This window comes from Saccharibacillus sp. JS10 (genome assembly GCF_024436065.1).
GTDB lineage: Bacteria > Bacillota > Bacilli > Paenibacillales > Paenibacillaceae > Saccharibacillus.
In genome coordinates, this window is record NZ_JANFNS010000005.1 from 1 (window position 1) to 57,671 (window position 57,671).

Consider the following 57,671-nt stretch of genomic DNA (forward strand, 5'->3'; position numbering starts at 1 on the left):
GATCATCTGCATGATCGCGACTCACTTACTGTTCAGTTTTCAAGGAACAAACACTTGATTTTCGTTTCTGCCGCTCAATGTTTCGCTCGCAGCAGCAACTCTTATATGTTAGCACGTTCGTTTTCGTTTTGCAAGTCTTTTTTTGGAATCTTTTTTTCAAACTCTTTTATAGTTAGAAGAGTCAAAATAAAATTTCGCTAAAACCTGCTTTCAAAAACAAACATCTAACTTCGCAATCGCTCGGCTAGATTTATAGTATATCACCTCTCTGCTTATAATTCAAGCGTTTATCCAATATTTTTTACATAACGCAACATTTCTTCATTAGGCAATCTTTTAGTAATAAAAAAGAGCGCTAAGCGCTCTATGTAGTTCAGTCTGTTTTCTATTTGAAATCTTCTATATCTATCCTTCTAAAAGTTCTGAATTATTGCCCTCGTAGTCAAAACAAGGATAAGAACCTAAGATTCGTACTTGGCAACCTAATGCTTCGATTTCCTCCATAGCCGATTTTAACAAAACAGCTTCTGCATTTTCCAATACATCAATGTAGAAATAATAGTTCCCAAGCTTCTTTTTCGTTGGACGTGATTCGATGCGAGATAAGTTTAACCTTCTCCAGGCGAATGCAGATAACACCTGATGCAGAGCACCCGCGTAATCTTCCGGCAAAATCACTTGTATGCTTGTTTTGGAGTGGTCACTATTTTTATCGACCTTAATCGGTTCTGGTCCAATCAAAACAAATCGAGTGTAGTTATTATCGTGATCCGTTACACGTTCAGCAAGTATGTCTAACCCATAACGTTTTGCTCCAAGACGAGTTGAAAATGCAGCCCAACCACTCCCCGGGTGCGATGCAACTTGCGCTGCTCCTTCTGCTGTACTGCTTGCATTTTCAAGTTCAGCTTGAGCAATATGTTCACTGATAAATGTTCGGCATTGCGCAATCGCAACAGGATGAGACAATACTTTCAGAATTTTAGAAAATTCAATTTCTCCATCTTCGCCAACAAACTCTTCTCTACGCCCAACTAGATTTTGAATCGAAGGATATACCCATTCAGCTTGCATCGGAATATCGATTTCGTTAACTAGCCAATCCATATGTAGGCTTACTGAACCTTCAATCGTATTTTCGATCGGAATGACTGCATAATCCGCTGTTCCTTGTACGACTGCCATAAAGACATCAGAAATCAACTTATAGTGGATGAATTCAACTTGTTGGTTTCCGACTAAATAATCCACAGCTTCGTGAGAAACTGATCCTGCAGAAAGCAGTGCAATACGTGTCATGACGAAATTTCTCCTTTGATTGATGCTAGAAAAAGATCAGGGTGAATATCGCTTTCGCATAACGCCCCTTGTAAGTCTGGTTCCAACCAGAGCGTACGTGCTTGTACATCATGTTCCAACATTACACTTTGCATAAAAGATTCCAGGCGGTGAGCTTCTTCTTGACGACTTCCATCTACAAAAGCAAGTAGTGTAGGTCCAGCTCCGCTCAAAGCTACACCAAGCGCTCCATACGACGTTGCCTGTTCCAGAATCTTTTCCATGCCCGGCACAAGCGCTGCTCGGTAAGGCTGATGTAGACGATCTTTCATAGCTGAGGCTAAAAGATCCAATCGCCCTGAGGATAAAGCTGCTGTTAATAAAGAAGACCGGCTGATATTATATACGGCATCTTGAATGCTCAGCTGTTTTGGTAACACTGCACGAGCTGCCGAGGTCGCAAGTTCAAAGTCCGGGATCAGCGTTAAGACTTTTAACTGTTGAGGAGGTTCAATCCGAATATAATCGGCATGTTCGCCATCCCAAGCTGCGACAATAATACCGCCAAACAAAGAAGCCCCTACATTATCGGGATGGCGTTCGAGCGCAGTTGCCATATCGAATAATCGATCATTGGACAAAGGAGAGCCGATTAATGTATTCGCCGCTGTCATCCCTGCGATAATCGCCGATGCACTACTTCCTAAACCTCGTGTCAACGGAATATCCGAACGCATACCAATTTCAAGCTCCGGTACTTCAACACCCGCTTCTTCAAAAACGAGCTGAGCGACTTTATAAATCAGATTGTTTTTGTCCGCTGGAATTCCTTCAAAGCCTTCTCCAGAAAAATGTACAACAGTCTGCTCCGCTTTGCGCATCTCAATCCAAATGTATAAAGAAAGCGACATACCAAGCGTATCGAATCCCGGGCCTAAATTTGCAGTACTTGCCGGTACTTTGACCCTTACAGATCCTACATTTTCGTTCATCATGTACGGCTCCTTCCGACTTTTCCGATAACGTCAACCAAAGGTTAAACTCTATATCTGTTCGTTATTAAATCTAGCCTTCGACGCGGTACACACTCATCACTCGGCGAACAACGTCTAATTCTTCAAAGCGATTCAGCACCTTATCGATACTTTCTTTGCTTGCTTTATGGGTTACGATTACGATTTCTGCGTTTGGATTTAGCTCATTCGGTTGTTGAACGACAGAAGCCAAGCTCACTTCGTACTCGGTAAAAATTTGCGTAATACGCGCTAGCACGCCCGCTTTATCATCGACATGCAGCAAAATAAAGTTTTTGGAAAAGATTTCAGCGTCGCTTTTGAGCTTTTTCGGCTTGTTTGGTGCGATCTGTTTCAGACCGTTTACGCCTAAACGCAAGTTTTTGATCACCGAGACCAAATCTGCAACAACCGATGTAGCTGTTGGCATTTCACCGGCGCCGGCTCCGTAAAACATCGTCTCGCCTACAGCTTCGCCATGCACGTAAACCGCATTAAACACACCGTTTACCGAAGCAATGGGATGCGAGACTTTAACCATAGTCGGTTGAACACTGATCGAGATCGCATCATCTTCACGTTCTGCGATACCCAGTAGTTTAATTTCGTAGCCTAAGTTTCGAGCATACGTAATATCCGATTGACTGACTTCAGCGATGCCTTTGACTTGTACATCATTTAGTTCCACGTTGGTTCGGAAACCTAATGTACCTAAAATAGTCATTTTACGTGCGGCATCTAATCCTTCTACGTCAGACGTTGGATCAGATTCTGCGTAACCCAATTGCTGAGCTTCTTTGAGGACATTTTCGTAAGACACGCCTTCTTTGCTCATTTTGGTCAGCATATAGTTGGTCGTTCCGTTGACGATACCCATAATTTTAGTGATACGATCCGACGAAAATCCTTCGATCAACGTACGAATAATCGGAATGCCCCCGGCCACACTGGCTTCGTAAAAGACATCGCATTTCATTTCTTGCGCTTTCGCCAAAATTTCTGTGCCGTAAAGCGCCATAAGGTCTTTGTTCGCCGTCACGATATGTTTGCCCTGTGCAAGAGCTTCAAGAATATAAGTACGCGTCTGCTCGACGCCGCCCATCACTTCGACGATCACATCGATTTCAGGATCACGAATCACTTCCCACGGATCATCCGTCAAACGAGAAGCATCAATTGGAATGTTACGCGTTTTCTCACGATCTTTGACCGAAATCTTCTCAATGACAATCGGTGAGCCGACTTGGCTGCTCAAATCTTCTTGGTGCATATCAACGATCCGGACAACGCCTGTACCTACAGTACCTAGACCTAACAATCCTACTTTTATCGGTTTATTACTCACGTACATTTTCCTCCCCATCCTGATGCAGCAATGATTATCATCCACATCATGCTGCATATACCGCTAATTCCAAAATAGACGACTGCCCTGTTTGACTTCAACTATCCTTGCCCGATAACAACGACTCGACTGACACCATTTACCGATTCTAACGACGCGGTAAGGCTGCCCAGTTCTTCATGCAATCTTGACGTTTCTACCGATAATACCACATTTGCTGTTCCTTGTAGCGGAATGCTTTGGTTGATTGTCAGCACGTTACCGCCACTTTCTGCGATCAATCCGAGTACTTTAAATAAAATCCCCGCTCGGTGCTCCAGCAAAAGAGATAAAGTAACCAATCTTTCACGATCCAGTTGATTGACTTGATGAATTCCGTCTTTATATTTGTAAAAGGCACTGCGGCTGATCCCTGCAATTGCCACCGCTTCATTCACCGTTTTCGCTTGCCCGCCTGCCAGTAACTCTTTAACATGCAACGTTTTCAAGATCGCTTCCGGCAAAATATCTTCTCTGGCAAGATAATAACGCTCTTTCATTTCGACGTCCCCCTATTAAAGACCATTGTTTTCATATAGCGGACATTATATCGAGAAAACCAACCGGGCGTCAACCCTTTAACGCAAAAAAGTTACATGAAGCGTCATTTTTTATTTTTGATCTTATCCGCTTCTCTCTACAATTTTCTTTCCCTTTCCTCACATAACAAAAAAGCGAAGCGCCTCTAAGTAAGAGACACCTCGCTTGCTTCTTCTTGAATCTATATATTTCGATCACACAGCCGGTTATCATCCGGCGCCTGTGATCCTCTTTAATCTTTTGACTTAAGCTTTTGAACTTAAGCCTTGAAGTGGGCTCTCGAACTTACGATTTCGAGAGCGCACCTCACCCCCCGTCCACCCCCACACTACAGTGCGAGGCGGGCGGTTTGCGATTGGAGCGACTTTTGGCTTTCCTGCTACTGCCAGACCGAATTAGGTCCGCAGAGGAAAACAAGTCGGAGCGACAAGCGGAAACCGCTCGCCCTGCTCAATAGTAACTACTACCTTCAACAAACTCAAATTCAAAATCAGCAATCCGTACAATCGTGCCGTCTTTGGCGCCGCGCTTGCGCAATTCTTCGTCGACGCCCATATGACGCAGCGTACGTGCCAATTTGAGAATGGCATCGTGCGTAGTCAACTGCATACGTTTCATCATGCGCTCGATTTGAACACTTTCCACGACGAACATTTCGTTTTCCCGACGGATCGTGAAACCTTCTTCTTTCGCTTCTTGCGGACGGTAAACTTTACGTTCAACTTGATCTTCCGCTTCTTCAATAGCCGGAACGACTGCGATCGAATCCAATACATCAACAGCGCGATACATCAGTTCTTTCACACCTTGGCGAGTTAACGAAGAAATCGCCATGATCTCAAGATCCGGATTGATTTCGGCTACTTTTTCTTTGAACATGCGCAGGTTTTCTTCCGAATCCGGCATATCCATTTTGTTTGCCGCTACGATCTGTGGACGCTTCTCAAGCTCCGCATTGTACAATTTGATCTCTTCGTTGATCTTCACCCAATCTTCAAACGGATCGCGTCCTTCCGAACCGGACATATCTACGACGTGAATAATGACCCGCGTCCGCTCAACGTGGCGCAAGAATTCGTGTCCCAGACCTATGCCTTCATGCGCGCCTTCGATCAGACCCGGTAAATCTGCCATTACGAAGCTACGACCATCATCAATTCCGACTACGCCGAGGTTCGGCGTGATTGTCGTAAAGTGGTAGGCTCCGATCTTCGGCGTTGCCGCAGAAACAACGGATAGAAGTGTTGATTTTCCTACGCTCGGGAAACCAACAAGTCCTACATCTGCCATGACTTTAAGTTCAAGCACGATATAGCGTTCTTTGCCTTCTTCACCGCGTTCTGCAAGTTCGGGAGCTGTATTGTTTTGCGTAGCCATACGAACATTACCGCGTCCTCCGCGTCCTCCACGGGCTACAATAATTTCTTGACCGTTACGCGTCATATCCGCTAATACTTCTTGAGTGTCGTCATCAATGACTAACGTACCTGGCGGAATACGAACAATCGTATTTTCGGCATTGGCTCCGTATTGGTTTTTATTACGGCCTTTTTCGCCCGCTTTAGCTTTGAAGTGACGCTGATAACGGAAATCCATCAACGTACGCAGACCTTCGTCAACGCGGAAAATAATATCGCCGCCTCGACCTCCGTCTCCTCCGGCTGGCCCACCGTTCGGTACGTATTTCTCGCGTCGAAACGCAACCATACCGTCTCCGCCGTCACCTGCTTTTACATAAATCTTGGCTTTATCTACAAACATGGATTCACCTCTTCTACATCTTTAAATTAATTCGAAAGCTTCCAGCGGATATAAGTTCCGCGATCTGAAGCTTCTGTTGATACGTTGCAAGAAGCAAGAGCTTCTTCAACGGCATGGTGCACAACCGATACAGCTTGCGGATCATTTTCTGGTTCGATGAACAAAGTCGCTTCCCCGCCCTCTTCGCCGAACACGATACGCAGCGCAGGTTCTGCAGCTTGTGCGGCAAGCCCTGAATAACGATATGCCGCTATTCCCGCTCGCACTGCACGAATTAAACCTTCTTCATCATCTGAAGTCAGACTTCCAGCATAATGAAGATCTTCATCGGCGTAAATATGGAGCGCAACTTCTCGATTTTCACCTTTGATCGTCATCAGGTAAAAAACAAGTTCAGGAAGCCCAATCTTCGCGATCCGACTTTCTTTGTGCATATCTGAACTCACTCTAACTACAATCTCTTCGACTCGCTCAAGTTTGCCCATTTTTGCATATCCGAAAATCAGTTGAAGATCATTCATCCAATCATGTCGCTGATGACTGAGGACATTAAGGAAAAATTGTTGTGTCGTTTGTCTCAGTTCCCGAACCTCTTGATCCCGGCGATGCTTTTCTTGTCTGGACAGTAGAAAAAACACGGCAACAAGCCATGCTCCCAACAGAATAAACATCATTACATTTGGAAAAATCCAAGCCAGTATCAAAGGAACTAGGGTAGATAGCGGCATTAATACGGATAGGTCCCTCCACCTTTTCATCAGCTCTCTCCGTTTCTGATACGTAGTTAGTCTGAGTATACCCAGAATTCGGCAAAAATCCAAGTGAGTACAGCTCTATCGATCCATTGGAGCCACAAGTAAGGATGAACAAAAAAAGACCTTCGGTACGAATACCGAAGGCTTCTTGTTTACCCGTTCGTGTTAGGCTTCTACGGAAGCTGCTACGTCAGCAACTTGAACTGGGTAGACGCTAACTTTTTTGCGATCACGACCGTAACGTTCGAATTTCACAACGCCATCAATCATAGCAAACAAAGTGTCGTCTTTGCCAATACCTACGTTCGTGCCCGGGTGAATTTTAGTTCCGCGCTGACGGAAAATGATACCGCCGCCACGTACTGCTTGACCGTCCGCACGTTTAGCGCCAAGGCGCTTCGAGTGGCTGTCACGTCCGTTTTTTGTCGAACCTACACCTTTTTTGGAAGCGAATAACTGGAGATCCAATTTCAACATAGTGGTCTACCTCCTTCTTTGCTTATTTTTTAACCTCGTCGAGGCGAATATATTCACGGTAAGAAGTTTCGATTGTAGTCAGCATGACCACCATCGATTCCAAAATCACTTGAGCTTTCGCCTTCAGTTCATCCGATTGGATAGGCGGAAGAGTTCCGCTTAAAAAACCGTTCTTCATTCGAGTCTTCATCACAGTTCCCGCAAGCACTTCGATCGAATTGACCGTACCGACTGTAATCGCCGATATTGCCGAACAAACGATATCCTCGCCGCGATCTGCGTAACCCGCATGACCTTCGACTTTAAAGCCTGTAATTTTATGGTCGGGTAATCTTAAAATTTCGACGATAACCAAGTTATCACCTTCAATTATGCTTGAATTTTAGCAATCGTTACTTTTGTATACGGTTGACGATGACCTTGTTTCTTGTGGTAGTTCTTCTTAGGTTTGTATTTGTATACTACAACCTTTTGACCTTTACCATGTCTGTCAACTGTCGCCGTTACAGTCGCTCCGGATACCATTGGAGCTCCTACTGTCAGTCCGTTGTCGTTAGAAACGGCCAGAACGCGGTCGAATGTTACGCTTTCGCCGTCTGCGGCTTCAAGCTTCTCGATGTACAGAACATCGCCCTCTTGGACTTTGTACTGTTTACCACCTGTTTCGATAATTGCGTACATTTTCTTGCACCTCCTCATGTCTCAGACTCGCCTGGTTCGGGTGGATCATGGTCAAAAACGCAGATCGCTTTAACCCGGCCTGTGCGGTTACAGCATGTTGTGCAAAGTGAAGTACACCGGCACACATACCAACGTATCTTAGCATGCGCCTGCTCAAAAGTCAACAGGTCAGCGAATCATAATTTTCCCTGTTCCGCCGCACACACTGCATGTCTCGTAAAAGAGCCCCGCGCCGCTTTCGCGTATCTTTTTTCGCGTCATTTCAAGCAGTCCAAGCTTTGTCCATCCTACAATATGAGACTGCGTGCGGTCTTTGCCCAGGTGTTGCTCCAAACTATTTAGAACGCGGGTACGATTTTCTTCTTTTTGCATATCGATAAAATCAACAATCACAATTCCGCCTACGTCGCGTAACCGAAGCAATCTGGCAATCTCTTTTGCAGCTTCAAGATTGGTCTCGGTCACAGTCGTCTCCAGACTATCATCGGCTCCCGTATATTTTCCAGTATTCACATCAACAATCGTTAAGGCTTCGGTCTGATCCCAAATTAATGTACCCCCACCAGGCAACCGAATTTTCCTGCCAAAATCGCGATGAAGTTGATGTTCAATCGGGTGTACTTCAAATACAGATGTCGATTCCTGATGCAAAAAGACTCGATGATCAAAATTTGGAAATAGCTGCTCTAAGTAAGATTGAATTCGTTGCTGCTGAGCAATATCGTTCACGATAATCTCATCGCAGCTTGGATCGAATACATCCCGAATCATACGCTGAGCCAGATCCAACTCCCGATATAATTCTTGAGGAGCTTCTGCTGCTTCTGCTGTATGGACGATTTGTTTCCACTGACTTCGAAGCTGGTTCAAATCTTCGCCAATCCCTTCATCCGGTCCATTGACCGCTACGGTACGTATGATCATTCCTTCATCGGGTAAACGCAGCTGCTCCCCAAACATTTTTAACCGATTGCGTTCTGTTTCCGGTTCTATTTTTTTGGAGACGGCTACATAGTCGGATTCGGGCATATATACGATATGGCGACCCGGCAACGAATAATGAGTCGTGACTCTTGCGCCTTTTCCGCCAAGCGGTTCTTTGGTGATTTGTACCAATATTTGTTGACCTTTACGTGCAATATGTTCAATCGAAGGTTTTTGAAGAAGCTGCTTTTCCGAAGGAGTAGGGAGCATATCGTCGATATATAAAAACGCATTTTTTTTCAGTCCAATATCAACGAAAGCCGCTTGCATGCCTGGTAATACATTGACGATTCGCCCTTTGTAAAAACTACCGGCCGTGCCGTGTTCTTTAATTTTTTCTGCAGCAAATTCGATCAAACTTCCATGTTCAAGCAATGCGGCTTGCGTCCATTCTCCTTCATTATGTACAATCAATTTTTTCATAGGTCGCCTCCTACGCCCGACTTTTCGTGTTAACGCTTCCTAATCCTATAATAAGTATAACTGGTATGTATTCACTAGACGTAGAATTAAACAAAAAAGTTTCATCGTTTTAGATAAACGTAATAAAAGCCCTCTCACTAAAAGTGAAAGGGCTTTGTTGATCGTCATTTACGATTTGCCGCCACCGAAAATACGACGGAACAAACTGAAGCGACCTTTTTTTTCATCCAATTGCATCAAAGGTACGGTATCACCTTGAATACGTCTGGAAATATTACGATAAGCGATCGAAGCTTTCGAGTCCGGATTCATGACTGTAGGCTCACCCGTGTTCGCGGCTTTAATCACCATTTCGTCATCCGGTACGATTCCAAGCAGATCGATATTCAGCACTTGTAGCACTTCATCCACATCCAGCATTTCGCCGGCTTTGACCATATTCGGACGAATCCGATTGACGACCAATTTGGGCGATCCGATATGTGAACTTTCCAGCAGCCCGATCACCCGGTCCGCATCACGTACAGCTGCATTTTCCGGCGTAGTCACCACGATTGCCTGATCGGCACCCGCGATTGCGTTTTTGAAGCCTTGCTCGATTCCCGCTGGGCAATCGATCAAGACATACTGAAACTCGTTTTTCAGTTCAAGTACGATATCGCGAACTTGCTCTGGAGATAACGCACTTTTATCTTTGGTTTGTGCAGCCGGAAGCATATACAATTCTTCAAAACGCTTATCTTTCACGAGCGCCTGATGTAAACGGCAACGTCCGTCGGCAACATCGCAAATATCGTAAATGATGCGATTTTCCAGTCCCATCACGACATCAAGGTTGCGAAGCCCGATATCTGTATCCACCAGACATACTTTTTTGCCGAGTAATGCTAGCGCAGTTCCGATATTGGCTGTGGTCGTCGTTTTGCCGACGCCGCCTTTTCCCGAAGTGACGACTATAGCCTCTCCCATCTTCTACACTCCTTTGAACACATTCAGATCCCGGCGAAGCCGGGCGATATTCGCCATCTTGTCAATCTGCATCTGCCCGTCTTGGAGATAAGCAAACTCCATCTGCGTTTCATGCGGATGAGCGCTGCTTTCTTCTGCATGATCAGGCGGACGACTGATGACTTCGGCGATTCGTAATTGTGTCGGTGCCAGATAAGAAGCTCCAACGATCGCATGCTCGCTACCTTCCGAACCGGCATGAGCCATTCCGCGCAGTGCTCCGAGAATATAGATGTCTCCGGTACATACAATAGAGCCGCCCGGATTTACATCGCCTAAAAATAGCAGGTTACCGTCATGCCGGAGCACCTGTCCGGAACGGACCATGCCGCTTATGGTCGTAATTGGAGTACGCAGTACCGCATTTTCACGCAGCTCGGTCGATTTGGAGCCTTCAATTGAGCGAACCAATAGATTACGTTTACTTCGCATTACATCTAAAATTTGCAACTTTTGCTCATCCGACAAATCACGACTTCCGAATTGTATATCGATTGCCACAAGTGGACCACTTAAAATAGTTTGATGACTATGCTCCAACATTTCTTGAAGCTCATTTAACAGGTCATCAAAAGGAATGGTTTCGTCTAAACGAAATACAAGACCTTCTTTTGTCCCTTTGATTGTCACGAGATTGCGCTTGATGGACATCTCCCCCGCTCCCCCTTCAACTTGAATGTTTCGAGAAGAAGGTTCCTTTCTCCTGCACAACTTGCATAAAAGTTACCGCAACTTACTCGTTGTCTTTCTTTTTCACACGAAGCGGCATCTTATCAAATTGCCGACGAATCGGTACATAGATGATTAACGCAAATGTGAGTCGGAATAACAGGTCAGGAATCATGTATTGAATCAAAGCCCAATCATAGGTCTGTTCATTAAAATTAAAGACCGTATAAATGCCGAACAGCATATTGTCCAAAATGAAACTTCCTAACATCACGACCGTAAGCATAACGGGAAGCGGTGCTTTGGGAAGTTGGAAAATCAGACCTAATACGTAAGCCGTGAAGCCCATCGTAAACGAGTATGGACCAAGCATCGCGCCATAATAAACGACGTCATGCAGCATCCCGAATACGGCGCCAAGTACCATCCCGGCATAACGGTGACGGTACACGGCAACGAATAGTACACACACAAAGACCAAGTTCGGCATCAAATGCGGAATCCAAGCTTTAGGCAAAAACCATGGCAGAACACTGCCTTCGATCAGAAACAAAACAAAAAGCAGCAGGACGAGGATCTGTTTGCGCCATGTCATTGCGCACCGTCTCCTGTATTCGGATCAACTCCCGGAATCACGACGAACAGTTCTTTCCATTCGACAAAGCTTGCGGAAGGAAGAATCTTAGCTGTCGAAGTCAAACCGAATTCACTAGGAACGATGTCTCTGACTTTACCTAAAACGATTCCTGCCGGGAACACGCCGCCGCTACCTGAAGTCACGACAATATCGTTGACTTCGATCTTCTCTTTATTCGGATCATTGTTGTTAATCCCCGACATCAAAAGACGATTTTGCTTTTTGTCATAATTTTCTACAATACCGAATGTGCCGTCTTTGCCTGTCACTGTAGCCGCAATTGAATAACTGTCAGGTGAGGTCAAACTCAGAGAAGTGATCAACTGCACCGTCGATGTATACTCGGTAGTGGTACTAATGATACCGACCATCCCTTCGATACTGGTGACTGCCATTCCGACTTCTACCCCATCTTTAGCTCCAACATCGATATTGACTGTAGGATTATTCACGTCTTCATTAACGGAAACGACATGGGAAAACCGATAATATTTATTGGAGTTCCTTTTTTGTGTTTCTGTGAATTCCAAATCTTTTTGCAACTGATCATTTTTGTTTTTCAAAGTTCGATAATCGATCAACTGACGTTGAAGTTCAGCAACCTGAATCCGATAATTATCGTTTTCTTCGTAGACACTGTTCAAATCAGAAATATCTTCGAAAAATCCCGAAACAGCTTGTGTCGGTTTGTTAACGATCCGTTGCGTAAAGCCAACCGTGTCTTTAACGAATTTCTCGGGCCAAGTCAATCCAACTCGATCACCAAGCGTCACGCCCATGAGCGCAACGAAAAGTACGATTACGATCAGCAAAATAAATAATTTGCGATTTCCGAGCGTTCTAAACAGTTCGAACACCTTCTAACATGGGTGAATGATTCATCAAGATGCACACCTTTCGTTTAGCCGCGTTTGGAACGGGACTTGAATAGGTGGATATTATCGAGTGCGCGACCTGTACCGATTGCGACACAATCCAGTGGATTTTCAGCTACGATAACCGGCATTCCCGTTTCGCCTGCAAGTAGTTTATCCAGATTGCGCAGCAAAGCGCCGCCGCCTGTCAATACAATACCGCGATCCATGATATCGGCTGCCAATTCTGGCGGGCATTTTTCCAAAGTCACTTTTACCGCTTCAACGATCGAACTTACGGTATCTGCCAAAGCTTCTGTGATTTCATGTGCAGTGATAGAGATTGTTTTCGGAAGACCTGTCACGAGATCGCGACCGCGAATTTCGATGGTTTCTGGCGACTCCATTTGGATCGCAGAACCGATCTCCATTTTCAACATTTCCGATGTACGTTCACCAATCATCAGATTGTATTGGCGTTTTACGTATTGAATGATAGACTCATCCATTTCGTCGCCTGCAACGCGTACCGAACGAGCGGTAACGATACCACCAAGCGAAATTACGGCAACTTCAGTTGTACCGCCGCCGATATCAACAACCATGCTACCTGTAGGTTCCCATACCGGAAGATCTGCACCAATTGCGGCTGCAAACGGTTCTTCAATGGTATAAGCTTCACGCGCACCGGCTTGTTTGGTTGCATCTTCAACCGCACGTTGTTCAACCGCTGTAATTCCCGAAGGAACGCATACCATAACGTTCGGATGACGTTGGAACATCGAGCGTTTTTTCTGCGCTTGGTTGATGAAGTATTTAAGCATCGTTGCTGTTGTATCGAAATCGGCAATAACGCCGTCTTTCATTGGACGAATCGCACGGATATTCCCTGGTGTACGACCGATCATTTTTTTGGCATCTTCACCAACAGCCTCGATTGTTTTGGTATCGGTGCGCAACGCGACAACCGAAGGTTCTCTTACTACAATGCCTTTTCCTCGTACATATACCAGTGTGTTTGCAGTTCCCAAATCGATACCTAGATCTTTATTGCCCATCATTTTCTTTTAACTCCCTTTCTCATTCAAATTCAATTTTCGTTGTGTTATTTCACATCAAACCTTGTTCTTTTAGACTGATAAATCGACCGTCGCCGACGACGATATGATCCAACACATCGATTCCTACGATCTGCCCAGCTTCGACTAATCGTTTGGTAATCGCAAGATCTTCCGGGCTCGGCGTAGGATCACCGCTTGGATGATTATGCGCACAGACAATCGAAGCGCTGCTGTACTTAATCGCGGCGCGAAAAACTTCGCGAGGATGCACAATCGACGCATTTAAACTTCCGATCGACAACGTTTCTTGTGCAATCACGACATTTTTCGTATTTAGAAAAAGACAAACGAAATGTTCTTTTTGAAGATATCTGAGCTGTTCTGTCAACAATTCTGCCGCATCTTTTGGGCTACGAATCGTCACGGATTCACTCAAACGTGAGGCCACTATGCGCCGCCCCAGTTCCATCGCCGCTTTCAATTGAAGGGCTTTTGCTGGGCCTATGCCCTTGATTTCGATTAATTCTTCGATCCCGTAGTCTGCAAGACCGCGAAGACCTCCGGATTGTCCCAATATACGCTGAGCGATCATAATCGCAGACTCACTATGTGTACCAGTTCGAAGTAAAATCGCAAGTAGTTCGGCATGGCTAAGCGCCTGCGCCCCGTACTTCAACATTCGTTCTCTCGGTCGTTCTTCACGTGGAAGATCGCGAAGCATAATAGTAGAAGTTTCCATATAGCAGTCGTCCCTTCGAAATGGAACGCCGCTTCCGTGTTCAACTTGTGTATTCGATCATGGCAGGATCGGGACATGCGCTTGTTCAACTCAAAAACGGCAGCACCGATTTGCCCCTTTTAAACAATACCAGCTAAAAGCGGCTTGTCAACCTGAAGCCTATGCACCGTATCAATCCACGACTATGGTCTGATTTTCAACACGAAAGCTATGTAACTTTGTCATTATAGCACGCTCGTCGCTTGCAATCGAGTCGAGTCAAAAGAACCGAAAGGTTTAGAGAATTTTGCTCGCTGTAGATAACGCATGAATACCGAATTGTTGTAACATCTGATACAGCAATCCGATCGGCAGTCCGACAATCGTATGATAATCGCCTTCGATTTTTTCAACAAATACCGCACCTAGCCCTTGAACGGCATAAGAACCGGCTTTGTCCATTGGCTCACCGCCAGCAATATACGCTTCGATCTCGTATTCATGAAGAATACGCATCGTTACATTCGCTTGACTGAATTGGCATAATTCCTGTTGATTTGCAAGATCGATACAAGCTACTCCGGTATACACTTGATGCGTACTTCCAGATAACAGATTTAACATACGCTTTGCATCATTCGCATCTTTCGGCTTGCCTAACACAACTCCATCTTGTACCACAATCGTGTCGCTTCCAATCACAATTGCATCTTGGGAACTAGGTTGAGTATCCGAAATAATCGCTCGTGCTTTGCGTAAAGCCAGCTCTTGTACAATTTGCTGAGGTGTCCAGTGATCCGGTACGCTTTCGTCGGTATCACTAGCGTTCACTTCAAAAGGTATATTCAAAAGCGAGAGCAGCTCTCGTCTTCTTGGAGAACTCGAAGCGAGAATCAATCGCTTTGGATCTGTACTCATGTCTTACGTTCCTCCTTTGTCCATCAACCCTTCATCATTATAAATGAACGATTCCACCGTCTCAAGCTTCCTTGATCCCTTACAAAAAAATCCGTTCTCGCCTTGTACGCCGAGAACGGATTTTTGAAAATTATAGACTGAGTTTATTCCAATCTTCAGCGACTTGGTGCGAAACTTTCCAAATATCGCCCGCTCCCATTGTAATCACTAAATCTCCTTCTCCGATCGCCGTAGACAAGTAATTGAGCACTTCTTGCTGCGTCGCCAAATATTTAGCGTTAGGATTACTATTTTGCTGAATCAGTTCAGTCAATGAAGACGAATGAACGCCTTCGATCGGTTGCTCACCAGCAGGCGAATAAATATCGACGATGATCGCTTCGTCTGCATCCGAGAAAGCTCGACTAAACGCATCTAGCAAGAAGAACGTACGCGTATACCGTTGAGGTTGGAAAATTGCCACAATTCGTTTGCCTGTCGATTTAGCTGCACGCAGTGTAGCTTCAATCTCGGTTGGGTGATGCGCATAATCGTCAACGACGAGTACACCCGACGTATCGGCAAGCACTTGGAAACGACGTTTGGCTCCGTGGAATTTCGACAGCCCAATCGCCGCTTCTTCGAACGGAATTCCGCTTTTCAAACAAGCAATCAAAGCAGCCGTAGCGTTGTAGACATTGTATTTACCCGGGACAAACAGATTCACTCTACCCAGCTCCACACCTTCGGTGCTGAGTGTGAACGACGCACGGCGGTCTCCCAGCTCGATGTCCGAAATACGATAATCCGCATCTTCGCCCATGCCGTAAGTCACAAGTTTGCAAGACAACTTCGGCATCATTTCGCGTAAGTTCTCGTCGTCTCCGCATACAATCGCGCAGCCGTCTTCGCGAGTCTGATTCAAAAATTGAACGTAAGCTTCTTTGATTTTTTCAAAGCTGCCTTCGTAATTTTCCAAATGATCGGCTTCGATATTCGTCACGATGCTGATATAAGGGTGATACTGCAAAAACGTACCGTCGCTCTCATCCGCTTCTGCGACCACAAAATCGCTTTTGCCTGCTTTGGCGTTCGTTCCGAAACCAACAATCTCGCCGCCGATAATATACGTCGGATCTGTCCCGCATTCTTCCATTGCAAGTGCCGTCATCGACGACGTTGTCGTTTTGCCGTGCGCACCTGCAACTGCAATTCCTTGACGTTCGTTCAGAAGACGAGCCAACATTTGCGAACGGTGAATCGTCGGAATCCCAAGGCGAAGAGCTTCGACTCTCTCTACATTATCTTCCGGCAGTGCTGTCGAATACACGACAGTATCGGCTCCTGTTACATATTCAGCTCGGTGCCCATAGTGAATCTCTGCACCTTCTTCAACCAATCTTTTGGTAAGGCTTTGTTCCGCAACATCGGAACCTGTAATTTTGTAACCCATTTCTAGCAAAACTCGGGCAATTGCACTCATGCCGTAACCGCCGATGCCGATGAAATGGATGTGTTCGTTGTTTTTCATAAGGGGTTTCACCAACCTTTCTCAGAATCGGCCTGGTGCAGCAATTGCGCACGCACGTCGGAAATTAAATAAAGCGTTCCAGAGATAACTCCAAGGTCATCCGGTCCAATTAATGTTTTAAATTCGGTCAAAGCTTTTTGCCAATCCGGTTGCACGGTAATTTGAAGATGGTCTTTGGCATAAATTGAACGTAAGCCTTCTACAATCTCTGCCAAAGCGTAAGCGTCCATTTTTTTACGGAAATCCGGTTCAGTCAAAATCAATTCGTCAACCAAAGGCAAAATATGCTTCAAATAGTCTTCATGGCTTTTGGTCGATAACATCCCCATCATGAGTACAATTTTCTTTGCCTGCCAATCGTGACTCAAACTTTGCGCCAAAGCGGCAGCCCCTTCAGGATTATGCGCGCCATCGATCAAAATACGCGGTGTATGCTGAACAAGCTCCATTCGTCCCGCCCAAAATGTCGATCTGAACCCTTCAATAATCTTATCATCTTCAAGCTGAAAAGCCATATATTGACGCAACACTTCAAGCGCCATAAAAGCACCTGCCGCATTTTCTAATTGATATTCGCCACGCAGCGAAATCGATAGATCGAACTCACGGAAAGGGCCTTGGAAATGCAGCTTTTGCATAGGATCGTCAGTCTGTACTTTTTGGAAAAAGAACTTTTCGCCTGCCGCATAACACGAACTGTTGCGCGAAGCAGCGGTCTGCTTGATGATGTTCAAAGCTTCGGGTTGGCTAACGCTTGTCACAACTGGAACTCCCGGCTTGATAATGCCCGCTTTCTCGGTCGCAATCTTCTCTAACGTATCGCCGAGAATATCCATATGGTCGTGACCTACATTCGTGATAACCGACAATACAGGGTTCACGATATTCGTCACGTCCATACGTCCACCTAGCCCTGTTTCCCAAATGACGACATCCGGGAAGCATACGTCCGCGTAATACAAAATCGCAAGCGCCGTCGAGACTTCGAACATCGTGGGCGAACCCATCTCTGTCGCTGCAAGTTGCTTCACTACCGGGCGCAGCCGATTCGATAATTCGAGCAGCGTCTCATCTGGAATATCTTCACCGTTGTACTGAAAACGATTCGTAAACTTCGTGATAAAAGGAGACGTAAACGTCCCGACATCATACCCGTTATGAATCAATACACTTGTCAAAAACGCGCAGGTGGAACCTTTGCCGTTCGTTCCTGCCACATGTACGAATTTCAGACGTCGGTGCGGATGACCGAAATGTTCCATCAGCGCTTCGATTCGTTCAAGCCCCGGACGAATGCCAAAAGGAATCAATCCGTTGATCCAATCCACCGCTTCGGCATAAGAAGTTAGAGGCGCGATCGCGCCTCGTTCATTGTTTTCCATCTGAAATCCCCTTACCCTTTCAGTTCGGCGATTCGAGCCAGCACTTTATCGCGCTTATCGGAGTAGTCGGCTTGTTTCGCACGTTCTTCTTCGATGACATGGGCAGGTGCTTTCGATGTGAAGCCCGGGTTCGATAACTTTTTATCTACGCGCTCCACTTCGGCATTCAATGTTTTCACTTCTTTTTCGAGACGGGCGATTTCTTGCGCGATATCGATTAATCCGGCAAGAGGCAGATACAGCTCGGCTCCTGTAATCACGGAAGTCATCGCTTTATCCGGCGCTTGCAAATCCAGCCCGCTTGCGTAATCGGACGTGTTGCAGAAACGCTGGATATACGTCTCGTTCGCATTCAAAATGTCCAACATTTCCGGCGAAGTGGCTTTGATATTCAATTCGACCTTTTTGCTCATCGGCACATTCACTTCAGCGCGAATATTACGAACCGAACGAATGATTTCCATCAGCAATTCCATTTCGCGTGCCGCTTCTGCATTTTCAAAAGCTTCATCGTAGGTTGGCCAAGCTGCAAGGGTTACCGTCTCGCCTTCGTGCGGCAAATGCTGCCAAATTTCTTCCGAAATAAATGGCATGAACGGATGGATCATACGCATCGTACGGTCAAGCACATAAGCCAGTACCGATTGAGTTTTTGCTTTTGCGGCAGCATCTTCGCCATAGAGCGAAAGTTTCGCAAATTCGATATACCAGTCGCACAGGTCGTCCCAGATGAAAGTATAGAGCAGTCGTCCGGTTTCTCCGAATTCGTAAGCATCAATCAGACGTGTAATATCGCGTGCCGTCTCGTTCATCCGATGCAAGATCCAACGATCTGCTGTCGTCAATTCGCCGCTAATATCGATCTGATCGAAACTAAAGCCTTCAAGATTCATCAGTGCAAAACGCGAAGCGTTCCAGATCTTGTTGGCAAAGTTACGAATCTGCTCGACGCGTTCCCAACGGAAGCGCAAATCTTGACCTGGCGTAATGCCTGTCGACAACATAAAGCGCATCGCGTCCGCACCGTATTTCTCGATGACTTCAAGCGGATCGACGCCGTTGCCGAGCGATTTGGACATTTTGCGTCCTTCGCTATCGCGAACAAGCCCGTGAATCAATGTATCTTGGAACGGCATTTTGCCGGTAAATTCAAGACCTTGGAAGATCATACGCGATACCCAGAACGGAATAATATCGTATCCGGTTACCAATACGTTGACCGGATAGTAACGCTTGAAGTCTTCGCTTTCTTCGTTCGGCCAGCCCATTGTCGAAAACGGCCATAATGCAGAACTGAACCAAGTATCGAGTACATCGTTATCTTGAACCAGATCGTCGCGTCCCAGTTTCTCGCGAGCTTCTTCTTCGCTTTTCGCGACAACCATTTCTCCGGTTTCTTCGGAGTACCAAGCCGGAATTCGGTGTCCCCACCACAATTGGCGGGAAATACACCAGTCGCGTACATTTTCCATCCAGTGCAAATACGTGCGTTCGAAACGATCCGGCACAAAATTAACGCCTTCGCCCGATTTTTGAGCAGCGACAACAGGTTCTGCCAACGGCTGCATCTTAACAAACCATTGCGTGGACAGATAAGGCTCGACAATCGCGTTGGTGCGTTCACTATGTCCCACTTGATGCAAGTGATCTTCGATCTTCGTCAATACGCCTTGCTCTTTGAGATCATTCACGATTTTTTTGCGGCAATCCGCGCGATCGAGACCTTCATAAGGACCCGCTTCACTATTCATGATGCCGCCTTCATCCATTACCGTGATTTGTGGCAAATCATGACGCAAACCGACTTCAAAGTCGTTCGGATCATGCGAAGGCGTGATTTTCACCGCACCGCTACCGAATTCTTTTTCGACATAATCGTCAGCGATAACCGGAATTTCACGACCGATAATCGGCAGCACCAGCATTTTCCCGATCATATCGGTATAACGTTCGTCTTCCGGATGTACAGCCACTGCGGTATCGCCCAACATCGTTTCTGGACGCGTTGTAGCAACGGTGATCGAACCGCTTCCGTCTTTGAGCGGGTATTCCAGATGATACAGATGACCTTGCGTTTCTTTGTATTCCACTTCGATATCCGACAGCGCAGTACGTGCAGCCGGGTCCCAGTTAATAATCCGTTTGCCGCGATAGATCAGGCCTTTGTCATACAGTTTCACGAAAACTTCTTTAACCGCGTCAGACAGCCCTTCATCCAACGTGAAACGCTCACGGGAATAGTCCAGCGAGAGACCCATTTTCGCCCATTGTGCTTTGATATTGCCCGCGTACGTTTCTTTCCATTCCCAAGTCTGCTCCAAAAACTTTTCGCGTCCCAGATCATGACGGCTCAGACCTTGTTCGCGCAATTTTTGTTCAACTTTGGTTTGCGTCGCGATACCGGCATGGTCAGAACCCGGCAACCAAAGCGCATCATACCCTTGCATCCGCTTGGTACGTACCAAAATATCTTGCAGCGTAAAGTCGAGCGCATGACCGATATGTAGCACACCGGTTACGTTCGGAGGCGGGATTACGATGCTATAAGGCTTCGCTTCAGGTACTCTGCCCGCTTTGAAAAACTCGTTTTCTTCCCAATATTTGTACCATTTTTGCTCGGCGGCTTTTGGATCGTATGTGGTCGGCAAAGCATTTTGATTTTCGTGGTTTGATGGTTCCGTCATTGGACAGCCCTCCCGGAATTTGGATGAATCCATTTTGATTTTCAAAAAAAGGCAATAAAAAAAGCCCTTCGTCGCAAAGGACGAAAGGACATGCTTTCGCGGTACCACCTTTGTTCCACAGCTTCTGATGTTCACAAAAAACACCCAGAATATCGCTGAGGCACTCATACGAATAACGGCCGTAAACCGGTAATTCCTAGCTGCCGATTTCCTATTCAAAACGAAAAGGATCAAACAGGTTCAGAAAAACGACTCCCGGGCGACTTCGGTCAACCTACGTCCTACGGAATTTTGCAGCCTACGAATTCCGCTCTCTGAAGGGTCTGTTGCCTACTCTTCCCGTTCTCTGTCTTTGCGTTTAAGTTGTTGCATGAATATTCTTTATCATACCGTGCATCCCTAGTATCGTCAATCCTTAGGTGAGTTGCTTTCTATTCCTTCAAGCGGTTCACTAGGGCGTCCAAGTCTTGAGGTAAGGGGTCGGTCACTTCAATCTCTTCTCCGGTAAAAGGATGCTGGAAAATGAGCTGTTCGCCGTGCAGCGCTTGGCGGCTGAGCCATTCGTTTGAACCGCCGTATAAGGTGTCTCCGACAAGCGGATAGCCGGCGTGCGCCATATGCACGCGAATTTGATGCGTGCGTCCGGTCTCAAGTTCAAGGCGAATCAGGCTGGCTGCGCCGCCTGCCAACGTCTGCAAGCACTCGACTCTAGTGAGTGCGTCTTGCCCGCCGGGGGTTACCCGGCGGCGGCTGTTGTGGTGGCGATCCCGCCCGATCGGCGCGTCGATGACGCGCAGGCCTTGCGGGACTGTGCCTTCCGCCAGCGCCACATAAATGCGGCGGATGGCTTTCTCGCGCATCTGCGCGTCGAGCGCCAGCCGGGCGAACTCGCCTTTGGCGTACAGCACCGGCCCGGACGTGTACTCGTCCAGCCGGTGCACATGATGAACGGCGCAAGCTTCGCCGTTCGTCATGTAATGCGCAGCGACTGCGTTCGCAAGCGTCAGGCGCGAAGCGCCTCCGTCGGGATGAACCGGCATCCCGGCAAGCTTGTGGACGACTAAGCAGAAGTCGTCTTCAAACAGCACTTGCAGCGCCTCTTCGCTCCAAAGAGGCTCGAAGCCGTAGGCTTCGTCCGGGCGCAATCGCAGTCTTGCGCGCCCGCCGCGCACTTGTACGTCGCCCAAGTGCAGCAGGCGACGCGCAAGCTTCTCCGGCACGCTTAGCGCAGCGGCGGCAAAAGCTTCAGCCGTTCGCGGCGTAGCGGCGCTAGGCTCTTCCGGCTCCAAAGAATCGGCGGCTACGAATTTGGGAGCCGCCGTCTCGATCCATTCGCCTCGGCGCGTCCAAGAACGCGCCATTACAGAGAAAGCAGCGCGCTGCGATGCGCTGCAATCGTCGCGTCGATATCGTCATCGGAGTGCATCGCCGACACGAACATGCCTTCGAACTGCGACGGCGCTACGCTAATGCCGCGATCGATCATCGCCGCGAAATAACGGCGGAACAAGTCGAGATCGCTATTTTTCGCGCTATCGTAGTCGACAACAGCTTCTGCGTTGAAGAATGGGCATACCATCGAACCGACGCGATTAATCGTAACCGGAATCCCGGCTTCTTGAGCATTTTTTTCGAATCCGGCTTGAAGTCTGGCTCCGGCTTGTTCCAAGCGTTCATATACCGCCGGAGTCAACAGATTAAGCGTCGTATATCCAGCAATCATCGCCAGCGGGTTTCCGCTCAGCGTACCGGCTTGATAGATCGGTCCGCTTGGCGCAACTTGCTCCATAATTTCCCGTTTGCCGCCATAAGCGCCTACAGGCAGACCGCCTCCGATGACTTTGCCGAAACAAGTCAAATCCGGCGTCACGCCATATCGTCCTTGCGCCGAATTCAAATGTACCCGGAACCCAGTCATGACTTCGTCAAAAATAAGCAAGCTTCCGTAACGCTCTGTGACTTCGCGCAACCCTTCAAGGAATCCGGATTTTGGAAGTACAACGCCCATGTTGCCCGCAATCGGCTCCACGATAATACAAGCGATCTGTTCGCCGAATTTTTCGAAAGCCAATTGAACCGAAGACAGGTCATTATACGGAACGGTAATCGTATTGGAAGCGACCGACTCCGGAACGCCCGGGCTATCCGGCAATCCCAATGTTGCCACGCCGGAACCGGCTTTGATCAACAGACTATCGCTATGACCGTGATACGAACCTTCGAACTTCAGAATTTTATCGCGTTTCGTCACGCCGCGCGCTAATCGAATCGCACTAAGTGTCGCTTCCGTACCGGAGTTTACCATCCGTACGATATCCACAGACGGGACACGTTCCGCGACTAATTTTGCCATCTCCGTCTCGATTAAGGTCGGTGCGCCAAAACTCGTTCCTTTTGCCGCGGTTTCTTGCAAAGCACGAACCACGTCAGGATGGGCATGCCCCATAATGAGCGGTCCCCAAGAACCGACATAATCAATAAATACGTTGCCATCAATATCGTAGACGCGCGATCCTTCGCCTCGGTCAATATAGACTGGAGTCAGACCGACCGATTTAAAAGCACGCACCGGGCTATTGACTCCACCGGGAATATATTGTTTAGCTTCCGCAAAAGCCGCGCTCGATTTGGTATCAATACGTTTGGATACAGACTCGTTCACAAAATCACTCCTTCATAAGTAATAGGCTAGACTGGTTATTACCCTCCACTAGCGCGCTTCGCGCAACCAACGAGCCGCATCTTTGGAATGATACGTGATAATGATGTCTGCACCCGCGCGTTTTAGACCCGTCAACAGCTCTAACACAATCGCTTTTTCATTGATCCAGCCGTTACCCGCTGCTGCTTTGACCATCGCGTACTCGCCGCTGACATTGTAAGCAACAAGCGGAAGATCGAATTCGTTTTTGATCGTACGAATAATATCCATATACGCCATCGCTGGTTTCACCATCAACATGTCCGCGCCTTCCAGCACATCGCTTTCAGCTTCGCGAATGGCTTCAAGTGCATTTGCCGGGTCCATTTGATACGTTTTGCGATCGCCGAATTGCGGAGCCGAATCAGCCGCTTCGCGGAAAGGCCCGTAAAATGCGGACGAATATTTCACTGAATATGCCATAATCGGAATCTGATCGTATCCCGCTGCATCCAAGCCTTCTCGAATCGCTTGCACGTAGCCGTCCATCATATTCGAAGGAGCGATAATATCTGCGCCCGCTTCTGCTTGCGATACTGCCGTGCGAACCAGCAGTTCCAGCGATTCATCATTCAATACATCGCCGTGTACATGCCCGTCACGTTCGAAGGTATGCACCATACCGCAATGACCGTGATCGGTAAATTCACACAGGCAAGTATCGGCGACAACAAGCAGATCGGGATACCAAGCTTTGATTTTGCGCGTCGCTTGTTGAACGATACCGTCTTGCGCATAAGCGCCTGTGCCTACACTGTCCTTGGTTTCCGGAATTCCGAACAAAACGACGGCTTTGATCCCGAGTTCCACAATCTCGTCCACTTCGGCTTGAAGGGTGTCAAGCGAGAAATTATACACGCCCGGCATCGAACTAATCTCGGTCTTTACGCCTTCTCCGTACGTCACGAAGATCGGCATGATAAAATCGTCTGCGCTGATACTGGTCTCGCGCACCATGCTGCGAAGCGCCGCTGTACGACGCAAACGACGGTGTCTTACGGTTGGAAATGCCATTTCTAATCAAACTCCCTTTTATATGAAATATAGATCTGATCCCCGTTTCCTAACGGGTATTATCTGTTATGTTCGTTCCGAAGAAGCGTTCCATCTGCACAGAACATCGAGTAATCCTTCAATCGTCGCTTCTTGCGCCAACAAATCGACATGCAGACCTAATTCTTTCGCCGTATTTGCTGTCTGAGGTCCGATACATGCAATCACGGATGTGTTCAATAGTTGAACTGCGTCCGTCTGCCCCATTCGCTTCAATACGGCAACTAGGTTACGAACCGTCGATGAACTGGTAAAAGTAATCGCATGGATTTTGCCGTCTTGCAATAGATCCAGCAATTCTTCATCGTTTTCTTGCGTTAAGACCGTCTCGTACGTATCGAGCTCCGTCACGTCAAGACCACGTTCTCGCAAAGTCTGAGGCAGCCAAGAACGTGCCAAATCTCCGCGCGGCAATAGTACTTTTTGACCCGGAATCAACCGATCGCCAAAAGTCTCGATCATCCCTTCCGCGTCGAAGTTTTCCGGCGGCGCTTCGCTGCGAATTCCCCGTACACGCAGCGCTTCGATGGTAGCTGGACCTACGGCTGCAATCTTCGCCCGATGCAACACGCGAATATCTAACTGTTTTTCATCTAAATGACGGAAAAAGTATTCGACTCCGTTGACGCTCGTGAAAAATAACCAATCGTATTGCTCCAAATGAGCAAACGTCTGTCGAATAGATTGAATTTGTTGTTCATCTTGCGGCATAACCGTCTCGATGACCGGAAACTCGTAAGGTTCGCCGCCCATTTCTTCGATCCGGTCTACCAATTGACTCGCTTGACTACGCGAACGCGTCACCAAAATCCGTCGTCCAAAAAGAGGCATTTGTTCTGCCCATTGCAGGCGTTCGCGCTGACCGACTACTTCTCCCACGACGATAACCGCAGGAGGCTTGAAATCGCGCTCTGCAACTTTAGCAGCAATATCTTCTAACGTGCCTACCAAAGTCTCTTGCTCAGCGCGGGTTCCCCAACGAACCAATGCAACCGGCGTTGTCGCCGGGCGACCATGTTTAAGCAATTGAGTCGTAATATGCCCGATCTGAGCGACGCCCATCATGAAGACCAGTGTCCCTGTTGCGTTGGTTACTTTGTCCCATTTGATCATTTTATCAAGCTTTTCCGGATTTTCGTGTCCGGTAATGACTGAAAACGACGAAGCCAAATTGCGATGCGTAACCGGAATTCCTGCATACGCCGGAACTGCGATCGAAGAGGTGATCCCCGGCACAATTTCGTACGGAATCCCATGTTGTCTAAGTTCTTCCGCTTCTTCGCCCACTCTGCCAAATACAGTCGGGTCGCCACCTTTAAGCCGTACAACGATCTGATCTTCCAAAGCCAGTTCAACAAGCAGCTTGTTGATATCTTCTTGCTTCATCGTATGACGTTCGGTCCGTTTGCCGACATAGATTTTGCGAGCTCCGGGTTTCATTTGACGCAGCAGTCTTGGACTTGCCAAACGGTCATAGACGACGACATCCGCTTTTTTGATACATTCCAAACCTTTTAACGTAATCAGCTTCGCATCGCCAGGTCCTGCTCCAACAAGATACACTTTCCCTTTGCTCATCTATTTAGTCCCTCGCTTGTTCGAGAATTTCGTCCGCACCTTGATCCGCCAAAAGCTTCGCCACTTCGCGACCTAATGCAATCGGATCGGTTCCGGAAGAAGATTCTTTAAGCAATACGCTGCCATCCGGTTTGCCGACAAGCCCGGTCAAATGTACGGTTTTTCTGTCTTCGCTAAGCGTTGCGTAAGCCCCGATCGGAACTTGGCATCCCCCATTGAGCGAAGACAAAAGAGAACGCTCTGCCGCTACCGTAATAGCCGTATCGCTATCTTGATATTTTCCAAGCAATTGCAATAGCTCGGTATCGGATTCGCGACATTCGATGCCCAAAGCACCTTGTCCGACCGCAGGCAAACAAATCTCTACCGGCAAATACGAAGTCACTCGATCTTCCCAGCCCATTCGCTTCAGCCCCGCAGCCGCCAGTAAAATCGCATCAAAACCTTCGGTCTCCAGCTTGCGAAGCCGCGAATCGATATTGCCGCGTATCCATTCCAACTTCAGATCCGGCCGATAAGCAAGTAATTGGCTGGAGCGGCGTAGGCTGCTCGTACCGACTTTCGCTCCATGCGGCAGTCCGTCCAGATCAACGCCTTCACGCGAAATCAGGCAATCTCTCGGATCTTGACGAAGCGGTACCGCGCCGTTCACTAATCCTTCGGGCAGTTCGGATGGCATATCTTTCATGCTATGGACCGCCATATCGATTTCTTTATCCAACAAGGCTTGTTCGATTTCTTTCACGAATAACCCTTTGCCGCCGACTTTAGACAGCGTAACGTCCAAAATCCGATCGCCTTTGGTCACGATTTTTTTCACTTCAAAACGAACATTGAGTTCAAGCTCACCCGCAAGTTTCTCTAACGCTTCGATGACTTGACCCGTCTGGGTTAAAGCCAAAGCACTTTGCCTTGATCCGACTACAATGGTGCGCATACGTTTTATTCCTCCCGCTCTTTTTGAATCCATTCGTCCATTTGTTTTTCGCTCCACGGCACGAATGTTTCTGCTCTCATCTGATCCAGTATATCGGTTTCCGCTAATTTACGCATCAATTCATGACGGACATGCGGCTGGTGTATGGAATTCCTTATTTTTTGCCGCATCACGTAAAGAAACTCGGCGAACGTTTCGTATTCATTGCCGAAACGTTCATCGAGTTCCCGAATTAAAGCGGACGCTACCGATGGTCCGGCTCCGGAGGTCGAAGCTGCCACGACCAACCTGCCACGTCGCAGTACCGCCGGATGTATAAAGTTCCCTGATTTTGCGCGACTCGCAACATTCACTAATGCTCCGCTGCGGCGCGCGACTTCTGCCAATCGATCGTTAAGCGATTCATCGTCACTGGCTAGATAGATCAACCTATATTTTTGAACATCTTCCTCAGTAGCTTCCCGAGCTATCCAGTGTAGTTTTCCTGTCTGACTCCAAAGATCTATCTCGTTACTGACCTTCGGGCTGATGACTGTCAGTACAGCACCAGAAGACAATAACTGAGAAGCTTTGCGGTGAGCAACACGTCCCCCGCCAATAAGCAGCGCAGGCATCTCCCTGATATCCAGCATGATCGGCATATATTCCGTCATTGTCCGATCAGCCTCCGTTCCATTTGTGATACTCGGAAAACGCATTGCTGATCAAATTTACAATCACGAGCGCATATCCGACAAGCGTCCATTTTGCGATCGAAAAGCCGGAATATTTGTGCGTGCGTTTCAGCAAAAAATAAATACCGTATACGGCGAGTGCCGCAAAAGTCGTAATCCCTTTAATATCAAACAGCATTTCCCAACGCTTTTGCGCGACGATCAATAAAAAAGCGACCAATAACGAAACGATCAATAACGGCGTCCCCGTCAATACGGATAAATGCGCCCAACGTTCAGTCTGCTCCAAACTCGGCAAACGGCGAATCGTATCGTTCCACTTTTTCTTTTTTAACATCGCGTATAAAAACAGATACAAAATGCCGAACACGGCTGCAATCGTTAAAGCTACAAGACTCAAATTTGCCAAAACAACGTGCAAGATGAGCAACAATTGTTGGGTATACCCGATATGCTCGGCGTGTTCGCCAACCGAAAACCAGAATTCATTCAATACACTCGCTGTAAATCCAACGGTTCCAAGCATCAAGACGACGAACTCTGCTTTTTGCGTTAACGCCAAAGCAAAACCGGCTGCCGTAAGAACACACACGAATAAAAACAGAAAATCGTAAATCGAAAAAATCGGCACTCGATTTTCGACCACGATCCGTACAACGATCACTGAAAATTGAAGGAAAGCGGTGACACCAAGAAGCCCTGTGCCGATCCGCCGCGATCTCACGCTGCGGCTTACGCAATCGGAGAAATAGAACAGAAGGCTCAGGGCATAAATGTAAATCATTAATTCGATTAAGCTCGTAAGCAACAGCATTCCGCTCACCTACCTAAAGGGCTACCGGACGCAATACGAAAGCCGGAATGTCCGCAGTCTTTTTCTCCGCTTCTTGCGTTACGGCTTCTTCTGCTTGCTCAAGTCTTGATTCCAGTGCAAAAATCTGAGTAAACATATCAACCGCTTCGGCACCGTTTTTGTCTGCTGCCATTTCTTTCACTCGATTGATTGGATCATGCATCATCTGATTCGCGACACTTTTCATCAATCGGCCAATCACTTTACGTTGACGTTCATCAAGCTCTGGAAGTTTGTTGAACAAGCTTTCCAGCGTTTCTTGGTGAATATCCGTCGCTTTTTCTTGCAGGGCACGAATAACTGGACGCACGCCAAGCGTTTTGAGCCAGCCGTAAAATTGATCGGATTCTTGCACAATCATTTTCTCGATCTTAATCGCTTCGGCGCGGCGGAGTTCCATATTGCTTTCGACAATGCCTTCAAGGTCATCGATATCGTATAAAAAGACGCCTGGAAGTTCGGCAATAGTCGGATCAATATTACGCGGAACCGCAATATCAATCATAAACAGCGGACGTGAACGACGCGCTGCAGCCAAAGCTTTCACTTGCTGACGTGTCAGTACGTAATCGGAAGATCCTGTAGAACTAATTACGATATCCACTTCGCCAAGCATCGCTACGCCTTCGTCCAGCGTACAAGAAATCCCGTTGAATCGTCCGGCAAGTTCGCGTGCTTTCTCCAGCGTACGGTTCGCCACGATCACTTGCGCCGCTCCGCTTGCATACAGATGCTTCACGGTTAACTCGCTCATTTTGCCTGCGCCGAGAATTAGCACTTTTTTATCGGTAAACATTCCAAAAATGCGTTTGCCCAGTTCAATTGCTGCATAACTGACAGAAACCGCATTTTCTCCGATCGATGTTTCCGAATGTGCCCGTTTACCCAGCGTTACCGCTTGTTTGAACAACATGTTGAACCATGTGCCTGTCGCTTTTTCGGCTTGAGCCGTAAAAAATGCTTGCTTCACTTGTCCGAGAATTTGCGTTTCGCCGAGTACCATCGAATCCAGCCCGCAAGAGACTTTCATCAGATGCTCAACGGCACGTTCGTCTTCGTGAATATATAGGTGCTGAGTAAATTCGGTTTTCGGAATACCGAACCACTGCTCCATAAAGTTACGGATATGAAAAGCACACATATGCAGCCGGTCTACTACCACGTACAATTCGGTCCGGTTACATGTGCCTACGATGACGCCTTCAAGAACGCTTTTCGTTTCTTTCAGTCGATTCAGCGCCTCCGAAAGATCTTCTTCCGCAATAGCAAACCGTTCTCTGATGTCGACTGGAGCTGTTCGATAGTTCAATCCGACTACCATAATGTGCATAAAAATTTTCACCGCCTGATCTGAAATTGCTGCCAAATAAACATTTTACAAACTATGATAAGTATATCACAACGTATGGTTTCATTGTGGCAAATTAAATGAATTGTTTATGAATATTCGGTGGCAGTTTACGAATTCAAGCTTCCCAGACGAACAATCGAAACGCTTCTTTTTGCAGCAATGTATCGATCTGTTGAATCATTTCCGGTTCCCGAGTATTCAATCGTTGATCCAGCAATCGGTCGATTTGAGCGCGTACACAAGCAATTTCGTATTCAATATGTGTCAACGCATATCGGTATTGCAATTCAGGCAATCCATCTCGATGTTCAAATACAAGCCGTGTCGATCCGGGCGTAAACTCAATAATTCGGCGCACTTCGCCCTCCGTATAAAAGTCCAGCATCGTAAAGCCCGGATATATTCTTCGAACGGTGCCACTGCCTTTGAAAGCAATAAACAGTTGACGAATCAAATGGGTCAGTTGCGGATCAACTAAACGAAAAGAAAATTCGCATAACAACAAATGACGATGACGTCTCAATGAAAGGATAATCGATTCTCCGCTACCGTCTTCCAAAACAATAGCTTGCATACCGTTATCCAGCCATCCCATTCGGTACTTAATTTGAAGATTTTGCAGCTGCCGAGTTAAGGTTGACCATTGGTTTTCCGGTAGTACGAAATGAGCTTTGATAAATTCCGTAGCTAAGCGCTGCACCATAATGAATCTCCTCGATTCTTATAAGATCAAAACCGGCGTTTGTTTTATTATAAACGTTATACGCAAAAAGACGGCTCCGCTTGGGGAACCGCCTAGCTCTGAAATTCGCTGATTTAACGCTATTTTGTAAGCGTTTCATTTGTTATGCTACAGATTGCTCGTTATTCGGCGGATTCTTCGTCGATAAACGATTCCCGGAACTGTTTTTCCGCTTCGGCATCAGCTTCCGTTTCACGTTGCTGCAGTGTTTTGAGTTCGCCTAAATGTTCTTCGATAATCGTCCATAATTCTTCTTTGCCCATATCGGTTTCGGAAGAAAACATCACGAAAGGATCACCCGGACGCATACCTAAATCTTGTTTGATCACTTTCGCATGTTTTTGCCAACGTGTTTTCGGCACTTTGTCTGCTTTCGTCGTGACGACGCAGATTGGACGGTCATAATGAGTCAACCATTCATACATCATTTTATCGTCTTTACTCGGCGGGTGACGCAGATCGACGACCATTAAAACTAATTTGAGCGGTTCGCGGTGCAACATATATTTCTCAATCATCTGTCCCCAGACTTCACGTTGCTGCTTCGAAACTTTGGCAAAACCATAACCCGGAAAGTCAACGAAGAAAAACGATTGGTTAATCAGATAATAGTTCATATGTTGCGTTTTACCTGGAACCGAACTTGTTCGTGCCAAGTTTTTACGGCGTAGCAGACGATTGATCAACGAAGATTTTCCAACATTGGAACGTCCAGCTAACGCGATTTCTTGCAGCCCTTCTACCGGATATTGATCCGGCCCAACGGCACTGATCTTAAATTCAGAAGTCATTACATTCATGATTGAAAATTCCTCTCTTAGGTAAAAAGCGACAGGTTAGCGTTAACCTTCTACTTTTTATCTTTGCAGCTTCTAGCTTCACTATACATCAAAAAGGTACTTCTAATGCGTTTCGATTTGAATATCCGGCTCATCTGTCAACGGAGGAACCAAAACTTCAGCAGTTAAAGCATGTTCCAATACTTGATCCATATGAGATACCGGTACAAATTCGATCGCTTCTTTCACACTTGCCGGAATATCGCGTAGATCGCGTTCGTTATCGATCGGCAATAGCACTTTTTTGTAGCCTGCACGATGCGCAGCGAGCGATTTTTCTTTGAGCCCGCCGATCGGCAACACACGTCCGCGCAGCGTCACTTCGCCGGTCATCGCAATATCTTTGGATACCGCGCGTCCCGTAAGGGCAGAAATAAGCGCTGTAGCGAGCGTAATCCCTGCAGAAGGCCCGTCTTTGGGAACTGCACCTTCCGGAATATGAATATGCACGTCGTTCTTTTCATAGAACTTACTGTCGATCCCCAGTTGCTCGGCACGCGAACGCGTATAACTGAATGCGGCTTGCGCCGATTCTTTCATCACATCCCCAAGTTTGCCTGTCAACGTAAGTTTACCACTACCCGGTAACACGCTAACTTCAATCGTCAGAGTCTCACCGCCGACTTCTGTCCAAGCTAGCCCTGTCGCACTGCCGACTTGATCTTCGGCTTCGGCTAGACCGTAACGGAATTTAGGGCTGCCCAGATAATCTTTTAGCGAGTCGGCTGTAATCGCGATATGCTCGCTCTGACCGGAAACCAATTGTTTGGCTGCTTTGCGGCAAATCGCGGCAATCTGCTGTTCGAGATTACGCACGCCCGATTCCCGAGTATATTCACGAATCATTTGCAGCAACCCAGATTCTGGTAAATCCAATTGCTCTGCATTTAACCCGTGTTCCCGCTTTTGCTTCGGCAATAAATATCGATTCGCGATCTCTAACTTCTCCAGTTCCGTATAACCCGGAATATTTAGGATCTCCATCCGATCAAGCAATGGACGCGGAATCCCTTGAAGCATATTCGCAGTCGTCACGAACATGACTTTGGAAAGGTCATAAGGCACTTCAACGAAATGATCGCTGAACGTATTATTTTGTTCCGGGTCAAGCACTTCCAGCAGTGCGGCAGACGGATCGCCTCGAAAATCAGAAGCCATCTTGTCGATCTCATCCAGTAAAAAGACCGGATTGGAGCTTCCCGCTGTGCGCATTCCTTGCAAAATACGTCCTGGCATCGCGCCTACATACGTACGGCGGTGACCGCGGATTTCAGCTTCGTCTCGAACGCCGCCGAGAGACACGCGAACAAACTCGCGCCCAAGCGACCTAGCAATCGAACGCGCTAACGATGTTTTACCAACGCCGGGAGGCCCGACTAAACAAAGTATCGGCCCTTTGAGCTTTTTGACAAGTTGCTGCACCGCAAGATATTCCAACACGCGTTCTTTCGGCTTTTCCAAGCCATAATGATCTTCGTTCAAAATTTCTTCCGCGCGAATGATATCCAGTACGTCTTCGGTTTCTTTGCCCCACGGGAGCGCCAAAAGCCAATCGACGTAACCGCGAATGATTCCGCCTTCAGCAGCGCTGGTTGGCATCCGTTCCAAACGATCGATTTCTTTTTGGATACGCTCATACACTTTTTCGGGGAACTCACCGTTTTCGAGTTGTTCGCGAAGTTCTTCGACTTCTCCTGCCCGACCGTCTTTATCGCCGAGTTCTTTTTGAATAGCTTTCATTTGTTCACGCAGATAATATTCTTTTTGCGTTTTTTCCATTTGCTTTTTGACACGTTGACCGATTTTGCGTTCCAACTCCAGCACTTCGCGTTCGTTGTTCAGCAGATCCAGCAGCTTTTCCAGACGTGGACGGAATTCGACCGTTTCCAGAATCGCTTGTTTGTCTTTGATCTTAACCGGAAGGTGACTTGTAATCACATCAGCAAAACGTCCCGGTTCATCAATATCGGATACCGCAGCAAGAGTCTCTGGCGTCACTTTTTTGGATAGATTAATATATTGTTCAAATTGAGTCAGTACCGTACGCATCAAGGCGTTAACTTCCGAATCTTCGGTCGTCGGTTCGGTCAATTCACGGGCATATACTTCGTAAAACTCGGTACTCTCTTCCACGTAGGTTAAGATTTCCGCTCGTTCTAACCCTTCTACCAATACACGGATAGTTCCATTCGGCAACTTCAACATTTGTCTGACTTTAGCGACAGTGCCGATCCGGAATATATCGTCAGGTGTAGGTTCTTCGATATTCACCTCAGACTGTGAGCAAAGAAGAACCAAATCGTCATCAGCCATTGCCTTTTCCAGTGCCTTAACCGAGCGTTCTCGTCCTACATCCAAATGAAGCACCATACTCGGATAGACTAGAAGCCCCCGCAAAGGCAACAACGGAAAACGGCGGTTGTTTTGTTTATTCAAATCCATCGTTTTCACACCCCCAAAAGGCTTAGCATACTTATGAGTATGCGTCGTTTATACGTGTGTTAAGTGTAGCATATCGGCGTAGCGACTACCAAAAATGAGACAAACTTCACATAAAAAAAGACGGTATGCCGGGGATTCCCTGCATACCGTCTCTATTTCTTAATCACGGTGTGAAAGATTTCTCTTAACCGTCTTAAGCTTGTACTTTTGAAGCACTCGGTTGATGACGTTCTTCACGGCCTGGAATTTTGCCTGTAGCTTCATAAGCCACTACAATTGCATCGATTTCTTTTTTCAATTCTTCAACCATCACTTCTTCTGGTACTTTGCGGATCATTTTGCCGTAGCGGAACAATAACCCTTCGCCGCGAGCCCCCGCAATCCCGATATCGGCTTCGCGAGCTTCCCCGGGACCGTTGACTGCACAGCCTAATACCGATACTTTAATCGGAACTTTGATTTTTGAAATATATTCTTCGACTTCGTTCGCAATCGAGAACAGATCAATATCAAGGCGCCCGCAAGTTGGGCAAGATACCAATGTCGCTGCGTTCGTAATCAAGCCAAATGTTTTAAGCAGTTCGCGTGCTACTTTTACTTCTTCGACAGGGTCAGCACTTAGCGAGATCCGCACGGTCGAACCAATACCCATCGAAAGCAAAGCTCCGATCCCTGCTGAACTTTTGATCGTACCCGCATTCAGCGTTCCCGCTTCAGTAATCCCTAAATGCAGCGGGTAAGGAATCACTTGTGCGGCTTTGCTATACGCTTCGATTGCCATCGGTACATCGGACGCTTTGAGCGAAACGATAATATCGTGGAAATCCAATTCTTCCAAAATACCGATATGGAACAACGCGCTTTCAACCATTGCATCGGCAGTCGGATATCCGTATTTTTCAAGCAAATGGTTTTCTAGCGAGCCAGCATTAACTCCGATACGGATTGGAATTCCTTTATCTTTGCAGGCTTTAACTACAGCTTCGACTTTTTCACGTTTACCGATGTTACCCGGGTTAATTCGTACTTTGTCGATGCCATTTTCGATCGCTTTCAACGCCAACTTATAATTGAAATGAATATCGGCAACGAGCGGAATATGAATCCGCTTTTTGATTTCTTTGATCGCGTCCGCTGCTTCATCATTGTTAACTGTTACACGTACAACTTGACATCCCGCTTCTTCCAGACGAAGAATTTCGGCTACAGTCGCTTCTACATCGGCTGTTTTTGTTGTACACATACTTTGAATAATAACTTCATCGCTACCGCCAATAACCAAGTTGCCCACTTTCACGGGCCGTGTCTGATGTCTTAAATACATGTCATTCGACCTCCAAATCGGAACAAGCAAGATAGCGCCAGAGATCGACGCGGAATATAACTCATTATATGTGATCTTTTACAGACTCAGAACAAGCCGGCCAAACCATCTAGGGTTGACCGGCTCGGGATAAGAGCTATAAATCGAAGATTATGCGTTACGCACTTTCTTCGCGTTTTTTGTTTTTACCTTCGCCAAGTTCAGGTACAACCTTCTCTTTGACGACTTTTTCGGTAATGACACATTCAGTCACATCGTCGCGTGAAGGGACTTCATACATGACGTCAAGCATCAAGCCTTCAATAATCGCGCGCAGACCGCGTGCTCCTGTTTTGCGCTTGATTGCTTCTTCAGCAATAGCAAGCAGAGCTGCATCTTCGAATACCAGATCTACGTTGTCCATTTCAAGCAGTTTTTTGTACTGCTTCGTCAACGCGTTTTTCGGTTCGGACAAAATACGTACCAGTGTCTCTTCATCCAGCGGAGCCAATGTCGAGATTACAGGCAAACGTCCAACGAATTCTGGGATCAGACCGAATTTAAGCAAGTCTTCTGGCAGTGCCATCATCAGATACTCGCCAGCTTTCAATTCGCGTTGGCCTTCGCCATCCGCATTGAAACCGATGACTTTTTTACCGATACGGCGTTTGATCATTTGTTCAAGACCGTCGAATGCACCGCCGCAAATGAACAAGATGTTTGTCGTATCGATTTGGATAAATTCTTGATGTGGATGTTTACGACCACCTTGTGGTGGAACCGATGCAACCGTACCTTCAAGAATTTTCAGCAAAGCTTGTTGAACGCCTTCGCCCGATACGTCGCGAGTAATCGAAGGATTTTCCGATTTACGTGCAACTTTATCGATTTCATCGATATAGATAATGCCGCGTTCTGCTTTTTCTACATCGTAATCAGCAGCTTGGATCAGTTTGAGCAAGATGTTTTCAACATCTTCCCCGACATAACCTGCTTCTGTCAGCGAAGTCGCGTCCGCAATCGCAAACGGCACATTCAAAATACGCGCCATAGTTTGCGCAAGCAATGTTTTACCTGAACCGGTAGGACCGATCAGCATAATATTACTTTTTTGCAATTCGACATCTTCGGATTTGCTTTGGGCATTAACACGTTTGTAATGGTTATATACCGCTACAGCCAAAGATTTTTTCGCTTGTTCTTGTCCAATTACGTATTGGTCAAGGATGCCGCGGATTTCTTGAGGTTTCGGAATGTCTTTGATATCGACTTCTTCTTCATGCCCCAACTCTTCTTCTACGATCTCTGTGCAAAGCTCGATGCACTCGTCGCAGATATATACGCCGGGTCCGGCTACGAGTTTCCGTACTTGTTCTTGCGTTTTACCGCAGAAGGAGCACTTCAACTGACCCTTTTCTTCGTTGAATTTAAACATCTACTAACCACCCCTTCGAGGATTAAGAATTAATCGGTCTCTCAAGAACTTTGTCGATCAGTCCATAAGACTTCGCTTCTTCTGCGCTCATGAAGAAATCTCGGTCTGTGTCCCGCTCGATTTTCTCAAGGGGCTGACCTGTCGTATCCACGTAAATTTTGTTCAGCTTCTGCTTCGTTTTGATAATCCAATCCGTATGGATCAGGATATCCGAAGCTTGTCCGCTCACACCGCCAAGTGGCTGGTGAATCATCACTTCGCTGTTTGGTAGCGCAAAGCGTTTGCCTGGTGCTCCGGCAGTCAGCAAAAGCGAACCCATGCTTGCTGCCATACCGACGCAAATCGTCGATACATCAGGCTTAATGTATTGCATTGTATCATATATACCCATGCCCGCAGTCACAGAACCACCGGGGGAATTAATGTACAAATAGATGTCTTTCTCTGGATCTTCGGCTGCCAAAAAGAGCAATTGCGCGATGATCAGATTGGCTACGTGATCGTCGATCGCATCGCCAAGCAAAATGATCCGGTCTTTGAGCAATCTCGAATAAATATCGTAAGAGCGCTCGCCGCGGCTTGTTGATTCAACAACTGTAGGAACTAAATTCATGCGATCAACCTCGCTTTCATTAGGGACAGGGTCTGAAGGTGCAGGAGCCAAAATCAGCTTCACTTGCTACCTACAGTTCTAGTTTACCATTTTCAAATGCCAATGTCATTTTTCGGTGAGAATTCTCTAATACAGCAGATAAAAAAGAGCAAGGCACGCATAAAATATACGTGCCTTGCTTAGGCAAATTAAGCTATATCTTACTCTGCGGAAGCAGCGACTTCTTTGCTGTTTTCAAGCAAGAATTCGATTGTTTTACGCAATGTAATTTCATCGTTCAAACTTGCGAGCGAACCGTTAGCACCCAAGATGCTGCGGATTTCGTCGATGTTGCGTTTGTACATTTCAGCCATCGTTTGAAGTTCTTTTTCAACGTCTTCTTCAGAAGCCGAAATGTTTTCTTCTTTTGCGATTGCTTCAAGTACCAAGTTGTTCATTACGCGCTTCTCAGCATCGGTTTTCATTTGAGCACGCAAGTCTTCAGTCGTTTGACCGGAGAAGCTTGAGTACATTTCCAAATTCATACCTTGTTGACGCAGACGGTTGTCGAAATCACGCATCATGTTTTCAACTTCGCCTTCGATCATTGCTTCCGGAATTTCAACTTCCGCTTTTGCTGCTACAGCTTCAACAACCGCGTTTTCGCGAGCTGCGTCGCTTTCGCGTTTTTTGCGGTCAGCGATTTGAGTTTTCAAATCTTCTTTGTACTCATCCAAAGTGTCGAATTCACTTACGTCTTTTGCGAATTCGTCATCCAGCTCAGGAAGCTGTTTGCGTTTGATTTCATGCAACTTCACTTTGAATACAGCTTCTTTGCCTGCAAGCTCAGTTGCATGGTAAGTTTCCGGGAACGTTACGTTAACGTCTTTGGAATCGCCAGTCGACATGCCTACAACTTGCTCTTCGAATCCAGGAATGAACGAGCCCGATCCCAGTTCAAGTGCATAGTTCTCAGCTTTGCCGCCTTCGAAAGCTTCGTCGCCTACATAGCCGTCGAAGTCGATCGATACCGTGTCGCCGTTTGCTGCTGCTTCTTCGTCAACGACAATCAGCTCAGCGTGACGGTTTTGCAGACGCTCAAGTTCTTCTGCGATTTCTTCGTCGGTTACGTTAATTTCGGATACTGGCACTTCTGCGCCTTTGTAGTCGCCGAGTTTAACTTCTGGCTTAACGGTTACTTTTGCTTTGAATTTCATCGTTTGGCCTTTGCCGAATTGCTCGATGTCGATTTCAGGACGGTCAACCGGGAAGATTCCCGCTTCTTCTACTGCTTCGCTATAAGCTTCTGGCAACAGAATGTCGACTGCGTCGTTGTACAGGCTTTCCACGCCAAAACGTGCTTCGAAGATCGACCGTGGTACTTTACCTTTACGGAATCCTGGAACATTCGTTTGTTTTACAACTTTTTGGAAAGCTTTATCAAGTGCGGCTTCAACGCGTTCTACAGAAACTTCAACTTCAAGAACGCCTAGGTTTTTCTCGGTTTTTTCCCAACTTGCTGTCATATTGAGTATTCCCCTCCAACAATTAGCTATCAATAGCTATCAATTAAATTATTTTCATATGATTCGATCACGCTCACAACAACCATATCATCATAACCAAAAACTTTGCGGATTTCAAGCGCCAACGCCGTTCTAGCCACAAATCTATACGTTTATCGTAAAAAAGTAACCGTTTCCTTGTCTATTACCGAAGCAATGAGCCTTGTGTAAACGCGTAAAGAGCCTTTTCTGCGCGTTCGCATCGAAAACGCAGTTCGCCTGTAATCCCATAAGCTTCGCGAATTTGTTCTTCATTTACGCCGCCGCCCAAAGACTGCGCAGCTTGGATATGAAGAGCGGCTGCCCAAGCATCCAGCTCGCTTTCTTCGCCGCGAATCAACACGATATAATCATTTGTCCCGTAAGATGCCATCATAAATTGCATCCATAATTCGCGGGCAAAATAAAACATCGACGGCGATTCATGGTCGGTCTGATCGGACACGCGTTCCAACACTTCATCCACAGCCGGCGGAAAATCGCCCGGTGTAAGTGGAGTCTGCTCGATATCAAGTTCGAGCGATATGCCTTTTCGCGGTAAAAGGATGGTGCCCGTCGTCCCTCGCCGCTTGAGCGTCTGCAAAGCACGGTATTGCAATAAAGGATGTAACTCGCCGGATTCTAACCATTGTATCAGTCGAAGATCCGTTTCAGCGTCTTCGAGATACGCTAATTGTTCAAGCGCGATCTGTCCGCGTTCTGTGAACGGTTCTTGAATAACGCGATTGACCAATTCAAACGTATACCCTGGATCTTGCTGCTGTTTTTCGCGTGTTCGTCTTTGCAAAGCTTGCGCTTCGCTTTCGACTTCTTCGCCGGCAAGTGCGGCTTCATTGCCGTAAGCGTCTTCGGCACCTCCGGGAAAAGCAACGCGCAACCATTCCAAAAGAGTTTTCCACTCTTGTCGTTTTTGCTCATTTTGCCCTTCGCAGCTCAGTAAAAAAGATAATGTCTCTATCGCTTCTCCGTAACGTTCACTTTCAAGCATGATCGTGATCTGCTTTTGATAATGCTCTAATGTACTCGGAAGCAACACGACGCCCGCTTTGCGCGTCTGATCGATAAGTCATTCCTCCTTTCCCGTACGCCAGCTTCCGCTCGCAAGATGATGAGGGTCAAGTATAACATACGGTATCGGGTCACCTCTATTATATAGAAGGAAAATAGAGCAGCTGAACTTTTTAATGATTCTGCTTGCACTAACCAAGCAATTATGTTATATTAATTTCTGTTCTGTTTTTCAGTTTTGTCCCAGTAGCTCAGTTGGATAGAGCATGCGCCTTCTAAGCGCACGGTCGGGGGTTCGAATCCCTCCTGGGACGTACGTGATGCAAAAAAGCCTTCCTGCGGGAAGGCTTTTTTCTTTGCCCTTTTTTAAAAAAGATTAAAAAGAAGGCGGCTTGGGCGGTTGCGGAACTCTTGGTTTAGGCGGCCCTGACGGTGAAGCCGGAGGACGAGAAGGCGACGTCGGAGATGTCGTCTGTCCGTTCGAGTCCGACTTTTTGCTAATCAATACGCGATTCGAGTTAGAATCCCATTGCAGATCGGCATCAAATAATTGTGACGCAACGCGAACCGGGATCATCGTTTTATTTTCATAGGATAGCGGAGCTGCTTCGATTCTGATATTTTGCCCGTTGCGCTTGGCATCCCGGCTCCCTAATGTCAGCACAAATCGATCTCCACGATCTCCTCCAGTGATTGTAACTGTACGCCAAGTCTTGTTGTACCGGAAGTCATAATCGCCCAGCCTTTGTAAATCGGTTAATGTCAGATAAGTGACCCCTTTACGAACCAACACTTCTCCTTGCGCAAGACGTCCATTGACATAAACGCTTGTCGTCGCTGCGGAAGCTGCTTCGGCATATATGCTGGTCACCAGCAGTAAAGTCGTTGCTGCGCTTATCCAACCTTTTTTGAGCTTTCTACTTACTTCGCTAGATCGTTCCATATCCCCACCGCCTTTTCCATATACCGACTTTTAACCGCTGACTCTTATTTTGAATATTCAGTCCTTTTATCCCTTCTTTTTTTCTTGTTATAATTAGTAAGAAGCCACTTGTTGCCTAAATCCTATTAGATGGCTTCCGGCTTTGATAGGCTGGGAAAGGAAGTTGATGTATGCCTGATCCTTTACTTTGGAAAAAAAGAATAGAAACTTTGCGTGCTTTTAACTATAGCGACATGATGCAAGCCGGCGTTCTTCGCGAACGATTGTTGCATAGTTCATACTCATTGACCGAATCCAGAGTGATTTTGGAAATTTCATGGCGTAATCCATTAACAGCTACTAATTTAAGTCGAAACTTAGGGCTTGATCCGGGTTATTTGAGCCGATTGCTCAGCCGACTGGATAATAGCGGTATTATTGAGCGTATACGCAGTGAAGACGATAGCCGAAGACGTTATCTGCAATTAACCACAGACGGTAAAAGAATTGCTGAGTTGCTAAATCGAAGAGTCGATGATGATGTTGCCGAATATCTAGCCGGATTATCCGAAATTAACCAAGCTAGGCTTATCGAAGCGATTCGTACGATCGAAGAAATTAACGCTTCCCGTACGTATGATCGTTTGGAAAACGACCGTTACTTTTTGCGCAGAGCTGAAGATTCGGATACCGAAAAATTGATCAAATCTTATCAAAACCTTTTTGAACAAACTTTTGGTCCGACGAGCGATTTTCAATTGGTGTTAGATGATACGTACCGAAACTTATTTGATCCGAATTCTTCGCTGCGAAGTTATTGTTGGATTGCCGAGATGAACGGAGAAAGTGCAGGCTCGATCTTGGCAGAACCATTGGATCAAAATCGTATGCACATCAAGCTTTTTGGCGTTGAACCCAAGCGTCGCGGAATCGGAATCGGAGCCAGCCTTCTGGAAGAAGTGATTCAAGCCGCAAAAAAAGAAGGATATAGCAAACTATTAATATGGTCGATTCCGGATCAACGTCGTTTACAATCTTTGCTGATTCGGCGCGGTTTTCGTTTATGTGATACACCGAATGTTTCTTATTATGGAATGGAATTCGATGTTGAACATTGGGAATTTCTTCTATAAGAAAACTAGATTACGTTTAAACACACTGAATAATTATTCATAAATAAGACTAAATAATCATTAATACTTTGATCTTTTTCCCTTTAAGTTAGTTTTTATTACATTTAAGTTTTCAGGCAGAAATTTTCTGCCTTTTTCTTTTTTTGAAATTCTTTTGTATGATTTCGAAAAAACACGTAAAAATACGTATTTAGTCGAATAAAGCGCTTTTTTGATCTTTTATCTGATTTGTAAACTATACTAACACCATATTATATTTACAGGCATCGGGAAGCAAACGATGTCATCTAAAGTTCCTTCCCAACCTATTTTCGAGGAGGAATTTTATGTCCACACTGTCTATGAAGGTTATGAAAGCAACGTTAGCAATCGGAGTGACCGCTGCCGCGTTCGCGCCAGTGATTTATACCCCGAGTACTTATGCAGCCGAAGTAACAGGAACGGTCATTTCTTCAACACCGCCGACAGCGGGGAGTACTCCAGCCGTTAATAAGTTACCTAAAGTCGAAGTGATCGCAACAGGCGGTACGATTGCAGGTCAATCTGCCGATGCGACAAGTTTTGCGAATTACCGTGCCGGAACGTTGCTTATCGCCGATATGGTGGCCGAACTTCCCGACAAAAATAAGATTGCTCAAGTCAGTACATACCAATTCGGCAACTCCGGCTCTAGCGCTTACAGTATTTCCGATCTTTATGATCTTTCGCTTCGCGTGGATCAAGCGCTCAAAACGCAAGACGGCGTTGTCGTAACAAGCGGCACCGATACGATGGAAGAAATCGCGTATTTCCTTGATCTTACCGTACGCAGCTCCAAACCGGTTGTCGTAACGGGTTCGATGCGTCCGTGGACCGTTATCGGGAGCGATGCTCAAGCCAACTTGTTCAATGCGATTAAATTAGCGGCTAGCGGAAAAACAAAATATTTCGGCACTGTGCTCATGTTGAACGACGAGTTCCATGCGGCTCGTGAAGTCACCAAATCTAACTCGTACCGCACCGATACGTTCATCACTCCGGAACTTGGCGCGCTAGGTTATATCGATGAAGACGGGGTTCGTGTCTACCGCGCACCTGCTCGCGCTTTACTTCCAGCTAGTACATGGAATACGCCTTTTGACCTTTCCAAATTAAATAAAAGCAACCTCGCAAAAGTCGAGATTGCTTATTCGTATCAAGATGCCGGCGCAGGGGCAATTTCATCTTTCGTAGCTAACGGAGCCGCAGGTATTGTGACAGCCGGAACAGGCGCAGGCGGAATCTCGCGAGCAATGAGTGCAGAACGTACAGCAGCAATCGCTGACCATAATACGATGTTTGTGGCAACAACACGTACCGGTTCGGGAAGTAACTATTCTACCGGGAAAAATATCATTGCGGGCGACAACCTGAATGCGGCTCATGCGCGTCTGATGCTGCTGCTATCGTTATCATTCTCGAAAGACTTTGATACGATCAAAGGATGGTTCGATACGTATGGTTCGGCTCAAGTAAGCGTGCCTGAAAAATAAATTTTTCTGTCCCTTCATAAAAAGCAATGTAAAAAGACTTAAGACCGTTCCTGGTCTTAAGTCTTTTTGTTAAGTTAGGGCATATTTCGAGTGTTAAAACGTCAAAAAGGGATCTTTTTTGTATAAAAAACCAATTTGTGAGCTTTAGCTTACGTTAGGTGGGGTAATAGTAAAAAGTAAAGCTTGGTTGAAAGCTACCAAGCCGAACTATTATATGAAGCGGAAAGGAGAAGCCGTTTGTCCCTACTCCATCTCTTGACGCTGTCGCCGTTCTTGCTTGCCGCCCTACTCCCTTTATTGGGAAAAGCGGTTCCTCGTTTACACAAAGGATGGTTTGCAGCCGCACTGTCGGCTCTGGTGTTCGCGACGTTACTCCGTTATTTGGGTGATATTCGCGACGGTTCCCCGATTATCAAATCGTTTGATTGGATTCCGTCACTCGGAATTTCATTCACTGTTTACCTCGATGGATTATCTTTGCTATTCGCTCTGATGATTACCGGAATGGGAGTGTTAGTTGCTCTGTATTCGATTGCCTATATGAATGCTGCCAAAGAATCTTTAACTAGATTTTATGTGTTTTTGTTGGTCTTTATGGGCGCGATGTTAGGGCTTGTTGTTTCGGACAACTTGCTAACTCTGTACGGATTTTGGGAACTCACCAGTATCACTTCGTTTTTATTGATCGGTTACAAAAATGAAAAGCACCGTTCGCGTTACGGCGCGCTCAAGTCGCTTTTGATTACGGTAGCCGGCGGGCTGGGTCTACTCAGTGGTTTCATTTTGCTTTATGTGATGAGCGGAACGTACCGGATTCGTGAACTTTTCGAAGCCGGAGCCCCGTTAATGTCACATCCTCTATTTTTACCGGCAATGATCTTGATTTTGTTTGGCGCTTTTACCAAATCGGCTCAATATCCATTCCATATTTGGTTGCCTGATGCGATGGAAGCTCCAACACCTGTTAGTGCTTATCTCCACTCGGCAACGATGGTTAAAGCGGGACTGTATCTGGTTGCCCGAATGAGTCCAATCTTTTCAGGAACGTCCGAATGGTTCTGGATCGTATCGTTGGGCGGTCTGATTACTTTGCTATATGGCTCGGTCGCCGCAATCAAGCAGACCGATCTCAAAGGGATCTTGGCTTACTCGACCATCAGCCAACTCGGTCTGATTATGTCTCTGCTCGGCTTATCTTCGCTATCCGGAATTTTCGACGGCGAAGAACAAATCTTGTATGCCGCTGCAGGCACAGCCGCAATCTTCCATTTGCTCAATCATGCGGTATTTAAAGGTGCGCTCTTTATGGCTGCAGGCATTGTCGATCACGAGACAGGTACTCGGGATATTCGTAAATTGGGCGGAATTGCTCAAGTCATGCCGATTACTTTTACCTTATCGTTATTCGGTGCATTCTCGATGGCAGGTCTGCCTCCTTTTGGCGGATTTATCAGTAAAGAAATGTTTCTGGAATCGGTTATTGAGCCTCTGCATGCCGGTGTGTTCGGGCTTTCGACTTGGGCAGCTCTTTTCCCGATCGTAGCTTGGATTGCCAGTGTATTCACCTTTGTTTATTCGGTTCTTTTTGTGTATCGAACATTCCTCGGTCCTCGAAAAAAACCGCTTAAAAATAAACAAATACATGAAGCTCCGCTGCTTATGGTCATTCCTCCTGTTTTATTAGCGATTATGGCGCTTGTACTTGGATTTTTCCCGGGGCTTGTTGCGTATTCTCTAATCCGTCCGGCTACAGAAGCGATGATTCCTGCGGTCACGGCTTCAGGCGAACGATTGCCGATGGATCTGAAATTATGGCACGGATTAACTCCGGCACTATGGATGACGATCGGCGTTATTGTAGTCGGAATATTACTCGCTTTAACAGCTAAGCGCTGGACGAAAGTCTATAATTTTATTCCACGCCGAGTATCCATTAACCGTGCCTACGATATTAGTTTGAGATTTTTCGAACATATTACGGTGCGTGTGACGTCGCTGTACATGAATGGTTCGTCGCGTAGTTACGTGAAATATATTCTCGGATTTATGCTGCTTGTTCTGGGACTGATCTTATTCAACTCAAACGATGTTACATTCCGGGTTGGCGCGTATGCCACGATAGCGCCTTACGAATGGGTCATTTTGATCGGGCTTGCCGCAGGAGCACTTGCTGTTCCTTTTGCCAAATCCCGCCCTGTTGCGATTATTTTGACCGGAACTGTCGGCTATCTGATGGTATTGATGTTCGTATTTTTACGAGCACCGGATTTGGCATTGACGCAGATGGTCGTCGAATCGATCTCCGTTACGCTCTATCTGTTATGCTTTTACCATTTGCCGAAACTACGTACAGAACGTCAAGCGGTACGCTTCCGACTCCCGAATTTCTTAGTGGCACTTGCAGTCGGTGTATTGATGACGCTTGTCGCACTGACGGTACTTGGCACGAATCCGTTCGAGCCGGTATCCGATTATTATGTGCGCGAAAGTTATGAATCGGCTGGCGGTAAAAATATCGTCAATGTTATTCTCGTCGATTTCCGTGGATTCGATACGATGCTTGAAATCATGGTTCTAGGTGTAGCGGCAATCGGTATCTTTAATATGATCAAATTGCGCCGCAAAGCGACCGATGTAGGCTCTCGCCATGTCTCGCATGAAGGTGATGAATCTGAAGATATCGCGGCTCATTTCCGGAAAGCCCAATACGAACATGACGGTCCGACTACAGTCAAAGCTCCAAAAGAACCCTGGATTCATTGCGTGAGCGACCTCAATCACGACGATGAAGAAAATCCAGAAGATGAACTAAGCGATGAATTCGAAGATTCGGAAAGCAACGATAGCCGTAAGAAAGGAGGCGATTCGGATGCCTAAAGGTAGCGATATTTTTCTGCAAAATATATCGAAGGTTGTTGTATTTATCATTTTAGCTTTTGCTTTGTATCTCTTTTTTACAGGTCACGGTAGTCCCGGTGGTGGATTTATAGCAGGACTGATGAGTGCGGGGGCTTTGTTGTTACTCGCTCTTGCTTTTGATATCGATACAGTACGCAAGGTTATCCCTTTCGACTTCAAATTGATTACGGCGATCGGGCTTTTGATTGCACTCTGCACAGGGACAGGCGCTTTGTTTTTCGGAGAGCCGTTTTTAAAACATGCTTTTGGCTATTTTCAACTTCCGTTGCTTGGCAAAACAGAGCTCCATACCGCCTTGATTTTCGATCTGGGCGTTTATCTGGCAGTCGTGGGCGTAACCATGACGATTCTGCTCACGATTGGAGAAGATAACTGATGGAAGTCGTTGTCGCTGTCATTGTCGGCATTTTGTTTACGGCTGGAATCTATTTGATTTTGACTCAAGATTTATTACGGATTGTGCTTGGAACCTCGCTGCTCACTCATGCTGTACATTTGCTGCTGATGGCTATGTCTATGCTCAAAACAGGTGCGGCTCCGCTGCTTGGACGAGGTAAAGAACAATTTGTCGATCCGTTGCCGCAAGCTTTGATTTTAACATCGATCGTGATCAATTTTGGCATCACCGCGTTCTTCCTCGTTTTGTCTTATCGGGCTTATCAAAAGCTGGATACAACGGATATGGAACGAATGCGCAGTGAATCTGCCAAGCATAGGGGGCGCCGCCGATGAACAACTGGGTAGTCGCTCCACTGTTGATTCCGCTTTTTACAGCGGTCATCCTCATCTTTTTGCATAATAAATTGAAATTACAACGCTGGATTAGTCTCATTAGTTCAATGTTGAATGTGTGCGTCGCGATTTATTTGATGGTTCAGGTACGAACGACAGGTATTCAGACGTTGAATATGAGCGGCTGGGCGCCTCCTTACGGAATTGTGCTGGTTGCGGACATGTTCGCAGTGCTACTGGTACTTGCCGCCTCAATCGTCAGCGCTTGCTGTCTGCTTTATTCGTTCCGAGGAATCGATGAAGAGCGAGAACGTCATTATTTTTATACGCTGGTTCATTTTATGCTCGCTGGCGTTAACGGCTCGTTCTTGACCGGAGACTTGTTTAATTTATTTGTCTGCTTCGAGCTGATGCTGATGTCGTCTTACGCCCTCATCGTCCTCGGCGGTACAAAACGTCAATTCCGCGAAACGTTGCATTATATCTTGATCAACGTGTTGTCTTCGACGTTATTCGTTGCTTCTGTTGCTTATCTGTATGGCGCTACAGGCACGTTGAACTTGGCGCATCTATCGATGCGGATTGCCGAAAGCGGTCAGACTGGACCCATTACCGTCGTGTCTGCGCTTCTACTCGTTGTTTTCAGTGTCAAAGCCGGGTTGTTCTTATTCTTTTGGCTGCCCGGCTCGTACGGGGCTCCGCCCGCCGCGATATCGGCTTTGTTCGGAGCTTTGTTAACGAAAGTCGGCATGTATGCGTTGATCCGAACGTTTACGCTCATCTTTTACCATGAAGTGCAGGTTACGCATATGCTAATCGGTACGATGGCGGTCGCCACGATTATACTCGGAGGATTTGGTGCGGTTTCTCAAACCAACGTCAACCGGATTCTCGGTTACAACGTAATCGCCAGTATCGGATTTATTTCTCTTGCCCTTGCGGTATCGAACCATGACGCGCTTCAAGGTGCTGTCTTCTATCTTGTACACGATATGATCGTCAAAGCGTTATTGTTTTTACTTGCTGGAATACTGGTAGCCGAGACCGGAACCGAGCGGGTCAATCGAATGGGTGGTGTGCTCAGTCATTCTCCGTTGTTAGGGTGGATGTTTTTGATTGCTTCGTTGGCAGTTGTCGGCATCCCGCCTCTGAGCGGATTCCCGGGCAAATTACTGATTATTCAAGGCAGTATAGAAGACGGTCAATATATCCTTGCCGCAGCAGGCGTGATTTTAACGTTGATGTTGCTATATTCGCTTATCAAAATCTTTATTCTCGGATTTTGGGGCAAAGCTCGCAGGCCGCGTGAAGCGCACTGGAAACAATCGCGGAAGCTCCTGCTATCTTCGGCTCCGCTGATGATGTTGATTATTTTTATGGGAGTATTCGCAGAACCGGTCATGCCTTATGTACAGCGCGCAGCCGATATTTTAACCGATCCGTCTATTTATATCCAAGCCGTATTTAAGGAGTAGATGCCTGTGGCTTTTCAACTACTGCTCAATCTTGCCCTAGCTTTCGTGTGGATGCTGCTCATCAGCGATATGACTTTATCCGGTTTTCTCGTAGGTTTTTTGATTGGGTTGCTTCTTATGACTTTGATGCGACGCTTTTTCCCTCAACCTTTTTATCCGCGAAAAGTATGGGCTTGCGTCAAATTGCTTTGGCTCTTGCTCAAAGAGCTGGTCGTTTCTTCATTCAGTGTGATTCGGCAAATCATCAAACCCAAACTCACGTTGTCACCGGGCATTTTTGCTTACGAAACCGAACTGAATCCGGGTTGGGAATTGACGATGTTATGCGGATTAATGAACTTGACGCCCGGTACTTTATTGCTTGAAGTCAGTCACGACGAAAAAACGCTATATATCCATGCGATGAATATGCAAGAAGCGAACGATGTTGAAAAACATATTCGTGAAACGTTCGAAAAAGCGATTATGGAGGTGACCCGAAGCTGATGCAAACGATTCTGCTCATTTCGATGATCCTGCTCGCTTTGGCGATCGGCGGATGTCTGTACCGTGTACTCAAAGGCCCTTCGATCGCCGACCGGATTGCCGCACTCGATACGATCGGTGTCAACGTAGCGGCAGAAGTCGCGATTGCGGGTGCTTATACGCGCTCTAGCGCTTACTTCGAACTTGTATTGCTGATCGGTATTTTAGCATTCTTGGGAACGGTAGCATTAGCTCGGTATATGGAAAGGGGGCGGGTGCTTGATGCTCCAGACGATTCAACTGTTGATTGAATGGCTGTCTGTCCTTCTCATTCTAATAGGGGCGCTTCTCAGCGTATTTAGCGCTTATGGGTTGATTCGCTTGCCCGATGTCTACCTGCGTTCACATGCAGCGACAAAAAGCTCTACATTAGGCGTTCTATGCGTATTAACGGGAGTCTTCTTATACTTTGCTTCCAGTATGCAGACCGCCAGCATGAATATTTTGCTCGGTATCGTGTTTTTCTTCATCACCGCTCCGGTTGCTGGTCATTTGAACGGGCGAGCGGCGCATCGCAGCGGTGTTCCTCTATGGACAGGGAGTATCCAAGATGAACTTGCGGATGCGGCTAAAGCCGCAGGAGTTCCCGATGCCGGAACATCGGGACGCGAGCTGTCAGATGCGGCAAAACCTGATCAAATGCCGGGCGAACCTCCTGTGTTTCATAAACCGCACGAACGCAAAAGCGGACGTCAGGAGCCTCCTGAGCCGGATGAAGTATAGCCTGAGTCAAGGTTAGCCTTATCTGCTTCTCCGCATAAAAAAGACCATGTGCAGATCATGCACATGGTCTTTTTTACGAGAAAATCTAACGTAGCCGGAAACGAATTTTTCTCACCGTCTACGCGCTTCCCTTCCCATATTTACAGCGACTCCACATAGTCTTTGGCTTCTTTTAACGAGAAATTGTATAAAATCCGTGCTTCTTTGATCGCCTCGATCTTACGTCCTTTCGCTACCAAAGAACGAAGCATCTCGTCGCCTTCTCCATTTTGCGAAAAAGATGGGGACGTTTCTCCGCCTTGATGGGTAGCCGAGGACAAAGGACGATAACCACGAGGGGATTCTGCCAGTCGGTTCAAGTCTTCCCGTAGGCTTCGAACTTCAAAGCGCAAACCAATCACCATAAGCATCAATGAGAACACAATGATCGCAAGCACAATCGTAGTAAAGTCAAATTCCATCATCTTGCCTCCTTATCCACTTAGTCTGTTTTATTATACGTCGTGGAGGAGAACTTGTTGCAAGATCGAAGCATGTCGATTACACTCTATACGGTTACTTTGGAAGAAGCCATCTTCTCACGCAATATATCTTCAAAGCTTTTTTCTTCGTTCGGTATGTTGTTTTTGGGCGGCGCTGTTATGGGCTGAGGTCGGTTAAATTGCGAATGGAAAGCCATTAGGTTATGTACGCTCATTGTCATAGGTCATGCCTCCTTACCTTTTTACTAGGTCGCTTCCTTATAGTAAAACTATATAACCGTAAGCCTTGATAAATAAACGTTTTTGAAGGTTTTCAGGAGTAAAGGTTTAGCCAAAAGTCTTAAATCGCAACATAAGCCGCAGTGTATGCGACTCTATAACTATGCTTCATAGATTGCAACATTTTTTGGTAATTACACCAAATCCAAGCTGAGTTCAAGACTAACGGCTTATCGAAAACGTGAAGCTTATCGTATAAACCAGAAAATGCAGGACCAAAGGTATAAAACGTAAACTTCTGGAAAATCGAGCATATAGCGTGTATAATCATCACAGTTAAGGTTCACCCGGCGTGTAAGCTGTTCAAATGTATAGAGAGGAATGGAAACCTGTTTATGAAATCAACTGAAAAATGGGGAGCATTCGTACTCAGCGCAGCGGTACTGCTGAGCGCTCCCGGCTATGCGGGTGCAAGTACAGGAAGTCTAAGCGGAAGTAAGCTGCCTCAGCCTTCTTGGACATCGTCATCCGTATATGACACATCGTTGGCGTCTGCACACGATGTTCGTTTTGTTGCGTCCCGTAATCTCGTTTATGCTCATACCGTACAACATGTACAAAAAAGTCTTTCGCCTATAAAAGATGACGGCTACCTAGAATCGATCACTGCTTTTGACGCCGCTACAGGCAATCAAAAATGGTCTCGAACGTTTCAAGATCAAAATGGCGTCTATACGACCGCCAGCTCTTTATTGTATGCAACAAATGGAGATGTATATTTCGTAGGCACGTTCTCTGATCGTACTCAGCACCTCTATGCACTTTCTTCGGATGGAAAAGAACTTTGGAGCCGTTCGATACCTTTAGGAAGCAAGGTTTATCTACTCGGCGATGAAAGTTTATTGATTTCCTCCCTTCAAGAACCTCATCGAAGTGGCAAGATCCAAACGAACGTGACACGTCTCGATCATTCCGGTAAGCTATTATCTTCTCAATTGCTCAACGGCTCTTTACTTGCTGCACAAGGTCAACGCATCGTTATGGATACCAACCGTCAAATTCGGATCAATGCTCATTCTTGGATGCCTTCTTCTAGCCCGACGATTGAAGTATATACATCAGATCTCAAACGCCTCTATACGTATAAGTTTCCGGCAAGCGTTCATCTTCTGAGTGATAGTCTTGGACCTACTATTTTGGTGCAAAACGATGGAACTCTACTGTTACGAGGATCGATTGCAGGTACGGTCAATAAATTATTTGCTTTTTCTCCTGAAGGTCAACTGTTGTGGGGGCGTGTTATCCCTGCCGATTCTGTTATTTTTGCAACAAACGATGGTTATGTGACGTATTCGAATCGAAAATTGACCGCTTTTAAATTGGATGGAAAAGTCGCAGAACGGATTTTGGACGATTCTCCGGGTCAATTCGTGATGTTAGAGCGTTCGGACAACGGAGAGCTTCAAGTGGATATGGCGGAGACACTGTATATTCTGGATCCCGAAAATTTAGAGATTGTACGAGCGGTATCCAACCGAGCGCTACGTAACGATTATGCTTTTGCTTATGCAGGAAACGTATTATATGCTGCCGAATCTGGAGCCCTCGTGAAATACGCGTTAAGTGAATAAAAGTTAAGTAAATAAAATCATATGAACGGGTTGTTGCGGATATCGCAATAACCCGTTTTTTTACCTCTTGAATCACTTTTGAAGCCCAATAAAGTAAACAATGATTACCAAAATGTAACTAAAAAAATGTTTCAAAATTAAATTTTCAAGATATTATTCAAATGCTTGCTAGAAGGTTAAGTTGTATTTGAAGCAAACAAAACACATAACGGAGGCGATACAAAATGGGTATTATCTGGTCCTTAATTATCGGTGGGGTTATCGGTTGGTTGGCCGGTCTTATCGTGGGCAGAGACATTCCTGGTGGCATCATCGGGAACATCGTCGCTGGTTTCATCGGCGGTTGGTTAGGCGGAGTAATCTTGGGCGAAATGGGTCCTGAGACAGGCGGATTCTACATCATTCCAGCATTAATCGGTGCGATCGTTCTGGTAGCGGTTGTCAGCCTGATCATGCGTTCGATGGGTCGCCGTAACAGAGCCTAATCGAAATCCAACGTCTAGCTGGTACGAATACACTTGATTTAGATCGAATGTATTCGTGCCAGACACAAAAAGAGCGCATCCCGTTACCACGGAGTGCGCTCTTTTTGCTTTTCAGTTCATTAAGAAAGTTTTAGATTATTCATTCAAATACGCTAATGCTTCGTCAAGTTCAGGGAATGATTTAACGATATCGCCAAACATCCGCTGCATTTGCATTTTCGATATTCCGGAACCTGTGTAATATGCCCATTTTTTAAGCCCTTTTTCTACAGATAGTTCGCCAAGGGGAGACAAAGCTACTGCTACTTCTTGTGTGAACAACTTTCCTTTGCTCAGGTCGGTCAAACCGGTAAATCCTGGTTTCGTTTTCGCCAGCTGAGCTTTGTATTCGGTATGGTAAGGTTCGACTTCATCCATCGTGATACTTTCCACGGTGCATACAAGACGATTCAGGTCTGGAAAATATTCAACCTTAAACATGGAAAATCCCCCTTGATTCATATATGTGCCTTCAACTTTTAGTATACTAAAAAAAATGTCGAATCTAAAGAAAAATTTTGTATTTCTTCATTAAAGTGCTTCTCTTAGATTCAAATGTTACTTTAAAAACCCTGTCGATTTAGCATAGTCAATCATCTTGGAAATCAATATATCATCGATTGCTTTCCATTGGAATCCGAGTTGCTCCAGATAAGAAACCGTGAGCTGACAAGGAATTTCAAAAGAAGTTTGGATTTGTGCGCTTTCCAACCAGCCGTAATGCAGCATAATTTTATCGATTTCGACACGCGATTCGCCGCTTTCAAACTTCTGCGTTAACTCGTCGACAAATTTTGCGAATTTCAGCGGCTTTACTTCGTATCCAAGATTTTTCGTCGTCAAAATCCGATACATACTTTCCAAGTGCGGATTCAGCAAATGGAAAATTTGATTTTGTAATTGTTCCGGCTGCATCAGCAGCAAGATCGAAGCACTAATTCCATCTACATATGAAAAGTCGGTATCTGGAGAAAGTTCGGGCACAATACCTAGCGTCAAAAACGACTGCATCATCGTATAAAACGCATTTTCACCGATATTTTCTTGGAAACGTCCAGTCTTCGAATGGAAGACGACGTTACCTAAACGATAAATGCTGGTTTGTATTCCTTTTGCCCTCGCGGCGATCACAAGTTCTTCGGCTTCAAATTTAGTTTTGGCGTAATAATTTTCGTATCGTTGCCCTAGATCTAAGTCATATTCTCCGAAAAAGGCTTGTTTCTGACCGTCGACGATACCTGTGGCTACACCAAGCGTAGAAATATGATGGAAATCTTTACGGCGTGCACTATCCGCAAGTTGCAATAATTGCTCAGTCGCTTCGACATTATGCCGCTTGAAATCATCGTAATTGCCATAATGCTTCACTGTAGCCGCAGCATGAACAATGACATCGATTTCTTGTTGCAATTGCGTATAAGCTTCTTCTGAAAGACCTATCCGTTCTTCAGACAAATCGCCATGTAATACATGCAGCCGATCTTCTGTAAGAGTCAAAGCTTGTTCGCCAAAATAAAACTTCAACTTATGTTGCACGCGGCGATAAGCTTGTTCATCATTGTCTCCACGTACGACGACAAAGATCTCCCAATCGGTACGTGTCAGCATATCATAAAGCAAATGAATCCCTACATACCCTGTCGCCCCGGTCAATAATACATTGCGATAACCGCGAAGTTTTGTGAGATCAACCGAGTTTACGTCTTGCTTCACTCGTTCCATATAGGCTTGGCGAACCTCCGCTAATGTATCTTCACGCTGGACAAGATAAGCTTCTTTTAATTCGGCAAGCTTTTCTACGATCCGATTGGATGCTGGCTTAATCACGTTCGCAAGCTCTGCCAACACTTGATGTTCAAACACATCGTTGATACTCAGTTCGAAGTGCTCTTGTAGACGTGCGACCATTACTGCGGCTTTCAGTGAGTGACCGCCCAATTCGAAAAAGTTATCTTGCCGACCGATACGTCCAATGCCTAAAACTCGCTGCCATACCTCTGCGATCTGCTGCTCGATTTCGTTTTGCGGAGCTTCATATTCCGTGCCTGACCCTATTTCATCAAGCTTCGGCTCAAGCAGAGCACGACGATCAATTTTGCCGTTAGGCGTCAGCGGCATTTTGTCCATCGATACAAAATAAGACGGAACCATATAATCCGGCAGCCGATGCGCAAGATGTTCGCGTAGCTCTCGCTGATGAGCGATTGTTGGCGAAGCTACATAAGCACATAGATATTTGCCGCCTGCCGCGTCTTCTTTTGCCAGCACAATCGTTTCTTTGACCGATTCATGCTCCAATAAAGCTGTTTCGATCTCGCCTAATTCGATTCGGAAACCCCGTATCTTCACTTGATGATCCAATCGACCCAAAAACTCCAATTCACCATTGGGAGTCCACCGTGCCAGGTCTCCTGTTTTGTACATGATACTACCTTGCTCAAAAGGATCTGCCAAATAACGTTCTTCGGTCAACTCCGGTTGATTATAATATCCTCTGCCTACACATTCGCCAGCAATATACAGTTCACCTGCGACGCCTTGAGGTTGCACATGCAAAGCTGAATTAAGCAAATAAATCCGCGTGTTGGCTATCGGTCTGCCGATGGGTGGCAATTCAGGAATATCTTCAGACGGATATACGGTATGTGCGGTTGCAACATGGGTTTCCGAAGGGCCGTAATGATTATGCAAAAAGATACCGTGACGACGCAGATGGTCTTGGAATTTTTCCGGTACGACCAGCTGTTCGCCAGCCGTGACGATATGACGAATACAGGTTGGAAACTGTTCTTCGTATTCTTTTTCACTCAAAATAAATTTCAAAAACGAGACCGGCATAAACAAAACACTAATTTGCTGCTGCTCGATAAAAGACAATAATTGTCCGACTTCGCGGCGCATCTCACTACGAATCATACATAATGTGCCGCCAGCAAGTAACGTCGACCAAATTTCTTGCGAACATACATCGAAACTCAGCGTTGTAAATTGCAGCACTCGCTCGCGATAATCGATATTGGTCTGCGTATATTCGTAATGAATTAAATTCATCATATTGCGATGCTCCAACATGACCCCTTTTGGACGCCCTGTCGTTCCAGACGTATAAATCACGTAAAGCAGGTCGCTTGGTTTAGAGCGTGGCTCTGGATTGTCTGTATATTGCGAATAGGCTTTTGCCTCGTCTATACACAGAACTTTGCCTGCAAACTGCAATTTATGAGCAAGATGCCGCTGAGTCAGCAATAAATCAGAGCCGCTATTTTCCATCATGTAGCGAATCCGATCTTCAGGATATTCAGGATCGATCGGAACATAGGCACCGCCGGCTTTTAAAATACCGAGTAGCCCTATAATCATTTCTGGAGAGCGATCCAGCATCAAGCCAACCAATTGATCGGGAGTCACGCCTTGTTCAATCAGCGTATACGCTAAAGAATTTGCTTTTTCATTAAGTTCTGCATACGTCAGCGACTGATCTTCAAACACTATTGCAATACTGTTCGGTTGCTGCATAGCTTGTTGCTCGAAAGCGGCTTGAATAGTCAGACTGCGATCATACTCCGAAGTCGTATCGTTCAATTGAATGACCAGCTTATGCTGCTCAGTTGCACTCAACATCGGAAGTGCAGGTAACTTCATATGCTCATTTTCCACGGCCGAACGCAGCAATTGCATATAATGTTCAGCAAGACGTTCAATCGTCGACGCCTCGAACAAGTCGCTGCAATATTGGAAATCCACTACAATTCCTGTATCATTTTCTGTCACGTCAAGCATCAGATCGTATTTGGCAATAGCCGGCGCGTAATGCTCTAGCGTCGTTTGTACGCCTTCCAATTGCGGGAATAAGCGACCTGTATTTTGCATCACGAACATTGTATCGAATAAAGGGCTTCGTCCAGCAATACGCGGAATATTCAATTCTTTAACGAGTTCCCCCAGCTCATATTCTTGATGATCAAAAGCACGAAGCAGCTCGCTTTTGACTTCACTTAAATATTCGGCGAAAGTCTTTTGTTGCTCCGGGTACGTTCGCATCGGCAATGTATTGACGAACATTCCGATAATCGAATGAACTTCTTCTTGGCTACGGTTGGCTACTGGCACACCTACAATTACGTCTTCTTGACCGCTATACCGCGACAATAATGTTCCGTAAGTTGCTAACATTACCATAAAGAGCGTGGAATCCGTGCGCTCTGCCAACCTCTTCAACCCAGTATGCAGCTGAGCATCAATCTCATAATGCAACGTCGCCCCACGGAAACTTTGTTTTTCGCTTCTTGGTTTGTCTGTCGGAAGTTGAAGCATCGGCAATTCTCCCGCCAAACGCTTCTGCCAGTAGTCAAGCTGATGTTGGCGGATGAACGCGGCAGCATCCTGTCTGTACCAGACCGAAAAATCTTTGAATTGTAGCGCTGGATCTTCCAGAGACTTTCCGCGATACAATTGTGACCATTCTTCGAAAAACAGGTGCATCGACACACCGTCAACCGCAATATGATGAAAATCAAGCATAATAAAATGCAAATCGCTATCGCAGGACACGACTCCTGCTCTCATCAGCGGAGCTTGGCTAAGGTCAAAAGGACGTACAAAAGTATCCATTACTGCATGAATACTTTTCTCTTCTGCTTGGGATACCGCGAGCTTCAAAGTAACTTGTGGATGAATCTGCTGGATAATCTGTTCACCACGAAGTTCAAACGAAGTACGCAGCGCTTCATGCCGCTCAACCATCGTTTGAAGCGTTTTTTCCAAACGCGGCAGATCCAATTCCCCTTGCACACGTAGCAATACCGGAGCGTTGTAAGCCGTCCCTGCACCCTCCATCTGCTCAATCAAAAACAATCGAGTTTGAGCCGGATAAGTGGGATAATGGATAGCTGGCAAAGCAGGCGAAAGAGACGGCAACGTCGATAAAACCTGATCGTGCTCTACTCTGCGCTCCGCAATCTGATCGGCTTGCAACTTAATGGTCGTATATTCGAATAATTCGCGAATCGTAAATCTGGCACCAAATACATGCTCAATCTTCGCTCGAAGAATCGCGGCTTGCAGC

52 protein-coding genes, 1 tRNA gene and 2 other annotated features (1 of these 55 running past the window's edge) are annotated in these 57,671 nt (G+C 46.3%); of the genes, 12 read left to right on the plus strand and 41 right to left on the minus strand.

Features of this window, described 5'->3' with window-relative positions:
- Positions 1 to 405 precede the first annotated feature (405 nt).
- The 36 genes from pheA to NOM90_RS15135 all read right to left on the minus strand — a co-directional run bounded on the left by pheA (position 406) and on the right by NOM90_RS15135 (position 39,835).
- The gene (gene pheA / locus NOM90_RS14960; RefSeq protein WP_255943068.1) at positions 406 to 1,299 is read right to left on the minus strand and encodes a prephenate dehydratase; all 894 of its coding nucleotides are present in this window, start codon (positions 1,297 to 1,299) and stop codon (positions 406 to 408) included.
- Entirely contained in the window at positions 1,296 to 2,273 is a 978-nt protein-coding gene (thrB, locus tag NOM90_RS14965; protein WP_370866624.1) for a homoserine kinase, read from the minus strand. The genes pheA and thrB overlap by 4 nt, the downstream gene beginning before the upstream one ends.
- Before the next feature lie 70 nt (positions 2,274 to 2,343).
- Positions 2,344 to 3,636 carry a homoserine dehydrogenase gene (locus NOM90_RS14970; protein WP_255943070.1) on the minus strand — a complete coding sequence of 431 codons (1,293 nt, stop codon included), beginning with the start codon at positions 3,634 to 3,636 and terminating at the stop codon, positions 2,344 to 2,346.
- Between the two features lie 101 nt (positions 3,637 to 3,737).
- Positions 3,738 to 4,175: an ACT domain-containing protein gene (locus tag NOM90_RS14975; RefSeq protein WP_255943071.1), complete on the minus strand. Its 438-nt coding sequence runs from the start codon at positions 4,173 to 4,175 to the stop codon at positions 3,738 to 3,740.
- Between the two features lie 490 nt (positions 4,176 to 4,665).
- Complete coding sequence (gene obgE / locus NOM90_RS14980; protein ID WP_255943073.1) at positions 4,666 to 5,976, minus strand: GTPase ObgE; 1,311 nt, start codon at positions 5,974 to 5,976, stop codon at positions 4,666 to 4,668.
- Positions 5,977 to 6,002: 26 nt separating this feature from the next.
- Complete coding sequence (locus tag NOM90_RS14985; protein WP_255943075.1) at positions 6,003 to 6,734, minus strand: Spo0B domain-containing protein; 732 nt, start codon at positions 6,732 to 6,734, stop codon at positions 6,003 to 6,005.
- Between the two features lie 162 nt (positions 6,735 to 6,896).
- Entirely contained in the window at positions 6,897 to 7,208 is a 312-nt protein-coding gene (gene rpmA / locus NOM90_RS14990; RefSeq protein ID WP_255943077.1) for a 50S ribosomal protein L27, read from the minus strand.
- Positions 7,209 to 7,230: 22 nt separating this feature from the next.
- Positions 7,231 to 7,563, minus strand: a complete 333-nt coding sequence (locus NOM90_RS14995; protein WP_255943079.1) for a ribosomal-processing cysteine protease Prp — start codon at positions 7,561 to 7,563, stop codon at positions 7,231 to 7,233.
- A 14-nt stretch (positions 7,564 to 7,577) separates the two neighbouring features.
- Positions 7,578 to 7,889: a 50S ribosomal protein L21 gene (gene rplU / locus NOM90_RS15000; protein WP_255943081.1), complete on the minus strand. Its 312-nt coding sequence runs from the start codon at positions 7,887 to 7,889 to the stop codon at positions 7,578 to 7,580.
- A 13-nt stretch (positions 7,890 to 7,902) separates the two neighbouring features.
- Positions 7,903 to 7,988: a sequence feature (ribosomal protein L21 leader region), on the minus strand.
- Between the two features lie 69 nt (positions 7,989 to 8,057).
- The gene (locus tag NOM90_RS15005) at positions 8,058 to 9,296 is read right to left on the minus strand and encodes an Rne/Rng family ribonuclease (protein ID WP_255943083.1); all 1,239 of its coding nucleotides are present in this window, start codon (positions 9,294 to 9,296) and stop codon (positions 8,058 to 8,060) included.
- A gap of 168 nt (positions 9,297 to 9,464) precedes the next feature.
- Positions 9,465 to 10,265: a septum site-determining protein MinD gene (gene minD / locus NOM90_RS15010; RefSeq protein WP_255943086.1), complete on the minus strand. Its 801-nt coding sequence runs from the start codon at positions 10,263 to 10,265 to the stop codon at positions 9,465 to 9,467.
- A 3-nt stretch (positions 10,266 to 10,268) separates the two neighbouring features.
- Positions 10,269 to 10,955 carry a septum site-determining protein MinC gene (gene minC / locus NOM90_RS15015; RefSeq protein ID WP_255943088.1) on the minus strand — a complete coding sequence of 229 codons (687 nt, stop codon included), beginning with the start codon at positions 10,953 to 10,955 and terminating at the stop codon, positions 10,269 to 10,271.
- 82 nt (positions 10,956 to 11,037) lie between these two features.
- On the minus strand, positions 11,038 to 11,568 hold the full coding sequence (gene mreD / locus NOM90_RS15020; RefSeq protein ID WP_255943089.1) for a rod shape-determining protein MreD: 531 nt from the start codon (positions 11,566 to 11,568) through the stop codon (positions 11,038 to 11,040).
- Positions 11,565 to 12,467 carry a rod shape-determining protein MreC gene (gene mreC, locus NOM90_RS15025; RefSeq protein WP_255943091.1) on the minus strand — a complete coding sequence of 301 codons (903 nt, stop codon included), beginning with the start codon at positions 12,465 to 12,467 and terminating at the stop codon, positions 11,565 to 11,567. Before mreC ends, mreD begins: the two co-directional genes overlap by 4 nt.
- 44 nt (positions 12,468 to 12,511) lie before the next feature.
- Complete coding sequence (locus tag NOM90_RS15030) at positions 12,512 to 13,525, minus strand: rod shape-determining protein (RefSeq protein WP_255943093.1); 1,014 nt, start codon at positions 13,523 to 13,525, stop codon at positions 12,512 to 12,514.
- A 49-nt stretch (positions 13,526 to 13,574) separates the two neighbouring features.
- Complete coding sequence (gene radC, locus NOM90_RS15035; RefSeq protein WP_255943095.1) at positions 13,575 to 14,264, minus strand: RadC family protein; 690 nt, start codon at positions 14,262 to 14,264, stop codon at positions 13,575 to 13,577.
- Positions 14,265 to 14,540: 276 nt separating this feature from the next.
- Entirely contained in the window at positions 14,541 to 15,161 is a 621-nt protein-coding gene (locus tag NOM90_RS15040) for a Maf family protein (protein ID WP_255943098.1), read from the minus strand.
- A 130-nt stretch (positions 15,162 to 15,291) separates the two neighbouring features.
- Complete coding sequence (murC, locus tag NOM90_RS15045) at positions 15,292 to 16,671, minus strand: UDP-N-acetylmuramate--L-alanine ligase (RefSeq protein ID WP_255943100.1); 1,380 nt, start codon at positions 16,669 to 16,671, stop codon at positions 15,292 to 15,294.
- 8 nt (positions 16,672 to 16,679) lie between these two features.
- The gene (locus tag NOM90_RS15050; protein WP_255943102.1) at positions 16,680 to 18,053 is read right to left on the minus strand and encodes a bifunctional folylpolyglutamate synthase/dihydrofolate synthase; all 1,374 of its coding nucleotides are present in this window, start codon (positions 18,051 to 18,053) and stop codon (positions 16,680 to 16,682) included.
- 11 nt (positions 18,054 to 18,064) lie between these two features.
- Positions 18,065 to 20,737 carry a valine--tRNA ligase gene (locus tag NOM90_RS15055; RefSeq protein ID WP_255943103.1) on the minus strand — a complete coding sequence of 891 codons (2,673 nt, stop codon included), beginning with the start codon at positions 20,735 to 20,737 and terminating at the stop codon, positions 18,065 to 18,067.
- A gap of 73 nt (positions 20,738 to 20,810) precedes the next feature.
- Positions 20,811 to 21,093, minus strand: a binding site (T-box leader).
- Positions 21,094 to 21,168: 75 nt separating this feature from the next.
- A complete protein-coding gene (locus NOM90_RS15060; RefSeq protein WP_255943104.1) occupies positions 21,169 to 22,098 on the minus strand; it encodes an RluA family pseudouridine synthase in 930 nt (309 codons plus the stop codon).
- Positions 22,098 to 23,399 (minus strand): glutamate-1-semialdehyde 2,1-aminomutase, encoded by a 1,302-nt coding sequence (gene hemL, locus NOM90_RS15065; RefSeq protein WP_255943105.1) that lies wholly within the window; start codon positions 23,397 to 23,399, stop codon positions 22,098 to 22,100. Before hemL ends, NOM90_RS15060 begins: the two co-directional genes overlap by 1 nt.
- A 48-nt stretch (positions 23,400 to 23,447) precedes the next feature.
- Positions 23,448 to 24,452: a porphobilinogen synthase gene (gene hemB / locus NOM90_RS15070; protein WP_255943106.1), complete on the minus strand. Its 1,005-nt coding sequence runs from the start codon at positions 24,450 to 24,452 to the stop codon at positions 23,448 to 23,450.
- 66 nt (positions 24,453 to 24,518) lie between these two features.
- The gene (gene cobA / locus NOM90_RS15075; protein ID WP_255943108.1) at positions 24,519 to 26,069 is read right to left on the minus strand and encodes a uroporphyrinogen-III C-methyltransferase; all 1,551 of its coding nucleotides are present in this window, start codon (positions 26,067 to 26,069) and stop codon (positions 24,519 to 24,521) included.
- A 4-nt stretch (positions 26,070 to 26,073) separates the two neighbouring features.
- Positions 26,074 to 27,006, minus strand: a complete 933-nt coding sequence (gene hemC, locus NOM90_RS15080; protein ID WP_255943110.1) for a hydroxymethylbilane synthase — start codon at positions 27,004 to 27,006, stop codon at positions 26,074 to 26,076.
- A gap of 5 nt (positions 27,007 to 27,011) precedes the next feature.
- Positions 27,012 to 27,659, minus strand: a complete 648-nt coding sequence (locus NOM90_RS15085; RefSeq protein WP_255943112.1) for a precorrin-2 dehydrogenase/sirohydrochlorin ferrochelatase family protein — start codon at positions 27,657 to 27,659, stop codon at positions 27,012 to 27,014.
- 7 nt (positions 27,660 to 27,666) lie between these two features.
- On the minus strand, positions 27,667 to 28,494 hold the full coding sequence (gene ccsA, locus NOM90_RS15090; RefSeq protein WP_255943113.1) for a cytochrome c biogenesis protein CcsA: 828 nt from the start codon (positions 28,492 to 28,494) through the stop codon (positions 27,667 to 27,669).
- 13 nt (positions 28,495 to 28,507) lie between these two features.
- Positions 28,508 to 29,863 carry a glutamyl-tRNA reductase gene (gene hemA, locus NOM90_RS15095; RefSeq protein ID WP_255943114.1) on the minus strand — a complete coding sequence of 452 codons (1,356 nt, stop codon included), beginning with the start codon at positions 29,861 to 29,863 and terminating at the stop codon, positions 28,508 to 28,510.
- Between the two features lie 136 nt (positions 29,864 to 29,999).
- A complete protein-coding gene (locus NOM90_RS15100) occupies positions 30,000 to 30,587 on the minus strand; it encodes a non-ribosomal peptide synthetase module (RefSeq protein ID WP_255943115.1) in 588 nt (195 codons plus the stop codon).
- Positions 30,588 to 30,748: 161 nt separating this feature from the next.
- Positions 30,749 to 31,426, minus strand: a complete 678-nt coding sequence (gene yihA / locus NOM90_RS15105) for a ribosome biogenesis GTP-binding protein YihA/YsxC (RefSeq protein ID WP_255943116.1) — start codon at positions 31,424 to 31,426, stop codon at positions 30,749 to 30,751.
- A 102-nt stretch (positions 31,427 to 31,528) separates the two neighbouring features.
- Positions 31,529 to 33,907, minus strand: coding sequence for an endopeptidase La (gene lon, locus NOM90_RS15110; protein ID WP_255943118.1), 2,379 nt, complete (start codon positions 33,905 to 33,907; stop codon positions 31,529 to 31,531).
- A gap of 193 nt (positions 33,908 to 34,100) precedes the next feature.
- On the minus strand, positions 34,101 to 35,231 hold the full coding sequence (gene ispG / locus NOM90_RS15115; protein ID WP_255943120.1) for a flavodoxin-dependent (E)-4-hydroxy-3-methylbut-2-enyl-diphosphate synthase: 1,131 nt from the start codon (positions 35,229 to 35,231) through the stop codon (positions 34,101 to 34,103).
- A gap of 157 nt (positions 35,232 to 35,388) precedes the next feature.
- On the minus strand, positions 35,389 to 36,645 hold the full coding sequence (gene clpX, locus NOM90_RS15120) for an ATP-dependent protease ATP-binding subunit ClpX (RefSeq protein ID WP_255943122.1): 1,257 nt from the start codon (positions 36,643 to 36,645) through the stop codon (positions 35,389 to 35,391).
- Positions 36,646 to 36,667: 22 nt separating this feature from the next.
- Positions 36,668 to 37,258 (minus strand): ATP-dependent Clp endopeptidase proteolytic subunit ClpP, encoded by a 591-nt coding sequence (clpP, locus tag NOM90_RS15125; protein ID WP_255943123.1) that lies wholly within the window; start codon positions 37,256 to 37,258, stop codon positions 36,668 to 36,670.
- A gap of 200 nt (positions 37,259 to 37,458) precedes the next feature.
- On the minus strand, positions 37,459 to 38,763 hold the full coding sequence (gene tig / locus NOM90_RS15130; RefSeq protein WP_255943124.1) for a trigger factor: 1,305 nt from the start codon (positions 38,761 to 38,763) through the stop codon (positions 37,459 to 37,461).
- 184 nt (positions 38,764 to 38,947) lie between these two features.
- On the minus strand, positions 38,948 to 39,835 hold the full coding sequence (locus NOM90_RS15135; RefSeq protein ID WP_255943125.1) for a hypothetical protein: 888 nt from the start codon (positions 39,833 to 39,835) through the stop codon (positions 38,948 to 38,950).
- 215 nt (positions 39,836 to 40,050) lie between these two features.
- Here NOM90_RS15135 and NOM90_RS15140 point away from each other — a divergent pair.
- A tRNA-Arg gene (locus NOM90_RS15140) sits at positions 40,051 to 40,124 on the plus strand.
- Between the two features lie 62 nt (positions 40,125 to 40,186).
- On the opposite strand, the gene NOM90_RS15145 is transcribed toward NOM90_RS15140, so the two are convergent.
- Complete coding sequence (locus tag NOM90_RS15145; RefSeq protein WP_255943134.1) at positions 40,187 to 40,753, minus strand: copper amine oxidase N-terminal domain-containing protein; 567 nt, start codon at positions 40,751 to 40,753, stop codon at positions 40,187 to 40,189.
- A gap of 170 nt (positions 40,754 to 40,923) precedes the next feature.
- On the opposite strand from NOM90_RS15145, the gene NOM90_RS15150 reads away from it, so the two are divergent.
- From NOM90_RS15150 to mnhG, 9 genes are all read left to right on the plus strand, one after another.
- Complete coding sequence (locus NOM90_RS15150) at positions 40,924 to 41,865, plus strand: bifunctional helix-turn-helix transcriptional regulator/GNAT family N-acetyltransferase (protein WP_255943136.1); 942 nt, start codon at positions 40,924 to 40,926, stop codon at positions 41,863 to 41,865.
- Between the two features lie 326 nt (positions 41,866 to 42,191).
- On the plus strand, positions 42,192 to 43,376 hold the full coding sequence (locus NOM90_RS15155; protein ID WP_255943138.1) for an asparaginase: 1,185 nt from the start codon (positions 42,192 to 42,194) through the stop codon (positions 43,374 to 43,376).
- A 237-nt stretch (positions 43,377 to 43,613) separates the two neighbouring features.
- Positions 43,614 to 46,253, plus strand: coding sequence for a Na+/H+ antiporter subunit A (locus NOM90_RS15160; protein ID WP_255943140.1), 2,640 nt, complete (start codon positions 43,614 to 43,616; stop codon positions 46,251 to 46,253).
- Entirely contained in the window at positions 46,246 to 46,671 is a 426-nt protein-coding gene (locus NOM90_RS15165) for a Na(+)/H(+) antiporter subunit B (RefSeq protein WP_255943142.1), read from the plus strand. The genes NOM90_RS15160 and NOM90_RS15165 overlap by 8 nt, the downstream gene beginning before the upstream one ends.
- On the plus strand, positions 46,671 to 47,027 hold the full coding sequence (locus tag NOM90_RS15170) for a Na(+)/H(+) antiporter subunit C (protein ID WP_255943143.1): 357 nt from the start codon (positions 46,671 to 46,673) through the stop codon (positions 47,025 to 47,027). The genes NOM90_RS15165 and NOM90_RS15170 overlap by 1 nt, the downstream gene beginning before the upstream one ends.
- Positions 47,024 to 48,502, plus strand: a complete 1,479-nt coding sequence (locus NOM90_RS15175; RefSeq protein ID WP_255943144.1) for a Na+/H+ antiporter subunit D — start codon at positions 47,024 to 47,026, stop codon at positions 48,500 to 48,502. The genes NOM90_RS15170 and NOM90_RS15175 overlap by 4 nt, the downstream gene beginning before the upstream one ends.
- Positions 48,503 to 48,988 carry a Na+/H+ antiporter subunit E gene (locus NOM90_RS15180; protein WP_305121052.1) on the plus strand — a complete coding sequence of 162 codons (486 nt, stop codon included), beginning with the start codon at positions 48,503 to 48,505 and terminating at the stop codon, positions 48,986 to 48,988. It abuts the gene before it with no gap.
- Complete coding sequence (locus NOM90_RS15185) at positions 48,988 to 49,278, plus strand: Na(+)/H(+) antiporter subunit F1 (RefSeq protein ID WP_255943146.1); 291 nt, start codon at positions 48,988 to 48,990, stop codon at positions 49,276 to 49,278. The genes NOM90_RS15180 and NOM90_RS15185 overlap by 1 nt, the downstream gene beginning before the upstream one ends.
- Positions 49,250 to 49,750: a monovalent cation/H(+) antiporter subunit G gene (gene mnhG / locus NOM90_RS15190; RefSeq protein WP_255943147.1), complete on the plus strand. Its 501-nt coding sequence runs from the start codon at positions 49,250 to 49,252 to the stop codon at positions 49,748 to 49,750. Before NOM90_RS15185 ends, mnhG begins: the two co-directional genes overlap by 29 nt.
- A 140-nt stretch (positions 49,751 to 49,890) precedes the next feature.
- Here the strand turns inward: mnhG and NOM90_RS15195 are convergent, their stop codons facing one another.
- Positions 49,891 to 50,214 (minus strand): ribosomal L7/L12 family protein, encoded by a 324-nt coding sequence (locus NOM90_RS15195; protein WP_255943148.1) that lies wholly within the window; start codon positions 50,212 to 50,214, stop codon positions 49,891 to 49,893.
- A gap of 83 nt (positions 50,215 to 50,297) precedes the next feature.
- Positions 50,298 to 50,453 carry a hypothetical protein gene (locus NOM90_RS15200; RefSeq protein WP_255943149.1) on the minus strand — a complete coding sequence of 52 codons (156 nt, stop codon included), beginning with the start codon at positions 50,451 to 50,453 and terminating at the stop codon, positions 50,298 to 50,300.
- Between the two features lie 393 nt (positions 50,454 to 50,846).
- On the opposite strand from NOM90_RS15200, the gene NOM90_RS15205 reads away from it, so the two are divergent.
- A complete protein-coding gene (locus NOM90_RS15205; protein ID WP_255943150.1) occupies positions 50,847 to 52,082 on the plus strand; it encodes an outer membrane protein assembly factor BamB family protein in 1,236 nt (411 codons plus the stop codon).
- Positions 52,083 to 52,306: 224 nt separating this feature from the next.
- A complete protein-coding gene (locus NOM90_RS15210; protein WP_255943151.1) occupies positions 52,307 to 52,567 on the plus strand; it encodes a GlsB/YeaQ/YmgE family stress response membrane protein in 261 nt (86 codons plus the stop codon).
- A gap of 135 nt (positions 52,568 to 52,702) precedes the next feature.
- Here the strand turns inward: NOM90_RS15210 and NOM90_RS15215 are convergent, their stop codons facing one another.
- Positions 52,703 to 53,047: a hypothetical protein gene (locus NOM90_RS15215; RefSeq protein ID WP_255943153.1), complete on the minus strand. Its 345-nt coding sequence runs from the start codon at positions 53,045 to 53,047 to the stop codon at positions 52,703 to 52,705.
- A 117-nt stretch (positions 53,048 to 53,164) separates the two neighbouring features.
- A protein-coding gene (locus NOM90_RS15220) for a non-ribosomal peptide synthetase (protein WP_255943155.1) crosses the window boundary here: on the minus strand, positions 53,165 to 57,671 show its 3' portion. It continues 2,273 nt past the right edge of the window; the window shows 4,507 of its 6,780 coding nt (coding positions 2,274-6,780); the start codon falls outside the window, past its right edge; it ends in the stop codon at positions 53,165 to 53,167.

What these genes read in the sequence shown, in the direction of transcription:
- pheA (WP_255943068.1), bottom strand. Translation starts at nt 1,299, where the DNA reads ATGACACGTATTGCACTGCTTTCTGCAGGATCAGTTTCTCACGAAGCT.
- thrB (WP_370866624.1), bottom strand. Translation starts at nt 2,273, where the DNA reads ATGATGAACGAAAATGTAGGATCTGTAAGGGTCAAAGTACCGGCAAGT.
- NOM90_RS14975 (WP_255943071.1), bottom strand. Translation starts at nt 4,175, where the DNA reads ATGAAAGAGCGTTATTATCTTGCCAGAGAAGATATTTTGCCGGAAGCG.
- obgE (WP_255943073.1), bottom strand. Translation starts at nt 5,976, where the DNA reads ATGTTTGTAGATAAAGCCAAGATTTATGTAAAAGCAGGTGACGGCGGA.
- NOM90_RS14985 (WP_255943075.1), bottom strand. Translation starts at nt 6,734, where the DNA reads ATGAAAAGGTGGAGGGACCTATCCGTATTAATGCCGCTATCTACCCTA.
- rpmA (WP_255943077.1), bottom strand. Translation starts at nt 7,208, where the DNA reads ATGTTGAAATTGGATCTCCAGTTATTCGCTTCCAAAAAAGGTGTAGGT.
- rplU (WP_255943081.1), bottom strand. Translation starts at nt 7,889, where the DNA reads ATGTACGCAATTATCGAAACAGGTGGTAAACAGTACAAAGTCCAAGAG.
- NOM90_RS15005 (WP_255943083.1), bottom strand. Translation starts at nt 9,296, where the DNA reads ATGAAAAAATTGATTGTACATAATGAAGGAGAATGGACGCAAGCCGCA.
- minD (WP_255943086.1), bottom strand. Translation starts at nt 10,265, where the DNA reads ATGGGAGAGGCTATAGTCGTCACTTCGGGAAAAGGCGGCGTCGGCAAA.
- minC (WP_255943088.1), bottom strand. Translation starts at nt 10,955, where the DNA reads ATGTCCATCAAGCGCAATCTCGTGACAATCAAAGGGACAAAAGAAGGT.
- mreD (WP_255943089.1), bottom strand. Translation starts at nt 11,568, where the DNA reads ATGACATGGCGCAAACAGATCCTCGTCCTGCTGCTTTTTGTTTTGTTT.
- NOM90_RS15030 (WP_255943093.1), bottom strand. Translation starts at nt 13,525, where the DNA reads ATGATGGGCAATAAAGATCTAGGTATCGATTTGGGAACTGCAAACACA.
- radC (WP_255943095.1), bottom strand. Translation starts at nt 14,264, where the DNA reads ATGGAAACTTCTACTATTATGCTTCGCGATCTTCCACGTGAAGAACGA.
- NOM90_RS15040 (WP_255943098.1), bottom strand. Translation starts at nt 15,161, where the DNA reads ATGAGTACAGATCCAAAGCGATTGATTCTCGCTTCGAGTTCTCCAAGA.
- murC (WP_255943100.1), bottom strand. Translation starts at nt 16,671, where the DNA reads ATGAAAAACAACGAACACATCCATTTCATCGGCATCGGCGGTTACGGC.
- NOM90_RS15050 (WP_255943102.1), bottom strand. Translation starts at nt 18,053, where the DNA reads ATGGAAAACAATGAACGAGGCGCGATCGCGCCTCTAACTTCTTATGCC.
- NOM90_RS15055 (WP_255943103.1), bottom strand. Translation starts at nt 20,737, where the DNA reads ATGACGGAACCATCAAACCACGAAAATCAAAATGCTTTGCCGACCACA.
- NOM90_RS15060 (WP_255943104.1), bottom strand. Translation starts at nt 22,098, where the DNA reads ATGGCGCGTTCTTGGACGCGCCGAGGCGAATGGATCGAGACGGCGGCT.
- hemB (WP_255943106.1), bottom strand. Translation starts at nt 24,452, where the DNA reads ATGGCATTTCCAACCGTAAGACACCGTCGTTTGCGTCGTACAGCGGCG.
- cobA (WP_255943108.1), bottom strand. Translation starts at nt 26,069, where the DNA reads ATGAGCAAAGGGAAAGTGTATCTTGTTGGAGCAGGACCTGGCGATGCG.
- hemC (WP_255943110.1), bottom strand. Translation starts at nt 27,006, where the DNA reads ATGCGCACCATTGTAGTCGGATCAAGGCAAAGTGCTTTGGCTTTAACC.
- NOM90_RS15085 (WP_255943112.1), bottom strand. Translation starts at nt 27,659, where the DNA reads ATGACGGAATATATGCCGATCATGCTGGATATCAGGGAGATGCCTGCG.
- ccsA (WP_255943113.1), bottom strand. Translation starts at nt 28,494, where the DNA reads ATGCTGTTGCTTACGAGCTTAATCGAATTAATGATTTACATTTATGCC.
- hemA (WP_255943114.1), bottom strand. Translation starts at nt 29,863, where the DNA reads ATGCACATTATGGTAGTCGGATTGAACTATCGAACAGCTCCAGTCGAC.
- NOM90_RS15100 (WP_255943115.1), bottom strand. Translation starts at nt 30,587, where the DNA reads ATGGTGCAGCGCTTAGCTACGGAATTTATCAAAGCTCATTTCGTACTA.
- yihA (WP_255943116.1), bottom strand. Translation starts at nt 31,426, where the DNA reads ATGAATGTAATGACTTCTGAATTTAAGATCAGTGCCGTTGGGCCGGAT.
- lon (WP_255943118.1), bottom strand. Translation starts at nt 33,907, where the DNA reads ATGGATTTGAATAAACAAAACAACCGCCGTTTTCCGTTGTTGCCTTTG.
- ispG (WP_255943120.1), bottom strand. Translation starts at nt 35,231, where the DNA reads ATGTATTTAAGACATCAGACACGGCCCGTGAAAGTGGGCAACTTGGTT.
- clpX (WP_255943122.1), bottom strand. Translation starts at nt 36,645, where the DNA reads ATGTTTAAATTCAACGAAGAAAAGGGTCAGTTGAAGTGCTCCTTCTGC.
- clpP (WP_255943123.1), bottom strand. Translation starts at nt 37,258, where the DNA reads ATGAATTTAGTTCCTACAGTTGTTGAATCAACAAGCCGCGGCGAGCGC.
- tig (WP_255943124.1), bottom strand. Translation starts at nt 38,763, where the DNA reads ATGACAGCAAGTTGGGAAAAAACCGAGAAAAACCTAGGCGTTCTTGAA.
- NOM90_RS15145 (WP_255943134.1), bottom strand. Translation starts at nt 40,753, where the DNA reads ATGGAACGATCTAGCGAAGTAAGTAGAAAGCTCAAAAAAGGTTGGATA.
- NOM90_RS15150 (WP_255943136.1), top strand. Translation starts at nt 40,924, where the DNA reads ATGCCTGATCCTTTACTTTGGAAAAAAAGAATAGAAACTTTGCGTGCT.
- NOM90_RS15155 (WP_255943138.1), top strand. Translation starts at nt 42,192, where the DNA reads ATGTCCACACTGTCTATGAAGGTTATGAAAGCAACGTTAGCAATCGGA.
- NOM90_RS15165 (WP_255943142.1), top strand. Translation starts at nt 46,246, where the DNA reads ATGCCTAAAGGTAGCGATATTTTTCTGCAAAATATATCGAAGGTTGTT.
- NOM90_RS15170 (WP_255943143.1), top strand. Translation starts at nt 46,671, where the DNA reads ATGGAAGTCGTTGTCGCTGTCATTGTCGGCATTTTGTTTACGGCTGGA.
- NOM90_RS15175 (WP_255943144.1), top strand. Translation starts at nt 47,024, where the DNA reads ATGAACAACTGGGTAGTCGCTCCACTGTTGATTCCGCTTTTTACAGCG.
- NOM90_RS15180 (WP_305121052.1), top strand. Translation starts at nt 48,503, where the DNA reads ATGCCTGTGGCTTTTCAACTACTGCTCAATCTTGCCCTAGCTTTCGTG.
- NOM90_RS15185 (WP_255943146.1), top strand. Translation starts at nt 48,988, where the DNA reads ATGCAAACGATTCTGCTCATTTCGATGATCCTGCTCGCTTTGGCGATC.
- mnhG (WP_255943147.1), top strand. Translation starts at nt 49,250, where the DNA reads ATGCTCCAGACGATTCAACTGTTGATTGAATGGCTGTCTGTCCTTCTC.
- NOM90_RS15195 (WP_255943148.1), bottom strand. Translation starts at nt 50,214, where the DNA reads ATGATGGAATTTGACTTTACTACGATTGTGCTTGCGATCATTGTGTTC.
- NOM90_RS15200 (WP_255943149.1), bottom strand. Translation starts at nt 50,453, where the DNA reads ATGACAATGAGCGTACATAACCTAATGGCTTTCCATTCGCAATTTAAC.
- NOM90_RS15205 (WP_255943150.1), top strand. Translation starts at nt 50,847, where the DNA reads ATGAAATCAACTGAAAAATGGGGAGCATTCGTACTCAGCGCAGCGGTA.
- NOM90_RS15210 (WP_255943151.1), top strand. Translation starts at nt 52,307, where the DNA reads ATGGGTATTATCTGGTCCTTAATTATCGGTGGGGTTATCGGTTGGTTG.
- NOM90_RS15215 (WP_255943153.1), bottom strand. Translation starts at nt 53,047, where the DNA reads ATGTTTAAGGTTGAATATTTTCCAGACCTGAATCGTCTTGTATGCACC.